The organism is Bradyrhizobium sp. CIAT3101 (assembly GCF_029714945.1).
Classification (GTDB): Bacteria; Pseudomonadota; Alphaproteobacteria; order Rhizobiales; family Xanthobacteraceae; genus Bradyrhizobium.
In genome coordinates this window covers 7,209,427-7,265,931 of sequence record NZ_CP121634.1, presented here as the reverse complement: position 1 = coordinate 7,265,931, position 56,505 = coordinate 7,209,427, and the positions used below count along the sequence as shown (strand labels likewise).

Genomic DNA, 56,505 nt, shown 5'->3' with positions numbered 1-56,505 from the left:
CACGCCGGGCTTTGGCAGCTCGCGGACAGAAAACACCGTGCGCGCGGGTCTGTGCTCTCCCATCATCTCGACATAGGCCGCGTTCATCGCATCGAAGTCCGACATCTGCTGGAGAAACACGTTGATGTGAGTGACATGGTTGAGGTCCGAGTCGACCGCCTCCAGCATGACCGCGAACGATTTGAAGATTTGCCGCGTCTGAGAGCCGACGTCGGAGCCGGCCAATTGTCCTGTTGCCGGATCAAAGCCCGCGGTCCCGCCGATCCAGATGTTCTCACCGACCTTGGCGATGTGGTTATAGGGCCCGATCGGTTTGGGTGTGTTCGGCGGCGTCAGCGTTTCGACCCGTGATGTCATCGTCGGTCTCGTTCCATTTTGCTATCCATTCACCGGTCGCCGGGCCAGCGCGAGCGAGACGCCGAGGCCGGCAATGAAGACGCCGGAGCCCTGCGTGAGGCGGCGCATCAGATGTGGCCGACCGATCAACTGCGTGCGGGTCGCGGACGCCATCAGCACCACGACGACATCGGCGAGCGTGTTCAGTGTCACCGAGATGGCGCCGAGCGCGATGAATTGCAGCGTCGGGCTCGCTCCCGCGGGATCGAGGAATTGCGGAATGAAGGCGAGGAAGAACGCCGCGGTCTTGGGGTTCAACGCCTCGACCAGCACGCCGTCACGGAACGCGCGCTTGTCGCCGACGGGCTCGCTCGCGAGCGATAGCGTCCGGCCGGCACTGCGAAAGGTCTTGATGCCGAGCCAGACCAGATACAGCGCGCCAACGAACTTCACGACGGCGAATAGCTCGGCGCTCGCCAGGATGATCGCGGAAATGCCGAGACTGCCCGCGACGACATGGACCAATCCGCCCAGCGCCGTGCCGGCGGTCGAGGCAAAGCCGCTGGCGCGCCCTTCCGACAAGGTTCGCGCCGCGACATAAAAGATGCCGGGGCCGGGGACGGCGGCGATGACGAGAGCGGCTGCGAGGAACAGCCAGAGGTTCGTATCAATCATGCCAGTTTGGTAGCGCAGCGCGCCGCGATTGCAAGGCCTGCCGTCAGCCCATGCGGCGGAAGATCGCGCTGGCATTCACCCCGCCGAAGCCGAAGCCGTTGGAGATGGCGTTGAGCATGGGCATCGGCCGTGCGCTGCCTGCGACGATGTCGATGCCGTCAGCGTGTCCGTCCGGGTTTTCAAAATTGAGCGTCGGCGGCGCGATCTGGTCGCGCAAGGCGAGCACGGTAAAGATCGCCTCCAGCCCGCCGGCGGCGCCGAGCAGATGACCGGTGGCCGATTTGGTCGCGCTCACCGCAATGGAGCGGCTGCGGCCGAACAGCGCCCCGATCGCGCCGAGCTCGCTCTCGTCGCCGGCCGGTGTCGACGTCGCATGCGCGTTGAGGTGCTGCAGATCCGCCGGTGCAAGGTTCGCCTGCCGCAGCGCGATCTCCATCGCGCGGCGGGCGCCGTCGCCATCGGGCGGCCCCGACGTCATGTGATAGGCATCCGCGGTGGTGCCGTACCCGACAATCTCGGCGATCGGCGTGGCGCCGCGCGCAAGCGCATGTTCCAGTTCCTCGATCACGAGAATGCCCGCGCCTTCGCCCATCACAAAACCGTCGCGGTCGCGATCGAACGGGCGCGAGGCGCGCGTGGGCTCGTCGTTGAATCCGCTCGACAGCGCGCGGGCTGCGGCAAAGCCGCCGAGGCTGACGATGTCGATGCAGGCTTCCGCACCGCCGCAGATCGCGACATCGACCTCGCCGGCGCGGATCATGCGCGCCGCATCGCCGATGGCCTGTACGCCAGCGGCACACGCCGTGACCGGCGTGCCCAGCGCGCCCTTGTAGCCGTATTTGATCGAGACGTGGCCGGCGGCGAGATTGGCGAGGAACGAGGGGATCGTGAATGGTGAGAGCCGGCGCGCGCCGCGCTGCTCGGTGATGCGCACCGCTTCCGCCATCGCAGGGAAGCCGCCGACGCCGGAGCCGATGATGGTCGCGGTCCGCTCCAGCGATGCCGCATCCTGCGGCGTCCATTTGGCCTGCGCGACCGCTTCTGCGGTGGCGAGCAGCGCGAACAGGATGAAGCGGTCCATCTTGCGCTGATCTTTTGGTGCGGCGGCCTCTGCCGGATCGAAGCCGCCATCGGCGTCATCGGCCTTGTCGGGCACGAGACCCGCAATGCGGGCGGGCAGCGCCTGCGACCATTGGGGCAACGGGCGCAACCCGCTCTGTCCGGCGAGCAGCCGGCGCCAGGACAATTCGACACCACAGCCGAGCGGCGACACCGCGCCCATTCCCGTCACGACGATACGACGCATGTCAGTCTCCAGCCGGCGCGACCGCCGGGTTCATGGCTTTGAGCGAAATGAGCCGCCGTCGCATCAGGCGGCTCGCGCCGGGGCCCGCGATCACCACCGCGTTGGCGAGCGTGATCGGCTGCCTGTCGGCGGCATCGACCACGACCGGATCGAGCGGCCGGCGATCGTCCCGGTTCGCCAGCAGGATGGATTCGCCCTTCGGCGCGAGATGCTTGTTGCCCCAGGCGAGCAGCGTGGCGATCACGGGGAAGAAATCCCGCGCCTTGTCCGTCAGCACATATTCGTGACGCGGCGGCCGCTCCTGGTAGCGGCGGCGGACGAACATGCCGGTCTTGGTGAGATGGGCGAGACGCCGCGACAGGATGTTGGGCGCGATGCCGAGATTGCGCTCGAACTCGTCGAACCGCGTCGCGCCCTGAAACGCATCCCGCAGGATCAAGATGCTCCACCACTCGCCGACCGTCTCCACGGCGCGGCCGACCGGGCATTCCAGGATCGAGGGGGATTTTGGCTGCATGCCGGGAAGGTAGGTGAGTGGCTTGCAAAATGCAAGTTACTGGCTGCCGCTGTGCCCCGGACGCGGCGCAGCGCTCCTTCAGCGGTGCGCTGCAGAGCCGGGGCCCAGATTGTTGATCGCTGGATGTCGCTTGGGTCCCGGCTCAGCGCAGCAGCGTTTCACGCTGCAGCGCGTCCGGGACACGGGAGGGAGAGCGCGGTCGTGCGCTGTACTCCGTCATTTGCGAGTGCAATCTAACCCCGTCACCCTGAGGCGCGAGCACAGCGAGCCTCGAAGGGCGACGGCCCAGATGTATCGCGGCCGTGCATCCTTCGAGGCTCGCTGCGCGAGCACCTCAGGATGACGGGACCGATAGCGGTACGGAAGAGACAGAGAGGACGATCGCGCCCTAATGCGACCGTGCCAGGCAGAACGCCACGACCTGCTCCAGCGCGCTCTTCATCGGTGAGGACGGGAACAGCGCCAGCGCGTCGACGGCCATGGCGCCGTAGTGGTGGGCGCGGCTGATTGTGTCCTCGAGCGCGCGGTGCTTGTTCATCAGGCCGATGGCATGATCGAGGTCGCTGTCGCCGATCTCGCCGCGCTCGAGCGCCCTGATCCAGAACGCGCGCTCGGTGTCGTTGCCGCGGCGGAAGGCGAGCACGACGGGAAGGGTGATCTTGCCTTCGCGGAAGTCGTCGCCGGTGTTCTTGCCGAGTTTTGCACTCTTGCCGCCATAATCGAGCACGTCGTCGACGAGCTGGAAGGCGATACCGAGATTCATGCCGACCGAGCGGCAGGCGGTCTGCTCGGCCTTCGGGCGGTTGGCGATGACAGGGCCGACCTCGCAGGCGGCTGCGAACAGTTCGGCCGTCTTGCCGCGGATCACGGCGAGATATTCGTCCTCGGTGGTCGCGGTGTTCTTGGCGGCGGCGAGCTGCATCACCTCGCCCTCGGCAATGGTGGCGGCGGCCGCGGAAAGGATGTCCAGCGCGCGCAGCGAGCCGACCTCGACCATCATGCGGAAGGCCTGGCCGAGCAGGAAGTCGCCGACCAGCACGCTGGCCTCATTGCCCCAGAGCATGCGCGCCGAGAGCTTGCCACGGCGCATCTCGCTCTCGTCGACGACGTCGTCGTGGAGCAGGGTCGCGGTGTGCATGAACTCGACGGAGGCCGCCAGCTTGATGTGGCCGTCGCCGGTGTAGCCGGCCAGATTGGCCATGGCGAGCGTCAGCATCGGGCGCAGGCGCTTGCCGCCGGAGGAGATCAGATGGTTGGCCACTTCCGGGATCATGGTCACATCGGAGCCCGTCCGCGACAGGATCGTGGCGTTGACGCGCTCCATATCGGGGGCGACAAGGGCAACCAGCTCTTCGATCGACGCGCCGGGGGTTTCGAAAGGTACGATGACGGCCACGCCGGTCTCCAATATTTGCCCCGGAGGGGCTATTCTGATGGAAAGACAATAGAAACTGGACGGGGATGCGGCAAGGCCTGTGGAACCATTGACATTTGCAGCTTAACCCCTTTCGGGCAGGAGGCTCGTTTGCGTGAACTGGTTCGGACCAACGATATCGTGCTGGTGTCGGCGATCGGCGCGCTGCTGGACGGCGCCAACATCCATCACCTGGTGCTGGACCAGAACATGAGCATCATCGAAGGCTCGCTCGGCGTCCTGCCGCGGCGGATCCTGGTCCATGAGGACGACGCCATCGAGGCCCGGCAACTCCTGACCGAGGCCGGGCTCAGCCACGAACTGCGCGGCGATGATTGACGTCGTCACAGATATCACCGAGGACGCCTTTCTCGGCGGGCAGTTGCTCCTGCGGCAGAAGCGATCCGGCCACCGCGCCGGGCACGATGCGATTCTGCTTGCGGCTGCGACCGAAGCCCGCGCTGGCGACCGTGTGGTCGATCTCGGCGCCGGCATTGGCACGGCCGGGCTGGCGCTGGCCCGGCGCGTGGCCGGGATCGATCTTGGCCTCGTCGAGATCGATCCGGAACTGGCCGGGCTCGCGCGCACCAATGCGGCCGCGAATGCGATTGCCGCGGCGGTGATTGTGCTCGACGTCACGGCGGATGCGCAGGCGTTTGCGGCACATGGGCTCATGCCCGACAGCGTCGACTGCGTGTTGATGAACCCGCCTTTCAACGATGCCACGCGGCACCGTGGTTCGCCGGACCAGGCGCGCCACACCGCGCATGTCGCGACCGAGGAAACGCTGCAGGCCTGGGTGCATGCCGCGCGACGCCTGCTGCGATCGAACGGCGTGCTGACCCTGATCTGGCGTGCGGATGGTGTCGCGGAGGTTTTGGCAGCGCTGTCACGCGGCTTCGGCAGCGTGTCGATCCTGCCGGTTCATGGCGAAGCGGGAAGGCCTGCGATCCGTGTGCTGGTGCGCGCCGTCAAGGGTGGCCGGGCGCCGCTGCGATTGCTGCCAGGCCTCATGCTCAATGATGAGTCACGCGTGCCTAAAAAAGAGGTGAGGAATATTCTGGAGGGGAGAGCGGTCTTGCCGCTGGCGGAGCCGTGACGACTTACTGCGGAAGCGATTCCGACTGCTGTTCCGGCTGGGACGTAACGCGGATCGCCGTGAAAAGCGCGCCGATCAGCATCAACAGCAGATAGATCTTCATGTCGCTTCCTCCGCTGCCTTATTGCAGCTTCCCAACGGGGATTCTGCAAAACACGTTCCAGGCACTTTCAATGACAGTCGCGTGATAAGAATTGGTTAATCAGAGGTAACGGCATGGCCGAACAATTGAACGATCGCAAAAATTCCGGCTGGGCCGACAAGCTCATGCAATATCTGCCGGCGCGCTTCCGCCCGGGCACGGCTGTGGTGCCGGTGGTGCGGCTGTCCGGCGTGATCGGCGCGGTGACCCCGCTGCGCCCGGGCATGTCGCTCGCGGGCGTCGCCCGGGTGCTGGAGCGGGCCTTTTCGGTCCGCAACGCCAAGGCGGTGGCGCTGGTGATCAATTCGCCCGGCGGCTCGCCGGTGCAGTCGCGCCAGATCTATCTGCGCATCAAGCAACTCGCGGCGGAGAAGAAGCTGCCGGTGCTGGTGTTCGTCGAGGACGTCGCAGCCTCCGGCGGCTACATGATCGCCTGCGCCGGCGACGAGATCTTCTGCGACCCGTCCTCGATCCTCGGCTCGATCGGCGTGGTCGGTGGCAGCTTCGGTTTTCAGGAGGCGATCAAGCGGCTCGGCATCGAGCGCCGGCTCTACACGGCCGGCGCCCACAAGGCGATGCTCGATCCGTTCCTGCCCGAAAACCCCGACGACGTCGCCAAGCTCAAGGCGCTTCAGCGCGAGATCCACCAGATCTTCATCGCGCTGGTGAAGGAAAGCCGCGGCGCGCGGCTGAAGGGCGCGGACGACACCCTGTTCACCGGCGAGTACTGGGCCGGTGAGACGTCGATCGCGCTCGGCTTGGCCGATGGCATCGGCGATATCCGCTCAACTCTTCGTGCCCGCTATGGCGACAAGGTTCTCACCCCTGTGATCGCGCAGCCGACCGGTCTGCTGTCCGGTCTGTTGGGGCGGAAATCGCCCGGCGCGGGCCAGCTTTCGGCCATGGAATCAATGGCCGGTCTGCCGGACGAGCTGATCTCGGCGGTCGAGACGCGGGCGATTTGGGCGAAATTCGGGTTCTAGGCGGAGGCGCTCCCGCGCCATTTGGTCCGGACTGAGCCAATTGCGGCGCAGCCCGGAGTGCGCGAATATGCGTGTGGGGGCTGAGCATTGAACAAGGATCGACCGATGCCGCCGTTCGTTGCATTTGCGGGCGTCCTGGGTGGGCTTGCCGTGGTCCGCTGGGCCTACAAGACCGCACTCCGGATCAACCAGGAACTGGAGGAGATGCGCCTCTCGCGCATCGCCGAGGCCGCCCATATGGGGAATATCCAGACGCTGAAGCGTGACCCCGTGACCGGAGCGTACCGGCCCGGCTAGTCGCCTCACCAACCGCTGCCGTAGGGTGGGCAAAGCGAAGCGTGCCCACGAGCAGCATCCGAATTCATCGAAAGACGGTGGGCACGGCGCAAGTGCGCCTTTGCCCACCCTAGGAGACCATCCTAGGGCATCCGTTAAGCCCGAATCCGCCCCTTTGCCTTGATTCCCACCCCCGCCGTCGATACGGTCCCGCGCGATTCAAACCCCCCGCGAGAGCCTGATCTGACGATGGACGCCTCATTGCCCGCCCATATGCGCCCGGAACGCTCGTTCCAGGGCTTTATCCTCGCGCTCCAGCGGTTCTGGGCCGAGCAGGGCTGCGTGATTTTGCAGCCCTACGACATGGAGATGGGCGCGGGTACCTTCCATCCGGCCACCACGTTGCGCGCGCTCGGGCCAAAACCCTGGAACGCCGCCTACGTACAGCCGTCGCGCCGGCCCAAGGACGGCCGTTACGGCGAGAACCCGAACCGGATGCAGCACTACTACCAGTTCCAGGTGATCATGAAGCCGTCGCCGCCGAACCTTCAGGAGCTGTACCTGAAGTCGCTCGCCGCGATCGGCATCGATTCCGCCGTCCACGACATCCGCTTCGTCGAGGACGATTGGGAGAGCCCGACGCTGGGCGCCTGGGGCCTCGGCTGGGAATGCTGGTGCGACGGCATGGAAGTCAGCCAGTTCACCTATTTCCAGCAGGTCGCGGGTTTTGAATGCGCACCGGTCGCGGGCGAGCTCACCTACGGGCTCGAGCGGCTTGCGATGTATGTGCAGGGCGTCGACCGCGTCTATGACCTCAACTTCAACGGCCGCGAGGGCGATGCGAAGGTCACCTATGGCGACGTCTTCCTGCAGGCCGAGCGGGAATATTCGAAGCACAATTTCGAAGTCGCCGACACCGCGATGCTGTTCGAGCAGTTCAAGATGGCCGAAGCGGCGTGCAGAAAGTACCTCGAAGCAGGCTGGAAGGACGGCAAGCGCGAAGCGCATCTGATGGCGCTGCCCGCCTATGACCAGTGCATCAAGGCAAGCCACGTATTCAACCTGCTCGATGCGCGCGGCGTGATCTCGGTGACGGAGCGGCAGAGCTACATTTTGCGCGTGCGCGAATTGGCAAAAGCCTGCGGCGAGGCCTGGATCCACACTGAAGCGGGCGGAGCGGCCTGATGCCCGATCTTTTGCTTGAACTCTTCTCGGAAGAAATCCCCGCGCGCATGCAGGCCAAGGCGGCCGACGATCTGCGCCGTCTGGTTACCGAAAAGCTCGTCGCCGAAGGCCTCGTCTACGAAGGCGCGAAAGCCTTCGCGACGCCGCGCCGCCTCGCGCTCACCGTGCACGGCATCCCCGCGCGCCAGCCTGACCTCAAGACCGAACGCCGCGGACCGAAGGTCGGCGGCCCCGATGCGGCCGTGCAGGGCTTTCTGAAGGCGACCGGCTTGAAGTCGCTGGATGAAGCCAAGATCCAGCGCGACCCGAAGGGCGACTTCTACATCGCGCTGATCGAGAAGGCCGGCCGCGACGCCATCGACGTGCTCGCGGAAATCCTGCCCGTCATCATCCGCACCTTCCCCTGGCCAAAATCGATGCGCTGGGGCGCGCGCTCGGGCAAGCCCGGCTCGCTGAGCTGGGTGCGTCCGCTGCATGCGATCACCGCGACCTTCGGGCCCGAGACGGAAGAGCCTGATGTCGTGAAATTCTCGGTCGACGGTATCGAGACCGGGCAGACCACCTACGGCCATCGCTTCATGGCACCCGCCGCGATTTCCGTGCGCCGCTTCGAGGACTATGAAGCGAAGCTGAAGGCGGCCAAGGTCATCCTCGATCCGCAGGCGCGCAAGGACATCATCTTCGCCGACGCCAAGGAATTGACGTTTGCGCAGGGTTTTGAACTCGTGGAGGACCAGGTGCTGCTCGACGAAGTGTCGGGCCTCGTCGAATGGCCCGTCGTCATGATGGGATCGTTCGAGGCGGAATATCTCGCGATCCCTGACGAGGTGATCCGCGCCACCATCCGCAACAACCAGAAGTGCTTTGTGGTCAAGGATCCCAAGACCGGGAAGCTGACCAACAAGTTCGTCCTTACCGCCAATATCGAGGCGACCGACGGCGGCAAGGTCATCGTCTCCGGCAACGAACGCGTGATCCGTCCGCGTCTGTCGGATGCGAAGTTCTTCTATGAGACCGACCGGAAGACGAAGCTCGAGGATCGTCTGCCGAAATTCGAGCAGATTGTGTTCCACGAGAAGCTCGGCACGCAAGGAGCGCGCATCAAGCGCATCGAGCGCCTCGCCGCGGAGATTGCGCCGCTGGTTGGCGCCGATGTCGCCAAGGCGACGCGCGCAGCGCATCTGGCAAAGGCGGATTTGCTGACCGAAGTCGTCGGTGAGTTCCCCGAGGTGCAGGGCCTGATGGGCAAGTACTACGCGCTGGCGCAGGGCGAGGACGCGTCCGTCGCTGCCGCCTGCGAGGAGCACTACAAGCCGCAGGGCCCCGCCGATCGCGTGCCGACCGATCCGGTCAGCGTCGCGGTCGCGCTCGCCGACAAGATCGACACGCTCGTTGGGTTCTGGGCGATCGACGAGAAGCCGACGGGATCGAAGGACCCGTATGCGCTGCGTCGCGCGGCGCTGGGCGTGATCAGAATTCTGTTGGAGCAGAGGAATCGTATTTCCCTGACACCAATCTTCCAGGATGCGATTGCGCTTCACATCATGCGCGGCAGTGACGCCGCGTTCGAAGACGTTGTTCGCGCCGTTCGCAATCCGATCCCCGATCCGACATTCCTCCGAAAAGGCGGGCCGATTGCCGGCGACAACCTTGCCTCGCTGATCGGCGATCTGCTCGCCTTCTTCGCCGATCGCCTAAAAGTCCAGCTCCGCGAGCAGGGTGCGCGTCACGATCTCGTCGATGCCGTGTTTGCGCTCGGCGGCCAGGACGATCTCTTGATGATCGTCCGCCGTGTCGAGGCGCTCGGAAAATTCCTCGAGAGCGACGACGGCAAGAATTTGCTCGCCGGCACCAAGCGCGCCAGCAACATTCTCTCGATCGAGGAGAAGAAGGACAAGCGCAGCTTCGACGGCGCTCCTGATGCCGCGCTCTACAGCCTCGGCGAAGAGAAGGCGCTGGCGAAGGCGATCGGCGAGGTGAAGGCCGAAGCAGGCACTGCTGTGGCCAAGGAGGACTTCGCCGGCGCGATGAGCGCGATGGCCAAGCTGCGTCCGCCGGTCGATGCGTTCTTCGACAAGGTTCGCGTCAACGACGACGATGCCAGGGTGCGCGAGAACCGCTTGAAGCTCCTCAACGAAATCCGCAGCGCCACGCGTGCGGTCGCGGACTTCTCGAAGATCCAGGATTGAGGCCGGCGCAAAAAAGCCCCACCCGGCGGGGGGAAGACCGGGCGGGGCCTGATGTCCGTTTGCACTGCTCGCGCCAGCCTGATTGATATGACGCGCCGGACACCTAGTTGATCGCTAGTCCATCACCTCGACGATGCGACGCGAGCGCGGCTCGACCAGCACGGTCTCTCCGTTCACGACGGTGTAGCGATAGGTCGTCGCGCCGAAACGTTGCGGCACGTCATAATAGGTGATGCCCGTTTCGGGTAGCGTGCCGCCGACGATCACGCGATCCGGAATGCTGAAGGCTGGCACACGTTGCTCGATGACATAGTCACGGAAAGCCGGCCGCTGTTCCACCGCGATGGTCGGGCCGCTATCGACCACGACAGGCGCACGTCCCACCGTGATCCCGGTTTGCGCCTGCGCCGCGATCGGCGCGCCGAGCGCGATGCCAAGCGCTGCGAGGGCGAGAATCCTGTTCCGCATGGACAACTCCTTCGAATTGATTTCAGCCGGCGCCAGTGGCGCGACCGGTTGCCAATGCTGCGGCGCGCGTGATGTTCCGGAAAAGGCCCGCCGCATACGCGGCAATTTCGGGCAGTTTTCGCGAAGCGGGGAACCCGTTGCGGCCTCGCGCGTCTCTACCCGCGGAACCGGGTCCGGTATGATCCGCCCGCGATTCGCCTTAACGCTCGGAAAGACAATTCATGCACATCACCGTCGCCCACATCTCGCCGATCCTGTCATTGCTCGCGGGTGTGCTCATCCTGATCATGCCCCGTCTGCTGAACCTGATCGTGGCGATTTTTCTCATCGTCAACGGGGCGATTGGGCTCGGTTTGTTGAAGTGGCTCCATCTCTAGGCCTTCATTTTCCGGAACTCTTCGACTTGCGCGGGCCTGCCCAAAGTGGTGTAAGGCGCGCGATTTCCCATTCCTCTCGCAGGTTGTGTGCAAGCTATGGCCAAAGCCGCCTCGAAGCCTAATAAAACTGCAGCGAAATCAAAGCCCTCGTCCAAGGCGAAGGCTGCGCCGGCGGCCCGCAAGGCGCTTCCCAAGAGCGCCGTGAAGAGCGCCCCCAAGCCGGTCGCCAAGGTCGCAGCGAAGGCCGCTGCCAAGCCTGCCGCGAAACCCGCGGCCAAGCCGGCCGCGAAGGCTGCGACCAAGCAGGCCACGCCGAAGGTTGCCGCCAAGGTCGCTGCGAAGGCTGTGCCCGCCAAGGCGGCTCCGGCCGCGATCAAGGCCGGCAAGTGGGTCTACACGTTCGGCGACGGCAAGGCCGAGGGCCGCACGGAGATGCGCGACCTCCTCGGCGGCAAGGGCGCCAACCTCGCCGAGATGGCCAATCTCGGCCTGCCGGTGCCTCCGGGCTTCACCATCCCGACCTCGGTCTGCACCTATTTCTATGCCCACGACAAATCCTATCCGAAGGAATTGCAGTCGCAGGTTGAGAAGGCGCTGGACCATGTCGGCAAGTTGACCGGCAAGGTGTTCGGCGACACCAAGAACCCGCTGCTCGTCTCCGTGCGCTCCGGCGCGCGCGCCTCGATGCCGGGCATGATGGACACCGTGCTCAATCTCGGCCTCAACGACGAGACCGTGGAAGCGCTGTCGGAGCTCTCGGGCGACCGTCGGTTCGCCTATGACAGCTATCGCCGCTTCATCACCATGTATTCCGACGTGGTGCTCGGCTTCGAGCATCATCACTTCGAGGAAATCCTCGACACGTTCAAGGACAGCCAGGGCTACACGCTCGACACCGACCTCACCGCCGAGGACTGGGTCGGTCTGGTCGGCAAGTACAAGGACGCGGTCGCGCGCGAGACCGGCAAGGACTTCCCGCAGGATCCGCATGACCAGCTCTGGGGTGCGGTCGGCGCGGTGTTTTCGTCCTGGATGAATGCGCGCGCGGTGACCTACCGCAAGCTGCACGACATTCCGGAATCCTGGGGCACCGCGGTCAACGTGCAGGCCATGGTGTTCGGCAACATGGGCGAGACCTCGGCGACCGGCGTTGCGTTCACCCGCAACCCCTCAACCGGCGAGAGCAAGCTCTACGGCGAGTTCCTGATCAACGCGCAGGGCGAGGACGTGGTGGCGGGCATCCGCACGCCGCAGGACATCACCGAAGAAGCGCGCAAGGAATCGGGCTCCGACAAGGCGTCGATGGAAGCGGCGATGCCGGAGGCCTTCAAGGAGCTGACGCGGATCTACACGCTGCTCGAGAAGCACTACCGCGATATGCAGGACATGGAGTTCACGGTCGAGCAGGGCAAGCTGTGGATGCTGCAGACCCGCGGCGGCAAGCGCACGGCCAAGGCGGCGCTGCGCATCGCGGTCGAGCTCGCCAATGAGGGCCTGATCACCAAGAAGGAAGCGGTGATGCGGATCGACCCCGCCTCGCTCGACCAGCTGCTGCATCCGACCATCGATCCCAACGCCAAGCGCGACGTGATCGCGACCGGCCTGCCGGCGTCGCCCGGTGCGGCCTCCGGCGAGATCGTGTTCTCCTCGGACGAGGCGGCCAAGCTCCAGGGCGACGGACGCAAGGTCATCCTGGTCCGCATCGAGACCAGCCCCGAAGACATCCACGGCATGCACGCCGCCGAAGGCATCCTGACCACCCGCGGCGGCATGACGTCGCACGCCGCGGTCGTCGCCCGCGGCATGGGCAAGCCCTGCGTCTCCGGCTGCGGCACCATCCGCGTCGATTACGGCCGCGGCACGATGAGCATCGGTTCGCGCACCTTCAAGGCCGGTGATGTCATCACCATCGACGGCTCGCTCGGCCAGGTGCTGGCCGGCCGCATGCCGATGATCGAGCCGGAGCTTTCCGGCGAGTTCGGTACGCTGATGAACTGGGCCGACCAGGTCCGCAAGATCGGCGTCCGCGTCAACGGCGATACGCCGGACGACGCCCGCACCGCAATCAAGTTCGGCGCGGAAGGCATCGGCCTCTGCCGCACCGAGCACATGTTCTTCGAGGAGACGCGCATCCGCACGGTGCGCGAGATGATCCTCTCCGAGGACGAGCAGTCGCGCCGTGCCGCGCTTGCCAAGCTGTTGCCGATGCAGCGCGCCGACTTCGTCGAGCTGTTCGAGATCATGAAGGGCCTGCCCGTCACGATCCGTCTGCTCGACCCGCCGCTGCACGAGTTCCTGCCGCACACCCATGCCGAGGTCGAGGAAGTGGCGCGTGCCATGAACACCGATCCGCGGCGTCTCGCCGACCGCGCGCGCGAACTGTCGGAGTTCAATCCGATGCTCGGCTTCCGCGGTTGCCGCATCGCGATCGCCTATCCCGAGATCGCCGAGATGCAGGCTCGCGCGATCTTCGAGGCTGCTGTCGAAGCCGAGAAGCGCACCGGCAAGGCCGTCGGCCTCGAGGTGATGGTGCCGCTGATCGCGACCAAGGCCGAGCTCGACCTCGTCAAGGCGCGGATCGATGCCACGGCGAAGGCCGTGATGCGCGATACCAATACAAAGCTTGCCTATCAGGTCGGCACCATGATCGAGCTGCCGCGCGCCTGCCTGCTCGCGGAACAGATCGCCGAGAGCGCCGAGTTCTTCTCGTTCGGCACCAACGACCTGACGCAGACGACCTACGGCATCAGCCGCGACGACGCCGCGAGCTTCCTCGGTCCCTACGTGACCAAGGGCATCCTCTCGATCGATCCCTTTATCTCGCTCGACCAGGAAGGCGTCGGCGAACTCGTCAAGATCGGCGTCGCGCGCGGCCGCAAGGCGCGCCCGAAGCTCAAGATGGGCATCTGCGGCGAGCACGGCGGCGACCCGGCCTCCGTTGCGTTCTGCCACAATGTCGGCCTCGACTACGTCTCGTGCTCGCCGTATCGCGTGCCGATCGCGCGGCTTGCTGCCGCTCAGGCAGCGCTCGGCAAGGTGGTCGCGAGTCAGGCGTAAGACGAAGAGACATACGAGATGCGAAAGAGGCGGGGCCGAACCCCGCCTCTTTTGTTTTGGTCACGCTCTCTCCACCCGTCATTGCGAGCGTAGCGAAGCAATCCAGACCACATACTCACTGTCATCGCCCGGCTTGACCGGGCGATCCAGTACTCCGAGACGGCAGTGATCTAATCGAGAAGCCGCAGCGTACTGGATGCCCCGGTCGAGCCGGGGCATGACAGCGGTTGTTGCCGCAAAAGCAGGACCGCACGCGTCCCATAATGGTACGCGCCGGCAAGAGTTCCTTCACCATTCGCGTTGACCAGTTGTTTACCCCGTTGCGTGGGCCCGCATTTACCAATGCGCAGCATCGCGCCGTGAAAACAGCTGACATCGCTTGAGTGTGCTTCATGCGCAACGACGATTAACGCCCCGGCAACCTAAATTAGATACTCACGATAAAGATCGAATTGCACGGACGTACTGCGGCTCGATCCTTCTAGTGTAAGCGTAGCGTGAGCGTATCGATGTTTGTGTTGCGTAACCATCCGAAGGGTGCGCGGTTCGCATCCTTCGGAATCGGTCTCTGCATCTTCGCATTGATGCCGAGAGAGACCGGCTATCAGGACATTGGCTCGTTGCTGGCGCGTCAGCCCGGCGTCGCCGAGCGTTGGCAGAAGCAGGTGTTCTCTGCAGCCTCGTCCATTCAGCTTGCCACTTACAGCTTTTCGCGCCCGATCGGGACTTCAGTGCCGCAGAGCGCGATGGTTCGCCTCGCGAGCCTCGATGGCCGCGACGTCACCGGCACCGTTACGCGCAATCCGGTGCTCCAGGCGCCGACGCGTTACCAGGCCTCCGATTTCCCCAAGGTCGATCGCGCGCTGAAGGGCGACCGTCTCGCCACCGTGACGCCCGCGCCCGAGACGGCAGCACCGGCCGCCGCGCCGCCGCAGCAGGATCCAGCGACCTCGAACAGCTCCGTGTTCGGCGCCAAGACCGCTGCGTTGCCGGTGGCGCAACCGCAGGCGATGTCGCCGGAGTCCGCCGCGGCGCTCGATCCCGAGCTTCAGGAGGCGATGCGCGCGCCGCCACTGCCGCAATATGCCAATCCGCCGAAGGCCGACGACAACGCGCTGTCTTTTGCGGCGCAGCCCCTCAATGCGCTCAAGCAGGCGACGGTCGTCGCCCCGCCGCGCGATCCCTTCAGCGTCAAGACCTCGAACCTGTTCTTCGGCAGTTCCTCGCTCGGCGGCAATGTCGAGAGCATCGAGAGCTGGCAGCCCGGCGCCGAGCCGCTGATCGTGATGCCCGACCCCGACATGAAGCTGGCCTCGCTGTCGCCGCCGACCGAGGACCTTGCGGGCATTGCCGAGAGCGGCGAGAGCGTCGCCCCGAAGGGCGAAGTCAACGCCGACAACCAGCGCGCCAAATCGCCGGCCGAGCGGCTGGCGCTGGACGAGAAGTCGCGCGCGAAGTCTGAAAAGTGCCTTGCCGAAGCGGTCTATTTCGAGTCTCGCGGCGAGGCCGTGCGTGGCCAGATCGCGGTCGCGCAAGTGGTGATGAACCGCGTGTTCTCCGGCAAATATCCGGACACCGTGTGCGGCGTGGTCTATCAGAACAAGTACCGCCACTTCGCCTGCCAGTTCACCTTTGCCTGCGACAACAATCCCGATGTGATCCGCGAGCCCGAGATGTGGGAGCGCGCCAAGAGGATTTCGAAGGCGATGCTCGACGGCCAGATCTGGCTGCCCGAAGTCGGCAAGTCGACGCACTACCACGCCTATTGGGTGCGTCCGTCCTGGGTCGCCGAGATGAAGAAGATGTACAAGACCGGCGTGCACACCTTCTATCGGCCGCGCAACTGGGGCGACGGCAGCGAAGAGCCGAGCTGGGGCACGCCGGCGCAGACCGCCGCACTCTCGGCCGAGCTCGTGCAGGAAGCCAAGAGCTCCGCCGAGATGGGCGTGACCGAGCGGCGGTAGGCGCTCGGAAGAAGATCGTCATGCCCGGGCTTGTCCCGGGCATCCACGTTCTTCGTGCCGTGCGGCAAGGCGTGGATGGTCGGGACAAGCCCGGCCATGCCGGAGTGACTACCTCACATCTCGATATCCAGCGCGCAATCGAAATTCGGCGCCGAATGCGTCAGCGCGCCGGATGAGGCGTAGTCGACGCCGGTCGCCGCGATTACCGCGATCGAGTCCAATGTGACGCCGCCCGACGCTTCCAGCGCGACGCGGCCCTCGCTGATCCGCACCGCCTCGCGCAGCGTCGCGATGTCCATGTTGTCGAGCAGCACCGCCTCGGCGAGGCCGGTGTTGAGCACCTCGCGGAGCTGCGCGAGCGTATCCACCTCGATCTCGATCTTGACGAGATGGCCGACATGCGCGCGGGCACGCTCCAGCACGGGGCGGATGCCGCCGGCGACGGCGATGTGGTTGTCCTTGATCAGGATCGCATCGTCGAGGCCGAAGCGGTGGTTGAAGCCGCCACCGCACCGCACCGCGTATTTCTCCAGCGCGCGCAACCCCGGCGTGGTCTTTCGCGTGCAGCAGATCCGCATCTTTGTGCCTTCGGTGCGCGCGACATAGTCCGCGGTCAGCGTGGCCACGCCCGAGAGCCGGCCGACGAAATTCAGCGCGGTCCGCTCCGCGGTGAGAATGGCGCGGGCCGGGCCGGAGATCGTCAGCACGGGTTGCCCGCGGGCGATGCGTGCGGCGTCGCGGACATGCGCGCGCACCTCGAGGTCGGGCGAAAGCTTTTGCAGGGTCGCCAGCGCGAGCGGTAGACCGGCGATGACGCCGGATTGCCGCGCGACGAGGATGGCCTGCGCCTTGGTCGTTTCCGGGATCGTCGCGAGCGAGGTGACGTCGCCGGCGCGGCCGAGGTCCTCGTCGAGCGCGCGATGCACGGCCTCGTCGATGGCGAGCGGGGAGAGGAAGGCGTCGGGATAGAGCAGGGAGGTCGGGGTGATCATGGGAGACTCCGTCAGGCGATCATGGATTGCGCGATGCGCGGCGTTGAATGCGCGGTGAGGCTGTCCGCGATCTCGCGCACAGCCGTGAGCGTGGTCATCGTCCTCTGCGCCAGCGCGGGCAGCTCCGCAGGATGGTCGGAGCGGAAATGCGCGCCGCGGCTCTCGTGACGGCTCCAGGCCGAGGCCGCTATGAGCAGGGCCGCTGTCGCCATGTTGCGGACAGCGATGCTCGTGGCCGTGCGCTCAAGCGCAGCAAAGCCGCGTACGGCATCCGCAAGTCCGTCGCGCTCGCGGATCACGCCGACATTCGCGCTCATCATCGCGCGCAGCCGCTTCACGGCAGCAGCATCCGGCGCGGCGCCGCGCGGCGTCACCAGCGCCTCGGGCAGGCGGGCAGGTGAGGGGATCGCGTGGCCGGCGATATCATCGGCGATGCGTGCGGCATAAACCACGGCCTCGAGTAGCGAATTCGAGGCAAGTCGATTGGCGCCATGCGCACCGGTGGACGATACTTCTCCGCCGGCCCAGAGCCCGTCGATCGAACTGCGGCCACGCGCGTCCACCGCGATGCCGCCCATGTGATAGTGCACGGCCGGCGCGATTGGGATCGGTTGCGTCGCCGGATCGATGCCGGCCGTGATGCAGCTTGCATGCACGGTCGGGAATTTTTCGGCGAAGCGCGCCCCCAGCGCTCGGCGTGCATCGAGAAACGCGCCGCGACCGCCCGCGACCTCGGCGAACACACCGCGGGCCACGATGTCGCGCGGCGCCAGTTCGGCGAGCGGATGCTGCGCCGCCATGAAGCGCTCGCCCTGGCCGTTGATCAGCGTCGCGCCTTCACCGCGCAGCGCCTCGGTCGCGAGCGGCGCGGGATCGCGGCCGACCATGATCGCGGTCGGATGGAACTGGACGAACTCCGGGTCGGCGATCACGGCGCCGGCGCGCGCGGCAATCGCAAGGCCCGATCCGTTGGCTTCGGTCGGATTGGTGGTGACGGCATAGAGATGGCCGATACCGCCGGTCGCAAGCACCACCGCGCGCGAGGCGATCATCACGGGCTTGGCGGCGAAATTTCCGGCCTCGCGCAACTGAAGTCCGGTGACGGCGCCGTCCTCGGTAAGCAGTGCTTCGGCGACAAAGCCTTCGATCAGGCGGATCGACGGCGTTCGCCGCACGGCCTCGCTCAGCGCCGCGGTGATCGCGGCGCCCGCGCCGTCGCCGCGGACGTGGACGATCCGCCGCGCCGAATGCGCGGCTTCGCGTCCGACGGCGAGTCGGCCTTCGAGGTCGCGGTCGAACGGCACGCCCAAGGCGAGCAGATCGTGAATGCGCGGTGCGGCCTCGCGCGCGATGCCGAGCGCGACCGCTTCGTCGACGATGCCGCCGCCGACCGCAATCGTATCCGCCGCATGCGCTTCGGGACTGTCGCCCTCGGCGACGGCGGCCGCGATGCCACCCTGCGCCCATGCGGATGATGCCCCCTGTCCGAGCGGCGCCGCCGAGATCAGCGTCACCGGCCGCGGCGCGAGTTTGAGCGCGCAGAACAGACCGGCGAGACCGCCGCCGACGATGACGACGTCGTCGGTGGAGCGGGTGAGATTGTGGATGTTGTTTGTCATGTCAGGCTCTCAATTCTTCAGATTGATCATCCGCTCGACCGAGCGCCGTGCGCGCTCCGCCAGCGCCGGATCGATTGTGACTTCCTCGCCGAGGGTCAGTAGGCTCTCCAGGATGTTGGACAGCGTGATGCGCTTCATGTGCGGGCAGAGATTGCAGGGCCGCAGCATTTCCACATCGGGCAGCTCGGCGCGAACATTGTCGGCCATCGAGCATTCCGTGATCATCACCAGCCGCTTCGGACGCCGCTCGCGCACCCAATTGATCATGTGCGCGGTCGAGCCGGTGAAATCGGCCTCTGCCAAAACATCAGGTGGACATTCGGGATGCGCGATGATCTGCACGGAGGGGTCGGCGTCGCGGAAGGCGCGCAGTTCGTCGCCCGTAAACCGCTCATGCACCTCGCACGCACCCTTCCAGGCGATGATTTTGACGTCGGTCTTCGAGGCGACGTAGGTCGCGAGATAACGGTCGGGCAGGAAGATCACGCTTGGCGCATTCAGGCTTTCCACCACCTGCACCGCGTTCGACGAGGTGCAGCAGATGTCGACCTCGGCCTTCACCTCAGCCGACGTGTTGACGTAGGCGACCACGGGCACGCCGGGAAACTTTTCGCGGAGCAGGCGAACGTCGGCGCCGGTGATGCTGGCGGCGAGCGAGCAGCCGGCGCGGGAGTCCGGGATCAGCACCGTCTTGTCCGGATTGAGCAGCTTCGACGTCTCGGCCATGAAGTGCACGCCGCATTGGACGATGACATCGGCCTTCACCTTGGTGGCCTCGACGGCGAGCTGGAGCGAATCGCCGCCGATGTCGGCGACGCCATGAAAGATCTCCGGCGCTTGGTAATTGTGGGCGAGGATCACCGCGTTGCGCGCGCGCTTCAGTTCATTGATCGCGTGAATCGTCGGCGCCATCAGCGGCCATTCGATCGGCGGGATCACATGCCTGACGCGCTCGTAGATCGGCGCGGTGGCGCGTTCGATCTCGCTCGTCCATTCCAGCGAGGGGCGCGGCAGCGCGTGGCCGGTTCGCGTCGGCGCCGGCGGGGCGGAGTTGGCCTGGCCCTGTGGCCGAGTGGCAAGATCGTCGGGGCCGTAAATTCCAGTGATCGGCATCGAAGCCTCCCGTGCGAGTTATATATGCTCAACATGAGTATATATTGAGCCTGAGAAATCCGGCCGAGAGGGCCGGTGGGTTTCGTCAGGTGCACATATACTCAATCTGAGTAAATCGAAGATAACACGGCATCGATGCCGCCACTAGGTCCCCTCGCACACATTCCCGTCAAGTCGTCCTCCTGCCGCCAGACGGCGCCGCAATGAAACGCAATGCTCCCGCGGCAGCCCCTCGTGGAACGCAATCATTTTCGGCTTGGGATTTTCATGCAGTTGCATTAAACGGCTGATGTGCGGCTGTCGATTTGCAGATCCGCCCAGGGCCGAGGAGGAACACCATGTCGATACAAGCGGGCGAACTCGGTCCGGCCTCTCGCTCATCGAACTGGCGCACGCCGGCCGTCATCATCCTCTGCGGCTGTGCGATCGGCATGCTGGGCTTCGGCCCGCGCTCGGCGCTGGGCTTCTTCGTGCAGCCGATGAGCCACGAATTCGCGTGGGGCCGCGACGTGTTCGGCCTCGCCATCGCCTTCCAGAATTTGCTGTGGGGATTGGGCCAGCCATTCGCGGGCGCGGTTGCCGATCGCTTCGGCCTATACCGCGTGATGTGCGTCGGCGCGCTGCTCTATGCCGGCGGCCTGCTGCTGATGCGCTATTCGTCGACACCGTTGTCGCTCAATATCGGCGCCGGCGTGATGGTCGGCTTCGGTCTCGCCGGCTGCTCGTTCAATCTCGTGCTGTCGGCGTTCACGAAGCTGCTGCCTGCCGAGAAGCGCGGCCTCGCGCTCGGTGCCGGCACCGCGGCGGGCTCGCTCGGCCAGTTCCTGTTCGCGCCGATTGGTGTCGCGCTGATCGACAATTTCGGCTGGCAGCAGGCGCTCACCGTGTTCGGCTTCCTGATGCTGCTGATCATCCCGCTGGCGCTGGCGATCTCGACGCCGCCGGTCGCAAGCACGGCCAATGCGGCACCTGCGGATGAGCAGACCATCACCAAGGCGCTCGCCGAAGCCTTCGGCCATCGCTCCTACGTGCTGCTGGTGCTCGGCTTCTTCACCTGTGGTTTCCAGCTCGCCTTCATCACCGTGCATCTGCCGGCGTTCCTGGTCGACCGCGGCATCTCGACGCAAACCGGCGGCTGGGTGATCGCGGCGATCGGCCTGTTCAACATCATGGGCTCGCTCAGCGTCGGCTATCTCCAGAATAGCTTGCCGAAGCGCTACATCCTCTCGACGATCTATCTCACCCGTGCGCTCGCGACGCTCGCTTTCATCTCGTTCCCGATCACGCCGTTCTCGGCGATCGCGTTCGGTGCGGTCTCGGGCCTGACCTGGCTGTCGACGGTACCGCCAACCTCGGCGCTGGTGGCCCTGATGTTCGGCACGCGCTGGCTCGCCACGCTCTATGGCTTTGCCTTCGTCAGCCATCAGGTCGGTGGCTTCCTTGGCGTCTGGTTAGGGGGCATCGTGTTCGAGAAGTTCGGTTCCTATACGCCGATCTGGTGGCTCTCGATCCTGTTCGGCGTGCTCTCGGCACTGATCAATCTTCCGATCGTGGAGAAGCCGGTCGCACGAGCGGTTGCGCAGCCTGCCTGATCGGCTAAACATCCCGGTCAAACAAGTCAGGGAGTTCAGCCGTGGCCACATTCAAGGCGATCAGGATCGACAAGGCCGACAAGGGCACCACCGCCGCGCTCACCCAGTTCGACGAAGCCGAGCTGATGGATGGCGACGTCACCGTCCGCGTCGAATGGTCGACGCTGAACTACAAGGACGGCCTCGCGCTCACTGGCAAGGCTCCAGTGGTACGCCGCTTCCCGATGATCGCCGGCATCGACTTTGCCGGCACGGTCGAAGCTTCATCGCATCCCGCGTGGAAGGCGGGCGACAAGGTCGTCTGCACCGGCTGGGGCATGGGCGAGACCCATCTCGGCGCCTATGCCGAGAAGGCGCGCGTCAAGGGCGACTGGCTGGTCGCTCTGCCGCAGGGCCTGTCGGCGCGCGATGCCATGGCGATCGGCACTGCCGGCTTCACCGCGATGCTCTCCGTGCTTGCGCTGGAGAAGCACGGCGTCTCGCCCAAGAGCGGCCCGGTGGTGGTCACGGGCGCTGCCGGCGGTGTCGGCTCGGTCGCGACCGCCGTGCTGTCCAAGCTTGGCTACCACGTCATCGCCTCGACTGGCCGCGCCTCGGAGGCCGACTACCTGAAGAGCCTCGGCGCTGCCGAGGTGATTGACCGCAACGAATTGTCGGCGCCGGCAAAGCCCCTGGCCAAGGAGCGCTGGGCGGGTGGCGTCGATAGCGTCGGCTCCACCACGCTCGCCAATCTGCTGTCGATGACGAAATATGGTGGTGCCATCGCCGCCTGCGGTCTCGCCGCCGGCATGGACCTGCCGTCTTCTGTCGCACCCTTCATTTTGCGCGGGGTGTGCCTTCTCGGCATCGATTCCGTGATGTGCCCGATCGAGCCGCGAAAAGCCGCCTGGCAGCGGCTGGCGTCCGACCTGGATCGGTCGAAACTATCTGAAATTACTACGGAAATTTCGCTCGCCGAAGTTCCGGAATGGGGCGCGAAAATCCTCGCCGGCCAGGTCCGCGGTCGCATCGTGGTAAAAATTGTCTAACGGCGTTCAGACTTTACCAACCAAGCTGCTTCAATGTCGCCATGGTTAGTATGGTAAGCAGCGGGTAAAGAGACAAGGCATCGCCCGCTGCGGGGGTTTGGTTCGGAGTTGAGCATGCTTGCGCGTATTGTGTTGGGGGCTGTCACGGCAGTCGTGACGTTTGCGCCGGCCATCGCCCTGGCCGGCAGTATGAATGCGGATGAGGCACGCCGCTTCGTGGCCGGCAAGGTATTCGCCTTCACCTGTTTCGACGGCACCCGCGGTGCGGGCCGCATCCTCGACGATCTCGGCGCCGCCGGCGCGGTGCAGTTCTCGGGCTCAGGCCCCGTGAAACATCTCCGCTTGCCCGGCAACACGCTCCAGATCCGTGGCCAGAACGTTTGCGCCTCGATCAAGGGCATTCCCTTCGAGCCTTGTTTCAACCTCGAAAAGACCGACGACCGCAGCTTCCGCGGCTCGGTCTCGGGCATGGGCTTTGCCTATTGCGACTTCCACCACCAGGGCGGCAACCAGATGCTGATGGCGCGCGCCGTTGCACGGCCGCGCTCGCTGCGTGCGCCGGAGCAGACCGGTTCGGTCAACACATCAAGCACCGAGGTCGCCGCGCGCGTCGAGACTCCGCGGGTCGAGAGCGGCCGGATCGAGCCGGTGAAGTCGGAAATGAAGTCCGAGCCCAAATCGGAGCCGAAGAACGAAGGTCCGCTCGAGCTGCGCCGCTCGACCGAGTGACATCCGGCGCAAAACTGCGCGCGCGATTTACCCGCCTTTGACGAATGCATCGCACGCGAAACCGCGGGCGCCGTAATCATACGGCTCGCGGTTTTTATGCCTTGGTAGCGACTGGCGCCCCAGCCTTGCGCAACGGCCGGGGGGCGGCCCTCAACAAGGGTTCAAAGAATGTCGCTGTATTTCTTCCGCATCAGCTCCGGTCGCTATTCCGGCGCCGCCGATCAGCCGTACGAGTTCGAGGATCGCGATGCCGCCTGGAAAGAGATGACCGAGGTCTGCTCCAATCTGCTCGGCAGCATCGTGCGCAATCTGAAGCCGAACGCGACGTGGAGCATGGAGCTGCTCGACGAGAACAAGGAGCCGGTGTTCCGGATCAGCCTTGCGGGCGAGGCCATGTGCTGCGAACCGCAGGGCGGACGTTAACGAGGACGGCACCTGCAAATCCGCGAGGCGGTGATTCCCTGCACGTGAAAGCTGTGCAAGTCCGTGAGCTTGAGCAGTGTTTCCAGTATTTCTACCCACGCGCGAGCGTCCGCGCTTAACGTTAATGAGCAACCTGCCGGTTAGCCTTCCCGGGCTGTTTACGCGCTTCGGCGCGGCCATGTGTACCCCTGGGAATATTGCAATGACGTTCATTCAAAACCTGCGGATTGGCACCAAGCTCGCCATCACCTCGGCGTTGACCATCGGCCTCGTCGCGCTGCAGATCTATCTGCAGATGAGTGGAGACGCCGAGGTCCAGAAGCTCAACGTTGGCGCGACGGGGCAGCAGGCGATTGCGCAGAATGCCGCTGAGGCGAAGGCCTCGGTGCGCGGGATGCAGATCGGCATCCGTGATATCATGATGTCGTCCTCGCCGGCGGAGATGCAAAAGGCGGCCACCTATTTCAACGACCGGCAGGCGGCGGCTGAGAAATTCACCGGCGAAATGGCCAAGCTCTCGCGCTCGCCGGAGAATCGCAAACGCATCGATCGCCTCGCCGTGCTGATCGACGACTTTCTGAAAGGCGAGCGGCAGATCGAGACGATCCGCAAGCAGGAGCTCGCGCTCGACGGCAAGAAGGACGGCGAAGCGGCGGCGCAGCTTGCGAAGCTGGTGGCCGAGGTCGATCGGGTCCGCAAGGAGACCCTGGCGCCGATCAACGAAGAGATATCGGCACTGACAGATCAGATCACGGCATTCGCCAAGCAGAGGGCCATCGAGACCCGCGCGGAAGCAGAAACGGAAGCCGCCTCCGTCGCGCGGACGTCCTTCATCACGGGCGTGCTGGTCGCGCTGTTCCTGATCGGTGCCTGCATCTTCTCGGTCTTCAGCATCGCACGTCCGATGCGCGCGCTGACGGTCGCGATGGAAAAGCTCGCCGGCGGCGACTTCTCGGTGGTGCTGCCAGGACTCGGCCGCAAGGACGAGGTTGGCGAGGTCGCCGGCGCGGTCGAGAAGTTCAAGATCGTGTCGGAGCAGAAGGCGCACCAGGAAGCGGAAGCCAAGATGCGCCAGGATCAAATCGCGGCCGAGCAGCGCAAACTGGAGATGCGCAGGCTCGCTGATAGTTTCGAAGGCGCGGTCGGCGAGATTGTCGGCACGGTATCGTCGGCTTCGACCGAGCTCGAAGCCTCCGCCACGACGCTGACCTCGACTGCGGAGCGCACGCAACAGCTCACCACCGTCGTCGCGGCAGCCTCGGAGGAAGCCTCCACCAATGTGCAGTCGGTGGCATCGGCGACCGAGGAGCTATCGTCCTCGATCACCGAGATCAGCCGTCAGGTGCAGGAATCCGCGCGGGTGGCGAGCGAGGCCGTCGGCCAGGCCCGCAATACGACCGAGCGCGTCAGCGAACTGTCGCGGGCGGCGACGCGTATCGGCGACGTCGTCGAGCTGATCAACACCATCGCGGGCCAGACCAACCTCCTGGCGCTCAACGCCACGATCGAGGCGGCGCGCGCCGGCGAAGCCGGCCGCGGCTTTGCCGTGGTCGCTTCCGAAGTCAAGGCACTCGCCGAGCAGACGGCAAAGGCGACCGGCGAGATCGGCCAGCAGATCTCCGGCATCCAGACCGCAACGCAGGAATCCGTTGGTGCCATCAAGGACATCAGCGACACCATCGAAAAGCTGTCCGAGATCTCCTCGACGATCGCAGCGGCCGTCGAGGAGCAGGGCGCGGCGACACAGGAAATTTCCCGCAACGTCCAGCAGGCCGCGCACGGCACGCATCAGGTTTCAGCCAACATCACCGACGTACAGCGTGGCGCGAGCGAGACCGGATCTGCGTCCTCGCAGGTGCTGTCCGCCGCGCAGATGCTGTCCACCGACAGCGACCGCCTGAAGCTGGAAGTGGGCAAGTTCCTGGAGACAGTGCGGGCGGCCTGATCAAACCCCGGCGGGAGTTCTGCGTCCTGCGCAACTCTCGCGGGGCGATTGCCGCGTTCATCGCGACCGAAACCCCGTGTTTCTACGGCGAACACGGTTAAGGGAACCGGAAAGAATTTGCGTGAAGGTCATGGAAATTCAGCCGCTTGCGCGGTGATCTCCGCGAAGGATTCAAGTTATGCATTTTCTCGGCCGCTTCCGCATCCTGAGCAAGATCCTCGGGATCGTCGTCCTGCTGTGCGGGATCGGTGCCGCGATTGCCTGGATCGGTGTCTCTGCCCTCGGCGAACTCAGCGAAAAGGCCGACGTGATGTCGACCTCCGCACGGCGGTCCTTGCTCGCGGCCCGCGCCAACCAGAACGTCATCGCGCTGAATCGCGCGGAATTCCGTAGTGCGCTCGACCCCCGTGATGACAACCGGCTCGCCGCGCGCGAGGTGATCAACGCTCAGCTCAAGCAGTATCAGGAGCGCTTCGACGAGGTCAGTCAGACCCCGGACGAGAAAGCCAAGGCGCTGCTCCCGGGGGTGCGCGACGCCTTCTCGGCCTACAAGACCCAGATGGATGCAACGCTCGCGGCAGTCGAAGCCGAGAAAGCATCGAAGCTGAGCGAGAGCGCCGACAAGCTGCGCGACGCGGCGCTCAAGAGCAGGACCGCCGCTGAAAATCTCCAGGGCAAGGTCCGTGAGCTCGCCGATCGCCTCAACGCCCGCGTCGAGGAGAAGAGCAAGGAGGCGCGCGAGCAGTACGAATCGACGTCGCGTTTCCTGATCGTCCTCGCAGGCCTCGGTGTCGTCATCGGCGGCGTATTGGGCTTCGTCATCGGCCAGTACGGCATCGCCAAGCCGATCCGCATGATCGTCGGCGTGCTGCAGGACCTCGCCAGCGGCAAGTATGAGGTTCAGATCGTCGGCCTCGATCGCAAGGACGAGGTTGGAGAAGTTGCCAAGACGGCGGAAGTGTTCCGCGACAACGGCCTCGCCAAGATCCGCATGGAAGCCGAGCAGAAAGAGGCGGAGAGCCGCGCAGCAGCGCAGCGTCGTCAGGACATGCTGCAGCTGGCCGACCAGTTCGAGAGCGCGGTCGGCGAGGTGATCGAGACCGTGAGCTCGGCTTCGACCGAGCTCGAGGCGTCCGCGACGACGCTGACGTCGACCGCGGAGCATGCGCAGCAGCTTGCGACTGTGGTGGCTTCGGCCTCCGAGGAAGCTTCCACCAACGTGCAGTCGGTCGCGTCCGCGACCGAGGAGCTGTCGTCTTCGATCACCGAGATCAGCCGCCAGGTTCAGGAATCGGCGCGCGTGGCGAGCGAGGCGGTCGGTCAGGCCCGCACCACGACCGATCGCGTCGGCGAGCTGTCCAAGGCGGCAACGCGCATCGGCGACGTCGTCGAGCTGATCAGCACCATCGCCGGCCAGACCAATCTGCTGGCGCTCAATGCCACGATCGAAGCGGCGCGCGCCGGCGAAGCTGGCCGCGGCTTTGCCGTGGTCGCGTCCGAGGTCAAGGCCCTGGCCGAGCAGACCGCGAAGGCGACCGGCGAAATCGGCCAGCAGATTTCCGGCATCCAGGCCGCCACCCAGGAATCGGTCGGCGCCATCAAGGACATCAGCGACACCATCGAACGCCTCTCGGAGATATCCTCGGCGATCGCGGCCGCGGTGGAAGAGCAGGGCGCGGCGACGCAGGAGATTTCCCGCAACGTCGCCCAAGCCTCGCAGGGCACCCAGCAGGTGTCGTCCAACATCACCGAGGTGCAGCGCGGGGCCAGCGAGACCGGCTCGGCCTCCTCGCAGGTGCTGTCGGCGGCACAGTCGCTATCTGGCGACAGCAACCGCCTCAAGGTCGAGGTCGGCAAGTTTCTCGGCACCGTTCGCGCGGCCTGACGCGCCCCCCAATTGGACACGAGTTACAAACGCCGCGCGATCGCGCGGCGTTTGCGCACGCGCATATTGCGGCGCCGCGACGAATGAGATGCAGGGTTAACCTTCCGGAAAAGCGACGCAGGCATGATCCCCGCAATATTCCGGGTGCTGAGTCGCCCGTCTGTATTGCGTCTTGAGCGTTTTGGAGCACCTTCATGAGCGGTCTTTCCATCCGCCTGACCCACAAGGTCATGGCGATCGGGCTCTTCGGCCTCGTCGGACTGGTCGCCTTCGGCGCGATCTACGAGATCGGCAGCCTCTCCCAGGACGCCTCCCGCGACGTCGCCAACCGCGCCCGTGCGATCGCCGACCTCAACAAGCAGATCTCGATCGAGATGCTGGAGGCCCGCCGCAACGAGAAGAATTTTCAGCAACGCCGCAACGAGAGCTATGCCAAGGCGCATGCCGAGCTGATCGGTCCGATCAATCGCGATTTCGACGAGGTCGAACGGCTGATGTCGGCGGGTGGCATGGGTGCCCTGTCCGACAGGACCAGGCAGGCCCAGGAGGGCTTCAGGCGCTACACCGCGGATTTCAACGCTCTGGTCGCTGCCGAAACCAGGCTCGGGCTGAACGAGACGCTCGGCCTGTCCGGCTCGCTCCGTGCCGCGGTGCATGACATCGAGGCGAAGCTGAAGGAGGTCGACGATCCCAGGTCGACGAGCTGGATGCTGATGATGCGCCGGCACGAGAAGGATTTCATGCTGCGGCGCGACCCAAAATACATTGCCGAAGTAAAGAAGGCCGCGGTTGAATTCTCCAAGGCGATCGAGGTCGTCGCCGTTCCCACGGCGGTGATGAACGACATCACGGCCAAGCTCCAGAAGTACCTGGCCGAGTTCGCGGCCTGGGCCGAGACCGCACAACAGAGTGCGGCCCTGGATGCCAGCATGATGAAGACCTTCCGCGAGCTTGAGCCGGGGATGGCCGAGGTCCGGACCAACGTCGATGTGATGTACAGGCAGGCCGATGCCGCTGAGGCCGCGACCCGCGACGCTGTCCGGTTCTGGATGATGATCGCCTTCGGCATCACCGTTGTCGTTCTTGCCGCGGTCGGCTTCCTGCTGGGGCGCTCGATCTCGCAGGCGTTGTCCGGCATGGTCGATGCGATGACGCGGCTTGCGCGCGGCGAGCTCTCGATTGTGGTACCCGGCATCGGACGCAAGGACGAGATCGGCGAGATGGCCGGTGCGGTCGAGGTGTTCCGAACCAACATGACGGAGGCCGAGCGGCTGCGCGCCGAGCAGGCGGAAGCCGACACACGACGGCGTGCGCAGCGCAAGGCGGACATGAAGCGCCTCGCCGATGATTTCGAAGGCGCGGTCGGCGAGATCATCGAGACCGTCTCATCGGCGGCAACCGAGCTCGAAGCCTCTTCCAATACACTGACGCGCGCGGCCGAGCGCTCCAACGGGCTCGCCACTTCGGTCGCGTCGGCCTCAGAGGAAGCGTCCGCGAATGTGCAGTCGGTATCGTCCGCGAGCGAGGAGATGACGTCGTCGATCTCCGAGATCAGCCGTCAGGTTCAGGAGTCGGCACGCGTCGCCGACGTCGCTGTCGAGCAGGCGCAGCGCACCAATGCGCGCGTCGGCGAGCTGACCAAGGCGGCGGGGCGCATTGGCGATGTCGTCGAATTGATCAACACCATCGCCGGCCAGACCAATCTGCTGGCGCTCAACGCCACGATCGAGGCCGCACGCGCCGGTGAGGCGGGCCGGGGGTTTGCCGTGGTGGCGAGCGAGGTGAAGGCGCTGGCCGAGCAGACCGCGAAAGCAACCGGCGAAATCGGCCAGCACATCGGCGCGATCCAGAACGCGACGGAGGACTCGGTCAGCGCGATCAGGGAGATCGGCGACACCATCGCGCGGATGTCGGAAATCTCCTCGACCATCGCCGCCGCCGTCGAGGAGCAGGGCGCCGCCACGCAGGAAATCTCCCGCAACATTCAGCATGCCGCGCAGGGTACCACTAACGTGTCGGCCAATATCGGCGAGGTCCAGCGCGGTGCGGGCGAGACCGGAGCTGCGTCCGCCCAGGTGCATTCGGCGGCGCAATCGCTGTCGCAGGAAAGCAACCGGTTGAAAAGCGAGGTCGCGCGCTTCCTCGATTCCGTGCGGGCGGCATGACGGTGAAGGTCGCCATGGACCGATGCAGCGTTGAATTGGTGTGCTGGTGTGGCGCTGCGGGATATTCGCGCGATCGCAACAAATAGTTGCAGCCGGGTTAAGTATCGAGAATCGGCAAAACCGTAGTTCTCCTAGGCTCTTGTTAACGCCTGTTTGCAACTATGGGCGCAATCTTACCGGATAAGAACCAGCCAGCATTGTTGGAATGACCACCGCCCACCGTCCGCCGCGACGGTCGCGGCGCGGGTGATTTGTGCGTTCAGCTATCATCGGGATTTGTCGTGATGTCGAAGTTGTCGATCGTCTTCAAGCTTCTGACCGTGTTGTCGGTCCTCGTGCTCTCGCTCGCGGGCGTCGGCGTCGTGGCGATCGGCACCATGCAGAGCATCAACTCCCACACCGTCGAGATCGCGCAGAGCTGGCTGCCGAGCGTTCGCGCGCTCGGCTCGATCCGTGCCGATGTCAACGAACTCCGCGTCGCGCTCCGCCTCCACCTGATGCAGGACACGGCCGAGGGCAAGGAGGCGGCCGAGAAGCGCCTCGCCTCGCTGCGCGAACGCATCGAGCAGACCCGCAAGACCTACGAGCCGCTGATCACGTCCGCCGAGGAGCGTTCCATCTACGGGCAATGGACGACGGCCTGGGGCGAATATCTCAATGGCGTGCAGGAAGTCATGGCGCTGTCGCGCAAGAGCCCAGGCAAGTTCCCGGCCGACGCCAACGAGCTGCTGCAGACCAAGGTCGCAAAGATGGCCCAGGCGGCCGATCCGCTGCTGACGAAGGACATCGAGCTCAACAACCGCGGGGCCGAACTGGAGACCCAGCAGGCGGCTGACAGCTACGCCACGATCTTCCGCGTGCTGGTCGGCATCATCATCGCCTCGGTCGCGATCGCGATCGGCGCTGCCTATTATCTCGTGCGCGACGTGTCGCGCGGCATTGCCTCGATCATCAAGCCGATGCAGTCGCTCGGCGAGGGCGACCTCTCGGCCGAGGTGCCGCATCGCGGCGAGAAGACCGAAATCGGCTCGATGGCGGATGCGCTCCAGATCTTCAAGGAAGCGCTGATTGCCAAGAAGGCCGCCGACGAGGCGGCCGCGCGCGATGCCGAAGACAAGATCGAACGTGGTCGCCGCGTCGATGCCATCACCCGCAAGTTCGAAGCCATGATCGGCGAAGTCGTCGGCACCGTCTCCTCGGCCTCGACCGAGCTCGAGGCATCCGCAACGACGTTGACCAACACCGCCCAGCGCGGTCAGGAGCTCTCGACCGCGGTCGCAGCCGCCTCCGAGGAAGCTTCGACCAACGTGCAGTCGGTCGCCTCGGCCTCGGAAGAGCTGTCGTCCTCCGTCACCGAGATCAGCCGCCGCGTGCAGGATTCGGCGCGCATGGCCGCGGAAGCGGTCGACCAGGCGGCGCGGACCAATGCGCGCGTCAACGAGCTGTCGCAAGCAGCCTCCCGTATCGGCGACGTCGTCGAGCTCATCAACACCATCGCGGGCCAGACCAATCTGCTGGCGCTGAACGCCACCATCGAGGCGGCGCGCGCCGGCGAGGCCGGCCGCGGCTTCGCCGTCGTCGCCTCCGAGGTCAAGGCGCTGGCCGAGCAGACCGCGAAGGCGACCGGCGAGATCGGCGCACAGGTCGCAGGCATCCAGGCCGCGACGCAGGAATCGGTCAACGCGATCCAGGAGATCGGCGGCACCATCGAGCGGCTGTCGGAAGTGTCGTCCGCGATCGCCGCCGCCGTCGAGGAGCAGGGCGCCGCCACGCAGGAGATTTCGCGCAACGTGCAGCAGGCCTCGCTCGGCACGCAGGAAGTCTCGATGAACATCACCGACGTGCAGCGCGGTGCGATCGAGACCGGCTCGGCCTCAACGCAAGTGCTCTCGGCGGCGAAGTCGCTGGCGACCGACAGCACCCGCCTCAAGGTCGAGGTCGCGCAGTTCCTGGAATCGGTCCGCGCGGCCTGATCCTCAACTGCCCGTCTGCGGAGCCGGCGGCGGGACCTGCCGCCGGAACAGGATGCGCTGGTAGAGCCAGCCGATCGCCACCAGCACGACGCCGAGGCACATGAACGACAGCGCGCGGTAGACGCCGGTCAGCGTCGACATGTCGATCACGAAGGCCTTCAGGATCGTCAGCGCGATGACGGCGGCCGACGCCAGCCGCGCCCGCTCGGAGTTGAGCGCTATGCCGATGCCGAGCAGCACGACGCCGAAGGCGAGCCAGCCGATCGAATAGGTGTATTGCTCCGCCCCCGTGGTCTCGCCGCTGGTGAGGAACGGGCCGTGATAGAAGCGGCGAATCTCCAGCGTCAGGTACGACAGCGCAAACACCAGCGCCGCGCCCGCAATCGCATTCGCATAGATCTTGCCGCGTGCACCGACCACCGCATAGGCGAGCAGCAGCATCAGCACCGCCGGCAGCGCGTAGCAGAGCAGCAGCAAATTGAACACGGCGCCGCCGACATCGATGTGCCAGATCAGCGGGTTCTCGAGGAACAAGAGGCCGAACACGCTGATGAAGCCGGCGATCGCGGTGAGCAGAAGCGCGCCGATATTGTGCACGATGCTGTGGCTGCGCAGCCGCAATCGTTCCAGCCCGATCGCCATCGCCAGTGACACGCAGACCTGGAGGCCTGCTTCGAGCAGTGACGGCGCTGCGATCATGTCGCCGCCGGTTGCGAGATGGCGGACCTCCATGAAGGCGAGCAGCGCGGAGAACAGGATCGCGGCCGCCTCCACCATGCGCAGCGGCGCGTCGTCAGCGCGTCGGCGGAGGAACGTGCTCGCCGCCCAGAACGAGGCCGCGGGCAGGCCGTAGCCCCACAGCAGCCAGTTGAAGATCGGCGTGGTGCCGACGGCATCGCCGACGATGCGGGGATCATAGAGGATGCGCGCGGTGACGATGCTGGCGAAGATGGCGGCGAGCCAGCGTAGGAACGGAATCGGCCGCTGCAGCGCGATCCAGGCGGTGCCGAGCGACATCAGCGCCAGCGCGATGGTGAGCCAGCCCTTCTCCAGCGCGAAGGTCAGCGCCAGCGCCAGCGCGCCGAGCGTGCCGGTCGCAAACAGCGCCGTCGAGATCGCGACGCCCGGCCGGGTCTCGCGGCGGGTCAGCGTTTCCGTCGCGAACCCAAAGGCCGCGGCGAGCAGCACCGCGAGGATCGCGAACGGGATCGAGCGGTCGAGATGAGCGATGCGGGCGTAGAGCGCGACCAGGATCGCGATCGGCGTGGCGACACCCGCCGCCGACCACACCACGGGAATGATCGCCGAATTCGAACGCCCTTGCGCAAGGAAGCCCGCAATGCCGAAGCCGGCGGCGAAGATCGCGGCCATCATCAGATGCAGAGTCACGGCGCTGTCGGTGGCCGTCGGCGTGATGCCGGGCATCGGGCCGCCCGGCAGCACCAGCATGTCGGGATTGGCGCGCACGGCCCATTCGGCGAACACGATGAACACGGTCGCAGCCGCAGCGCCCAGCGCACCGGCCGCGGCCTCCGCGCGCCAGGCGACGAACAGCGTCGCCGCAACGAGCAGCGTATACGCAATCAGCGCGAGATCGGCATGCGCGCTCGACAGCACGATCAGCATCGCGCCGAACAGATAGGCGCCGAGTGCGCTCGACGACACCGGCTCGATCTGTCCGTCCTCGATGGTCGGGCCGAACATGAAGCCGCAGACGACGAGCAGCGCGGCCAGCACGAAGCCCGCGATCACATGGAAGGCATGCGGGGCAACCTGCAATTCACTGGTATCGAGTCCCGGGAAGACCCAGAGCACGGCGAAGACGATCGTCGTCACGGCGAGCCAGCGCCACAGCCGGATGCGGGCGAGGCCAAAGCTCGCGGCAGTGACGATGGCGAGATAGATGTACAGCGCCCAATAGTCCGGCTTGCCGCTCGAGACGAGCACCGGCGTCGCGAACGCGCCGACCACGCCGAGGCCGGCGAGTGCCGGCCCGTGCAGCAGCGCGGCCGCGAGCGTGCCGAGCGCGACGAGGCCGAGCAGCACGAAGGCCGTGGCAGGCACCAGGAAATCATAGAGCGCGTAGGCGGCGTAGACGGTTGCGAACGCGACCGCGGTCCCGGCCGCGGTGAGGATCGCGGGGATGTTGGCGATCGGCAGTGCCGCGATGGTGGAGATGCTCTCCTTGCGCCGCGTCCATTCCCCGGCACCCAGCAGCGCGAGCGCGAACAGGCCGCCAAGGAAGATGCGCACGCCGGGGCCGACCAGGCCCGCCTCGATCGAATAGCGCACCATGAAGAAGCCGCCGAGCGCGAGCGCAAGGCCGCCGATCCACACCACCCAGCGCGTGCCGAGTCGTTCCTCGAAGCCCGGTTCTCTCGAAGCAGGAGCCGGCGTGGGCAGAGGCGGCGGCGCATCCGCCGCGGTGCTGGCTTCGGGCGGGGGCGGCGAAACCTCCTCGGTCACGAGAGGCGGTGGCGACACCTCAGTTTCGGCTTCGGGCGCAAGCGGCGGCGGCTCTGCCGCGCTCGTCGTGGGCGCAACAGCCTGCTCCTGGACCGGCATCAATGGCGGGGGCTGGACCTGTCGCTGCGCCTGCAGCGCGGCCTCCAGCGAGCCCAGCCGCCGGCGCAGCTCGGTCACCTGGTTCGACGCCTTCAGCGCGATCAGGAACGCGACGATCGCAAACATCACTGCAAAGACGTCGAAGGGGGCGTCGAACATGAAGTCTCCTGGCAATCGGCGGGCAGGGGCCGATCGTATCTTGAGTCTTAGTCTTTAAGCATGGTCTTGCCGGAAAACCGCTTCGCGCCTTTCCGGATCATGCTCTAGCGCCGGGAGCGTACGCGCAAGCCCGGCGCGGGTCGCTCCTGGAGCACGTCACGGCGGAAGCGATAGAGCGCCGCCGGTCTCCCGCCCGTCTGTGTCGACATCACGCCGGTCGGTTCGACCAGGGCTTCGGTTTCGACCAGACGGCGGAAATTCTGCTTGTGCAAATGGCGGCCGGAGATCGCCTCGACCGTGTACTGCAACTCAGTGAGTGTGAACTCGGCGGGCAAAAGTTCAAACACTACAGGGCGATACTTCAACTTTGCGCGCAGCCGCGCGATTCCCGTGGCGAGGATCCGACGGTGGTCGAACCGCATGGAGGTGCCGAGCGCGGGCAGCGCCTTGCGCGCCAATGCCGCAGGCCGCCCGTCGCGCCGCGCCTCCTCGACGAGGCCGGCCTCGTACAGGAGTTCATAGCGGTCGAGCACGCGCTCCTCGTCCCAGGCCGCACCGTCGAGGCCGAAATAGAACCGCACGCGATCTCTCCGCGGCAATGCGCGCGTGGTCTCCGGCGTCTCCTCCTCGGCCCATCTGTTGAGCTCCGGGATGATGTCGCGGGCGATGATCGCGGGCGGCGCCTCGCGCCAATCTTCCCAGGGGAAGAAGCGGTACCAGGGCTCGAAGCTCGCCGCATTCGCGGCGCCCTCGGCGGCGCGCGTCAGCGCCAGATAGCCGATCGACACCATATGCGCGCCGGTGTCGGCGGCCTCCGCATGACGGCCGCGGTCGCCAAAGGTGTAGAGCTGCTCGACATAGCCGAGCCGCAGGCCCGCCTGCTCCTCGACCCAGGCGCGCAGGCCGATCTCGAAGGTGCGATGGCTCGGCGCATCGAACGGACCGAACGGCAATCCGGTCAAGCCGTCGCCGCCGCGCGCGGTCAGCACCAGCGGCTCGTGGTCTTCGATCGCGACGATCGCGGCCGTCAGGCCAATCTCGATCGGCGTCAGCTTTTCGCTCATGCAATCACGATCGCTGATGTCATTCGAGCTCGATCACGAAGGGGCGGCCCTCGACCATCATCTCGCCCGGACCCATCTCGTCGAGCGCGCGCAGCATGCGGCCGTTGCGCCCCAGCGCGCGATCGGCGAGACCGACGATACGACGGTTCGGCGAGGCGATCGGGGACGCCGCACGGATCTTCTTCGCGATCTCGATTTCGTCGCGATCGGGATTGAGCGCGCAGACGGCAGCGAATGCGCTCGCCGTGGAACGGCTGATGCCCGCATAGCAATGCACCACCAGCGGCGCGCCGCGGTCCCACCCGCGCACGAAATTCAGCACCTGGTCGATATGCGCCTCGGAGGGCGCGACAAAGCCATCCATCTCCTCGGTGATGTCGTCCATCGACACCTTGAGATGATTGGCAGGGAGCACCGACACCGGCCGCACCACCTGCTCGACATTGGCCATCACGGTCAGCACATGGCTGGCCCCGGTGCGGCGGACGGTTTCGGGAAGGGCGGCGAGCGAACAGACGTGGATCATGGCGGACCTTTTTGGGCGATTATAGCCGGTGCCGTAGGGTGGGCAAAGCGAAGCGTGCCCACGACTTTTTGCGCAATTGCGAGAAGTCGTGGGCACGGCGCAAGAGCGCCTTTGCCCACCCTACGACACCTACGCAAACACGGCGCCAAACCGCTCCAGAAACTGCTTCTCGGCCCGCGCCGCCGTCCAGGGCGTCAGATAGTCGCGCCGGACGCTGTCGGAGAGGCCCGGGTCCTTGCCGAACAGGCGCTTGGCCTCGCTCTCGCCGAAGCCGGCGAGCTCGGTCGCCTCCAGATAGGCCGCGCCGCGATCGGCGGCCTTGATGGCGAGCGTGATCTCGTCGGGCAGCACCGGCGGCAGACCGAAGCGGATGTGGATGGCGCCGAGCAGACGCTTCTCCACGGCCTTGTAATGGCCGTCGAGCACGGCCTTGAACGGCGAGATCATGTCACCGATCACATATTCGGGCGCGTCGTGCAGCAGGGCTGCGAGCCGCATGCGTTCGTCGACGCGCGGCATCTCGTGCCGCAGCACGAGCTCCACCAGCAGCGTGTGCTGCGCGACCGAGAAGATATGCGCGCCGGTGGTCTGCCCGTTCCAGCGGGCGACGCGCGCAAGTCCATGCGCGATGTCGGCGATCTCGATATCGAGCGGCGAGGGATCGAGCAGATCGAGCCGACGACCCGACAGCATGCGCTGCCAGGCGCGGGACTCCGCGTCGCGTGCGGTCTTCCTGGCCGTCATTTGGCCTTGAGGCGCGGCTTGCGCTGCAACTTGCTGCAGCTTGCGTGGCAGTGGCAGTCGACGAGATGATCGTTGACCATGCCGGTCGCTTCCATGAAGGCATAGACGATGGTCGGGCCGACGAATTTGAAGCCGCGCGAGGATAGCTCCTTGGAGATCTGCGTCGACAGCGGCGTCGACGCCGGCACGCTCGCGGTGGTCTTGAAATTGTTGACCTTGGGCCGTCCGTCCATGAAGTCCCAGAGCAGCTTCGAGAAGCCCGGGCCTTTCTCCATGATGTCGAGATAGGACTTCGCGCTGAGGATTGCGCCGTCGATCTTGGCGCGGTTGCGCACGATGCCGGCGTCGTTCATCAGCGCGTGCACCTTCTTGTCGGTGTAGCGCGCGATCTTCTCCGGCTGGAAATCGTCGAAAGCTTTACGGAAATTGTCGCGCTTGCGCAGGATCGTGATCCAGGACAGGCCGGCCTGAAAACCGTCGAGGATCAGCTTTTCATAGAGCGCGCGGTCGTCATATTCCGGCACGCCCCATTCGGTGTCGTGATAGGCGACATAGAGCGGATCTTCACCTGGCCAGGGGCAGCGGGTCTTTCCGTCGGGATGCAGGCGGGGAGCACGGCTCATGCGATGGGCTGCTTGGTGGGAATGCGAACAACGTCAGGTTCTGCCAGCTTCAACGCGAGTCCGCCAGCGGTGAGCGGCTGGCCGGCATCGAGCGCGTCCGCAACGCGGTCGATGCGCACCAGCGCAATGCCCTTGCCTTGCGCCGACGAGCCCATGGTGCCGACGGATTTGTCTCCTGCCATGATGCTGACACCGGCCTCGGGCGAGGAGTCCTCGAGCAGCACCTTCACGCTGCGGGTGCGGGCAGTGCCGCGATGCTGCATGCGCGAGACGACCTCCTGGCCGACATAGCAGCCCTTGTCGAAATCGACACCGGCGAGGCGGTCCATATTGGTCTCGTGCGGGAACGCATCGCTGTACATGAAATCGAGCCCGCCGCGCGGCACGCCGAGTGCGATGCGATGCGCCTCGTAATCGGCGGCATCGACCAGCTCGGCGCCGATCAGATCGGACAGTTTCTGCTTGAGATCTTCGGGGATCAGGATGCGGATGCCGAGCGCTTCGTTGCGCGGATCGGCAAAGGCGAGGTCCGGCTGAGCGCCAGGCTGTCCGTCCCAGGCCGCGAGCACGCCGAGATCGTCGGACAGGTTATCCACCGTGACCTTGGCGCGCAGCTTGTAGAATTTCAGCTTGGTGGCGAGCCCATCGGCGAGCGGTTTCGGGCAGTCGATCAGGAACCCGCCGCCATGGCCGGCGGGGGCTTCCGTGATCAGGAAATCCACGATGATCTTGCCCTGCGGCGTCAGCAGCGCGCCGAATCGGCCCAGGCCCGGCTTGAGCCTGTCGACGTCGGTCGTGATGAGGCCGTTGAGGAAGTTGCGTGCGTCCTCGCCCGCGACCTTGATCACGCCCCGGTCGGGAAGAAACGCTGATTTCATGCGAAAATCTCTTGCGACATGGTGCTCCGGAACGTAAGCCCGCAAGGCATAAACGACAAGACCTCGAGCCCTGCGCTTGGGGATGAGAGAGGCCTCCAGCCATGACCCAGCGTTTCGATGTGATCCTCAAAGGCGGCACCGTCGTCAACCAGGACGGCGAGGCTGTTCGTGATATCGGCATCGCAGGCGGTCGCATCGCCGAGCTGGGCCCGCTGTCGCAGGGCTCCGCCGCCGAGGTGATCGACTGCAAGGGCCTCCACATCCTGCCCGGCGTAATGGATACGCAGGTGCATTTCCGCGAGCCCGGGCTGGAGCAGAAGGAAGATCTCGAGACCGGCTCGCGCAGCGCCGTGATGGGTGGTGTCACCGCCGTGTTCGAAATGCCGAACACCTCGCCGCTCACGGTGACGGAGGCGACTTTCACCGACAAGGTGAAGCGCGCGTACCACCGCATGCATTGCGATTTCGCCTTCTTCATCGGCGGCACCCGCGAGAACGTGCAGGATCTGCCGGTGCTCGAGCGCGCGCCCGGCTGTGCCGGCGTGAAGGTGTTCATCGGCTCCTCGACCGGCGCGCTGCTGGTGGAGGACGACGAGAGCCTGCGCCGCATCTTCCAGGTGATCCGCCGCCGCGCGGCGTTCCATGCCGAGGACGAGTACCGCCTCAACGACCGCAAGTCGCTCCGCATCGAGGGCGATCCGCGCTCGCATCCGGTGTGGCGCGACGAGACCGCGGCGCTGATGGCGACGCAGCGCCTGGTCAAGCTCGCGCACGAGACCGGCAAGCGCATCCACGTGCTGCACATCTCGACCAAGGAAGAGATCGAGTTCTTGCGCGATCACAAGGATGTCGCCTCCTGCGAGGCGACGCCGCATCATCTCACGCTAGTCGCGCCCGAATGCTACGAGCGGCTCGGCACGCTGGCGCAGATGAACCCGCCGGTCCGCGGCGCCGATCACCGCGCCGGCATCTGGCGCGGCATCGAGCAGGGCATCATCGACGTGCTCGGCTCCGACCATGCGCCGCATACGCTGGAAGAGAAGCAGAAGACCTATCCGGCGTCGCCCTCCGGCATGACCGGCGTGCAGACTTTGGTGCCGCTGATGCTCGATCACGTCAACGCCGGCCGACTGTCGCTGGCACGTTTCGTCGATCTCACCAGCGCCGGCCCGGCGCGTCTCTACAACATGGCCTGCAAGGGCCGCATCGCCGCCGGCTACGACGCCGACCTCACGGTGGTCGATCTCAAGCGCAGTGAGACCATCACCAACAAATGGGTGGCATCCAAGGCCGGCTGGACCCCGTATGATGGTGTCCGCGTCACGGGCTGGCCCGTCGGCACCTTCGTCCGCGGCCGCCGCGTGATGTGGCAGGGCGAACTGGCGACGCCGTCGCAGGGCGAGCCGGTGCGGTTTCTGGAGACGTTGAAGCAGTAGGAATTGTGGGTGAGAGGCACGCACGTGCCACACATCCAGTGTCGTCCCGGCCTAGTGCGCAATTGCGCACGGGGGCCGGGACCCATACCGCGGAATCTCTCCGTGATCGACGGTCGCAGTACCAGCGAAGGGATTAACTGCTAGTCTTCGCCAAACGTCTCCCTGTGGTTATGGGTCCCGGCCTTCGCCGGGACGACGTCGGGGAGGGATGGGAGTACAATCAATGTCCCAACCGACACCCCTCATCACCACCGAGCAACTCGCTAGCATCCTCGGCGACCCCGACCTCCGCCTCTACGACTGCACGACCTACAACGAGCCGGTCCCGCCGGGCAGCGATGTGCCGTATCGCGCCGTCCCGGGCGACAAGACATTCGCGGCCGGCCACATCCCGGGCGCGGATTTCCTCGACCTGCAGGGCGAGTTCTCCGACGGCTCCGCGCAGCAATTCTTCATGATGCCGGCCGTGGCCCAGTTAGAGGCCGCCTTCGGCCGTCACGGCGCGGATGCCGGCAAGACCATCGTGCTCTACAGCATCGGCACCATGATGTGGTCGACGCGGTTCTGGTGGATGCTGCGTTCGCTCGGCGTCGATGCGCGGGTGCTCGACGGCGGTTTCGACAAATGGAAGGACGAGGGGCGGCCAGTCGAGACCGGCGCCCCCAAGGGCTATCCGGCGACGACCTTCAAGGCCGCGCCGCGCACCGGCTTCTTCGTCGACAAGAACGTTGTGAAGGCGCGTATCGGCGATCCCTCCACCGTCACCGTCAACGCACTCGGGCCGCAGTTTCATAAAGGCCTCGAGCCGAGCCGCTATGGCCGGCCGGGCCGCGTACCCGGCAGCGTCAACGTGTCGGCTGCAACGCTCGTGAATGCCGACAAGACCCTGACCTCGCTTGCGGATGCCGAAGCCAAATTCGCCGCGGCAGGGGTCACGCGCGACAAGAACGTGATCCTGTATTGCGGCGGCGGCATCTCGGCGACAATCGACCTGCTCATGCTGACGCAGCTCGGCTACGACAAGCTGACGCTCTACGATGCCTCGATGGGCGAGTGGGCGAGGGACCCGGCGCTGCCGATCGAGACGGATTAGGGGGCGGGTAAGAAAGCCGGGAACCTTTTCTGCCGGCCTGCATCCAATGTCGGAGAGCAACGGAAACGAGCAGGTGACAGCCATGCAACGCACCGCAGCCGGCCGGTCCGCCGGCATCAGGACGTCGGAAGCCGAACTGATCGACCGTGCCCGGAGCCGGGACGAGGCCGCGCTCCGCGAGATCATGCAGGCCAACAATCGCCGGCTTTATCGCCTTGCGCGCGGCATCCTGCGCAACGACAGCGAAGCCGAGGACGTGGTGCAGGAAACTTATGTCCGCGCCTTCACCCATCTCGATGGTTTCAGGGGCGAGTCCGGGCTGTCGACCTGGCTGTCCCGCATCGCCATCAACGAGGCGCTTGGCCGGGTGCGCAGCGCCAAGCCGCATGTCGAACTCGGCGCGGTGGGCGAAGCCGCGCTCGAGGCGCAGATCATCAAGTTTCCCGTTTCTCCCGCAGGCGATCCGGAAAGGACCATGGCCCAACGTGAAATCCAGCGCGTCGTCGAACGCGCCATCGACGAGTTGCCGGATGCTTTCCGCATGGTCTTCGTTGCACGCGTCATGGAGGGCATGAATATCGAGAAGACCGCCGATCTGCTCGGCGTGAAGCCCGAGACCGTGAAGACGCGGCTGCATCGTGCCCGCACCATGCTGCGCGAAATTGTCGAGAAGGAAATCGGCCCGGTGATCATGGACGCGTTCCCGTTCGCCGGCTGGCGCTGCGAGCGGCTGACCGTGTCGGTGCTGAAGCGCCTCGGAATCGGCGGCTGAAATTTTTCGGGAACGTTTGCGCGAAGCGCCCATCCAATTCCTGTGAAGCAACGCCGGAAAAACCGTCCGGCAGCACAGGAGTGTCAAACCATGTTCGTTCGTTGGAGCGCGGCGCTCGCCGCAGCCGTTCTGTTGTCCAGCCCCGTGCTGCTGCAAGGCGCGAGCGCAGCCGACAAGCCCACCGATCCGCAGATCGCCCACATCGCCTACACGGCCGGGGTGATCGACATCAACGCGGCCAAGCAGGCGCAGAAGAAAGCCAAAAACAAGGACGTCAAGGCGTTTGCCGAGGACATGCTGCGCGACCACGAGGCGGTCAACAAGCAGGCGCTCGCGCTGGTCAAGAAGTTGAACGTCACGCCGGAGGATAACGACACCAGCAAGGCGCTGTCGAAGCAGGCGAGTGACAAGCTGGCCGAGCTCGGCAAGCTGGACGGCGCTGCGTTCGACAAGGCCTATGTCGCCAACGAGGTCGCCTACCACAAGGCGGTCAACGGCGCGCTGGAGACCCAGCTCATTCCATCCGCCAGCAATGCCGAGCTGAAGAGCCTGTTGCAGACCGGCCTGAAGATCTTTCAGGGCCATCAGCAGCACGCCGAGCATGTCGCGGCCGAGCTGAAGTAAGGAGCGTGCGATGAGGCTGGGACGGCTGTCTTCGATCGCCCTTGTCTTCGCGGCGATATCAGTCCCGGCGCACGCCGCGACGATCGAGATCACGATGGAGAATCTCGTGATCTCACCGCCCGAGGTGTCCGCGAAGATCGGCGACACCGTCACATGGATCAACAAGGACGTCTTCGCCCACACCGCCACGGCAAAGAACGGCGATTTCGACGTGACGCTGCCACCGAAGAAGTCGGCGACGTTCGTTGTGAAGAAGGCGGGAACGGTCGATTATTACTGCCGCTATCATCCCAATATGAAAGCGACGCTCAAGATCGAGCCGTGAGGAGGGGCCGCGTATTCCCGACTCCAGCGGGAACATCTCCCGGCCATCGCGAGACTAATGCTTGTCCGAGGGAAACAGCTTTCGTGCGATAAACGCAGCAGACTTCGCGAACGATGTTGGCCAAAGCCTGTTCGCAAAGTCATTCATCCGTAGACTGGCCCCGCCCATGTGGCGGGGTCATTTTCGAAGATGGGCTTACTGCCTTGCGAGGCAGACCGAGAATTCGCCGTTGCGGATGCGGGCAGGAAAGCCCTCGACGAACTTCGCCACCGCGTCCTCGCCATAGGTGCCGACGAGCTCGGCAAGCGCGGCAAACAGGCTCGCCTGCGCCAGGCAATCGCCGTCGACGCCGTCATGGCGTGCTTCGGCCCAGGCCTCGTTGAGATAGCTCAGGGCGGCCTGTTTCTGCTCGTGATCGGGCAGCGGCGCGCGGGCGGGGGCGTAGGAAATCGGCTGGCTCATGAATCTCAATCAGGGCTGGGGCGCGATCCACGGCGATGCGCTGTGCAAGAGGTGTAGCACGCGCATTAACGACCGCTAGGCCACATCTTTAGGAACGGTTAACGGCTGTGAACAAAGTCGATGACAGAGTTCCTGTTAGCCCAACCCTCATGGTGAGGAGGCGCGTCAGCGCCGTCTCGAACCATGCAGGCCCCGCTGCTGCAGCCGGGCCTTTCATCCTTCGAGACGCGCGTACCGCGCTCCTCAGGATGAGGGGTTGCGGTCGGGCGCTTTGCTGACGGGGAAAATCTAGTTCGCGTAGCGCGCCGTGAGATCCCGCGAGATCTTCGAGCCTTCCTCGATGTAGCGGCGGATCGCCACCGTCGCGGCCGGGGTGCAGCTCCGGTAGGTCTGCTGGAAGCCGTTATAGCCGCGGTTGAAGCCCGCGATCATGCGGGTGCGACGTTCGCCGGAGGGCGTTTCAGCATCGATCAGCGCCTGCATCTCGCTGCGCCATTTGTTGCCCTCGTTGGTGCCGCAGATGCCGCGCAGATAGTGCAGGCCGCCGAGGATCTCGGCCAGCCGCTGCAAATCGGCGTCGAACGGCGCCGCTACGTCCTGGGCCCGGGCGGGCGCGGAAGCGCAGGCGAGAATCAGGGCAAAAATGGCCAGAAATCGCGTCGACATCGGCGGGCTGTATGCCCCCTCGGGGCCGATGACGCAAGGCGGGCGGTCAGGAGCCGATCAGACGGGCGGCCGACTGGATGATCTCCTCCAGCCCCCCGGTCATTTTGAGGTCACCGAGGCTGGCCAGGGCGTCCGGGGCGACCCAACGGTAATCGTCGAGCTCGTCGTTCAGGGTGGGTTCCCGGGCCACCCAGCGGGCGGCAAAGGACATGATCAAATAATGGCCGGCCCCAGGCGCGGCCGGCAGCACCTCGCGCCAGCCGGCAAGGCTGACGATCTCGATATCCAGTCCGGTTTCCTCGTCGACCTCGCGGCTCAGCGCCTGGTGCAGTGATTCGCCGAATTCGACCCGGCCGCCGGGCAGCGAATAGAACCCCTTGGCTGGCGAGCGGGCGCGGCGGGTCAGCAGCACCTTGCCGTCGCGGAAAATCGCGGCACTGACCGCGATCTGGGGATGGGTGGGCTGGACAACTGCAGGCATATCTTCAACCTGCTCGGCTCAATTCGCCATGATGGTGTCGACGTCGGCTTCCGCGCCGCCGTTGATGATGCCGCCGCAGGCCGCGATCAGCGGCTTGACCCAGAGGGTGGCCTGTTCGGCGAGCCGGACGCGGGTCGTGTCCTTCTCGACCTCGCGCATGGCCGAGCCGACCGCGGTCAGGATCGAGGTCATGGTGTCGGTGATGTGGTCGAACTGGGTCCGCACGCTCGGCTCGGCCTTCTCATAGGCTTCGATGGCCAGATCCCGTGCCTTGAAGTTCGAGGCGGTGAAATGCTCGGCATAGGACAGCGGCGACCAGGTCAAAAAGTCCTCGGCGCATTCCGGCATGTCCGGGATCATTTCCAGAAGCATCACGGCTTCATTGAAATGGTTGAGATAGTCAGTGGCAAGCCCGGTCCGTGGGTTGATGTTGGCCACGCGCAGCCGCTCGGCCCAGGCCGCGGCCTCGGGGCCCGTCTGTGCGCGCGTCGCGGGTTGGGAGGCCGTTGAGCTCATCTGCCGCAGTGTTAACGTTCGGGGTTAAAAGGACCTGAACGGACCCTATATAGACACCCTAAGATGTGCGGACGCTTCGTCATAACTTCAGCCCCCGAGGCTTTGCGGCAACTGTTCGGCTATATCGAGCAGCCGAATTTCCCGCCACGGTACAATGTCGCGCCGACGCAACCGATTCCGGTTGTGTTGGTCGAGAATGGCGCGCGCCATTTTCGTCTGATGCGTTGGGGTCTGCTGCCGGGCTGGGTCAAGGACCCCAAGGGCTTTACGCTGCTGATCAACGCGCGCTCGGAGACGGTGCTGGAGAAGCCCGCGTTCAAGAAAGCGATTCGGCGGCGGCGCGGGCTGATCCCGGCGGACGGTTATTACGAGTGGAAGGCGATCGACGGTCGCAAGCAGCCGTTCTTCATCCATCATTCCGACGGTGCGCCGCTCAGCTTCGCCGCCGTCTTCGAAACCTGGATCGGACCGAACGGCGAGGAGCTCGACACGGTGGCGATCGTCACGGCGGCGGCTGGCGAGGATCTCGCCACGCTGCATGACCGCGTACCGGTGACCATCAGCCCGCGCGATTTCGAGCGCTGGCTCGATTGTCGCGGCGATGACGTCGATGCGATCCTGCCGCTGATGACGGCCCCGCGCATCGGCGAATTTGTCTGGCACCCGGTTTCGACCCGCGTCAACCGCGTCGCCAATGATGACGACCAGCTGCTGTTGCCGATCAGCGCCGAGGATATGGAAGCGGAGGCCGAGGCGGCGAAGCCGAAGAAGATCGCGCGCAAGGTTGCGGCCGGTTCGGTCGATGACGGGCAGGGCTCGTTGTTCTAGCTGAGCTGCCGTAGGGTGGGCAAAGGCGCAGCGCGCCGTGCCCACGATCTCTCTCTTCAACGCGCAGTGGTGGGCACGCTTCGCTTTGCCCACCCTACGGCAGCGGAGTGTTACACAATCTCCCTCGCCCTCAGCGCTGCAATCTCCACCGCATCAAACCCCAGATCGCCCAGCACCGCATCCGTATCCGCACCCAATTCCGGCGCCATCCGATCGAGCTTGCCACCACCATGCGCGAGCTTGAATCCGCTGCCGGCAAAGCGCAGGCGGCCGTAGGGCGTGTCCAGCTCCTGGATCGCACCGCGCGCCTTGATTTGCGGATGGTCGATGACCTCCTCGACCTTCCAGATGCTGGCGCAGGGCGCACCGGCGTCTTCCAGGATTGTCTCCCATTCGCGCGCAGGCTTTGCCGCGAGCGCCTGCTCGATGATGGCGCGCAGTGCGGGCTCGTTCTCGTTGCGCGAAAACCAGTCGGCAAAGCGCGGATCGCTCAGCGTGTCCTCGCGGCCGAGCGCGGACATCAGCGCGCGGTATTGTTTTTCATTGTTGACGGCGAGCAGGATGTGACCGTCGCCGCATTTGAACAGGTTCGCGGTGGTCCGGCGGCTCACGGCCTGATTGCCCGAAAGCTGCTGGCGATGGCCGGCGACCGACCAGTCCGCGATCTGGCCGGAGAGAAACGCCATCGTCGCCTCCAGCATGGAGACGTCGATGAGCTGCCCCTTGCCGGTGCGGTCGCGCTGATAGAGCGCGCTCGACACGCCGAACGCGGCCGTCGCGCCCGAGAGCACGTCGCACACCGCAAAGCCCGCGCGCGTCGGGCCCGTCTCGGGATGGCCTGATATCGCCATGATGCCCGACAGCGCCTGCATCTTGCCGTCATAGCCGGGCCGTAACCGATCCGGGCCGGTCTGGCCGAAACCGGACACCGCGCAATAGATCAGCTTTGGATTGATCGCCGACAGCGCCTCATAGCCGATGCCGAGCTTGTCCATCACGCCCGGCCGGAAGTTTTCCATCACCACGTCGACTTGCGCCGCGAGCTTCTTCACGATCGCAATGGCGTCGGGCTTCTGCAGATCGAGCGTCAGGCTGCGCTTGTTGCCGTTGATGGCCTGGAAGGCGGGGGCCAGCCCGCGCTCGGCCCATTCGCGCGAGAGCGGCGTGCGGCGCATGTCCTCGCCCTCGCGCCGCTCGACCTTGATGACGTCGGCGCCCAGCAGCGCAAGCTGGTAGCTCGCATAGGGGCCGGCCAGCACCTGGGTGAAGTCCAGGATCTTCACGCCCTCGAACGGTCGCGTCACGTCGCTCTCCCCTTGTTGTTTATTCTGTCGGAGGACGTCAGGCGGCGCGATTGCCGCGCGCGATCTCCTTCTGCTTGTCGAATTCGGCGCGGCGGCGTGCCAGCTCTTCCGGCGAAAGCTGCGCGACATTGTTGTAGTCGAGCTTCCAGGAGGCGTCCTCGTTCCAGCGCAGCGGCGACTGTATCGTGGTCTGCGGGCCGCTCGCGGTCTCCAGCAGCTTCAGCGCCAGTTCCAGCGTCTGCGCCTGCGAGGCGACGTCATGCGGCTTGCCGGCGGAATTGCCGAGCGGGAAGTCCGAGAACAAAAAGCGCGGCACGGCGGCGTGCTCGATGATGTCCTTGGCGCAGCCCATGATCACGGTCGGAATACCGTTGGCTTCGAGATGCCGCGCCACCAGCGCGGTGGTCTGGTGGCAGACCGGGCAGTTCGGCACCAGCACGGCGACGTCGACCTTGTCGGCAATGCAGCGCGCCAGGATCTCCGGGGCGTCGGTGTCGAGCGTGACGCGATGGCTGCGGTTGGTCGGCGCACCGAAGAAGCGGGGCGCGACCTCGCCGATGCGTCCCGCCGCGCTCGCCTTCAAGAGCTGCGGCAGCGGAAACCAGGTGCCGTTGTCGGTCGCCGTGGTGTGCTTGCGGTCGTAGCCGATGTGCGAGATGCGCAAATCATGCGCTTTCGAGGTATCGCCGTCATAGACCTGGTAGAATTTCGCGCTGCCGTTATACGCCGCGCCCGGCCCCTGATCGCCCTTGGCCGGATCGTAGGGCGCCGCCGTGGTGATGATGGTGACGCGCGATTGCGCAAGCGGCTTCTTCAATGGCTGGAACGGCGCCTCGGTGTAATGCGCCCAGCGATATGCCGTGGTGTAGCCGATCGCGGCGTAATAATCCCGCGTGCGCTGCATATAGGGGACGGGGGAATCATAGTCGGGCGCAAAGCCGAATTCGTCGTCGCGCGGAGCGGACATGGGCGCGTCTCCTGGTTCTTGGTTGGGGCCAGACTAGAGATAGTTTTTGGGTTGCTCAACGGGGGTGCGGGTGACGCAGGCCAGAATTGCAGATGAGGATAGTGCCGCGCGAGCGGTGCCACTTACCCTCCCCTGGAGGGGTCCGAGACGAGCTACGCTCGCTCGTGGGTCGCTGCGCATGGAGCGAAGCGGAATGCGTAGCGGGGTGGGGTGACGGTCTCTCCCCATCCAACAGTGCCCGCGTGGAGAGATCACCCCACCCCGCTCGCGCTACGCGCGATCGACCCTCCCCCTCCAGGGGAGGGTGAAGCAAGCTCACCTGAAAATATGCAGCGCCGCGTATTGCAGCAGCATGATCGCCTTGGCGTCGATGATGCGGCCGTCGGCGATCATTGCCAGGGCCTCGTCGATGCCGAGCTCCAGCACCTCGATGTCCTCGCCTTCATGCTCCAGGCCACCGCCGGCGCTGACGCGCATCTCCGGTTCATATTCGGCGACGAAAAAATGGATTCTTTCGGTCACTGCGCCCGGGCTCATGAACGCCTCGAACACCTTGTGGACGTCGTGCAGGCGATAGCCGGTTTCCTCCTCGGCCTCGGCGCGAATGCGGACTTCGGGCGAGGCGTCGTCCAGCACGCCGGCGGCGGCCTCGATCAGCAAATCGTCGTAGCCGCGGGTGAAGGCCGGCAGGCGGAATTGGCGCACCAGGATCACGCTGCGCCCCGCGCGATTATAGGGCAGCACGGCGGCGGCGTTGTCGCGCTCATAGATTTCGCGTTTCTGCGTCTGCCATTCGCCGTTGCCGCGGCGGTAGTCGAATGTCGTGCTTTTTAGCGTGGTCCAGCCGTCCGAGAGCACACGGACGTCCTTGATGCGGACGCGGTCTGAAATGGTCATTGCTGTCTTCCGGGTGAGAGCTAACGGGGCTGCTCGCGGCCGTCGAGCCACTTCTGGAACATCACCGAGGTCGATTCCTCGAAGCCGAGCGACTGGTAGAACGCATTGGCCTGCCCATTCTCGCGGCGCACGAGAAGTTGCAGTTTCGCGACGCCGGCGGCGCGCAGCCAGTCCTCGGCGGCCGCCATGATGGCACGGCCATAACCGCGCTTGCGGATATCGGGGTCGACCGCGACGTAATAGACCCAGCCGCGATGGCCGTCATGGCCGACCATGACGGTCGCCACGATCGCGCCGCCATCGCGGCCGATCAGCACCGTCGAGTTGTCCCGCCGGCGCGCCAGCGCGATGTCGGCATGCGGATCGTTCCATGGTCGCGTCAGGCCGCAGCGCTGCCACAGCGCAACGACGTTCTCGACGTCGGCATCCCCAATCGCGTCGACCGCAAGAGCACTCACAGCACCTTCCCCGGGTTCATGATTCCGTACGGATCGAGCATCGCCTTGATCGCGCGCATCAGCTCGATCGCGGTCTTGTCCTTGACGTCAGGCAGCTCGTCGCGCTTCAGCACGCCGATGCCGTGTTCGGCCGAGATCGAGCCGCCCATGCGCAGCACGATCTCGAACACGACAGCGTTCATCTCGTGCCAGCGCGCCAGATAATCCGCCGTGTCGGCACCGATCGGCTGGCTGACATTGTAATGCAGATTGCCGTCGCCGAGATGGCCGAACGGCACCGGCCGCGCGCCGGGGATCAGTTTCACCACGGCGGCGTTGGCTTCCGCGATGAAGTCAGGCACGGCGGCGATCGGCACGGAGATGTCGTGCTTGATCGAGCCGCCCTCGGGCTTCTGCGCCGACGACATCTCCTCGCGCAGCTTCCAGAAGCCATTGCGCTGGGTGAGGTTGGCCGCGATCACGGCATCGTCGACGATTTCCTCCTCCATGGCGCGGGTCAGGATCGTCTCCAGCGGCGTGCGGGCGTCGTCGCCGGGCGAAGACAATTCCATCAACACGTACCAGGGATGCTTCTTGGCGAGGGGATCACGCACGTCGATGCCGTGGCGGATCGAGAAGTCCACCGCCATCTCCGAGAGCAGCTCAAAACTCGTCAGCGCATTGGCAGCTTCGCCCTGCGCGATCGTCAGCAGTTTGAGCGCCGCCGCCGGCGATTTCAGGCCGACATAGGCGGTCTCGACCGCCCGCGGCTTCGGAAACAGTTTTAACGTTGCCGCGGTGATGATGCCGAGCGTGCCTTCCGCGCCGATGAAGAGGTTGTGCAGATTGTAGCCGGTGTTGTCCTTCTTCAGCTTCGACAGCACGTTGAGCACGCGTCCGTCGGCGAGCACCACTTCCAGCCCCAGCGCCATCTCGCGCGCCACGCCATAGGCAAGCGCGGCGGTGCCGCCGGCATTGGTCGAGAGATTGCCGCCGATGGTGCAGCTGCCTTCAGCGCCCAGGGAAAGCGGAAACAGCCGGTCGACGTCAGAGGCCTTCTGCTGCGCGATCTGCAGCACCACGCCGGCCTCGCAGGTCATGGTGTTCGACGCGGTGTCGACCTCGCGGATCTTGTCCAGCCGCCGCAGCGACACCACGACCTCGCCATTGTGCGGCGTCTGGCCGCCGACGAGCCCGGTGTTGCCGCCCTGCGGCACCAGCGCGATTCTGTGCGCGGAGGCGAGCTTGCAGATCGCGGAGACCTCGGCCGTCGAACCCGGGCGCAGCACCAGCGGCGAGCGGCCGTGGAACAGATTGCGCTCCTCGGTGACGTAAGCCTGGATATCGGTCGCATCGGTGATCGCGTGCTTGTCGCCGACGATCTTGCGGAATTGGTCGATCAGCTCGGGCGCGAGTGGAGGGGTGGCGGATTGATTGATGTTCATTGTCTCGTCTCTTCGCTCTTATCTCGCCACGGCGGCCCGGCGCAGCCGGTCGTTGATCGCTTCGCCCAGGCCTTCCTCGGGAATCGCCATCACGGCAATCGCGGTCGGCGCCTTCGCATCGAGGCTGCGAAGATAGCCGAACAGATTGGCGGCGGCTTCATCGAGATCAGCCGCGGGCGACAAATTCATGACAGCGGCGGTGGCCTCCAGGCCGGGCAGGCGCGCAGGCCCGAACGCCAGCAGCGCTTCACCCGGCGCAACGTCGCGCGCGTTGAGCCGCACATTGGCGCGTGGCGCGTAATGCGAGGCCATCATGCCCGGCGCCAGCGGCTGGTTGTCGTCGCTCTCGGCCTCGACCGGCGGCCGCGCCAGGGCTAAGCCGAGCACGGCTTCGATCCGTTCGCGCGACAGCCCGCCGGGCCGCAGCAGCATCGGCGCCTCGAAGCAGCCGACAATGGTCGATTCGACGCCGACCGCGACCGGCCCGCCGTCCACGATCAGGTCGATCCGCCCCGCAAGGTCGCTCTCGACATGCGCGGCCTGCGTCGGCGAGACGTGGCCGGAAATGTTTGCGGACGGCGCCACCACCGCCCCGCCAAAGGCGCGCAGGATCGCCTCCGCCACGGGATGGGCGGGAATGCGGATCGCGACGGTGTCGAGGCCCGCCGTGGCGAGATCGGCGACCGGGCAATCGTCCGTCTTCGGCACCACCAGCGTCAGCGGCCCCGGCCAGAACGCTTCAGCGAGCTTCAGGGCGCGCGCATCGAACCGCCCGATCCGCCGTGCGGCCGCGAGGTCCGCGACGTGTGCGATCAGCGGGTTGAAGGCCGGCCGCCCCTTGGCGCTGTAGATATGGGCCACCGCCGTGGCATTGGCGGCGTCGGCGCCGAGCCCGTAGACGGTCTCGGTCGGAAACGCGACCAGGCCGCCGGCGGCCAGCGTCCGGGCGGCAGCTTCCGCGCCGGCCTCGCCGGCTGGCAAAACCTGTGTTTCAAGACCCGTTTTCACAGGGACAAAATTCCTCATCTCGGCCGCTTGCGGTGCGCCAAACCCGACGCTATAAGCCGGCCTCTTGTCGGAGTGTGGCTCAGCCCGGTAGAGCACTGCGTTCGGGACGCAGGGGTCGCAGGTTCGAATCCTGCCACTCCGACCATTATTTCAAGTACTTATACGATCTGGGGTTTCCTCGCGCAATGAAATGCGCAACGAAATACCCTCCACGACGCTATCGACTATTCAGTTTGATAAGGTCGTTTTGATACATTCCCCCAGCGATTCGCTGGTTTGGGGACGATGTCGGATATTTGCGTAGTTGACGTATTCTGCGGCGCCGCAGGGTTATCGTATGGCCTGAAAAAAAGCGGGCTGAAAATTGCTGGCGGGATCGATGTAGACCCGGCGTGCCGGTACCCGTTTGAGACCAACATTGGCGCGCTGTTCGTCGAGGAGGACATCCGCGACGTATCTGCTGGGACCTTAGAAAGGTTATTCGGCGATGCGCCTGTGAAGGTATTGGCTGGTTGCGCGCCGTGCCAACCCTTCTCGGGATACACGACGAAACGAAGAAATCTCGATGGGCGCTGGGAATTGCTTTTGGAATTCCTGCGACTGGTCATCGAAGCCCGTCCCGAGATCGTGACATTAGAAAATGTTCCGCGCTTAGCGCAGCTTCCATTGTGGCGCGAGTTCGTCGCCGGCTTGCAGAAGGCGGGATATCAGGTCAGCTGGGCAATCCTTGATCTTTCAAAATTCGGAGTTCCGCAGCAGAGGCGGCGGCTCGTGCTACTGGCGTCCCGGCTCGGCCCCATTGATCTCCCCGTAGCGAGTGAGGGTACAGCGGCTTCCGTGCGAAAGGCTATTGGCGGCCTTCCAGCCATCGAAGCGGGTGAGAAACATTCGAAAGATCCCCTTCACGCCACCCGAGCGCTTACGCCAAGAAATTTAGCCAGGATCAAACAATCAAAGCCGGCTGGCACTTGGCGGCAATGGCCGAAGAGAATGCGGACCGCCTGCCACCAAAATGAACGAGGAAAGACTTACCCTTCGGTCTACGGAAGAATGTCGTGGGACAAGCCGGCTCCCACAATCACCACGCAATTCTATGGATTCGGTAACGGGCGTTTCGGGCATCCCGAGCAGCATCGAGCAATTTCCTTGCGAGAGGGTGCGATTTTGCAGTCATTTCCCCGCAAGTTTGAATTTGTGCCCAAAGGCAAAAAAGTTAGCTTCAAAGAGGTCGGTCGGCTTATCGGGAACGCAGTGCCACCGGCGCTCGGCCTGAGGATTGGGAAAGCAATTACTCGTCACGTCGAGTCAGCGCAGATAGCGCTGCTCGCCCAAAAATGAATCGATGTTGGCCGTGATCCCTCTGACGAACGCGAGAGATCGTCGCGTGATCGCCAAAAGTTCCTTCGCCGGATATTGCATGCCCACATCTTCGTAGGTTTTGAGCCCGTGGGCGAGATCATTTCGGCATTCTTTGATTGTAACGAGATCGCTCCCATTCCAGGTCCGACCTTTGTCGGTGTAGCAATCGAAACCGTACGCGTTGCCTAGCGATCGAATAAGCCTAGCATCGACGTTACCCGAAAGCTTCACTTCCTCGTTCAGCGCGATCGCAACAAAAGACGCTGGAAAGTCCTGCCAATCATGGTCGGTGCTGTCATTAGCGTTTCTCTTGTATCGCCTTATCGTTTCCTGTCGAAGAACAAGGGAAAGCTTGTCGAAGGGAATTTGCTCGATCGTGATTTTATCGTGGATTGCTTCGATCGCGCTACGCGTTGACGCCTCTACGATGTTGTAGAGCAGCAGAAATGTGCCCGCGCGCAGAGTGAGCAGCCTCCTTGTTTGAGATCGTGACGCTGCCGACAGGCTGGACATTCTTTCCGCTGTGATAACAACTGAAAGATAGTGGCGGGCCTGCCTTTTTCGTTCGTCGAATGCTTCAAGCAGCGTCGTCATTGCCGAGTAACATGTTCTTCACGAAATCAATCCGGCCATGCAAATTAGTGCGATTATTCGACGAATCGCTCGTGGTCCACTTTTTGAACTCGTCACTCTCCATCCAATTAGCGATGTTGTTACTTTCTATCTGTCCTCCATCCCGGAGAGCCAGGTTTGTGCCGACCGAAATCGCCTCAAACCTCACGCGAGGGACCCTTCGGCCGCGACCTGTTTTGATGAAGCCATTCGGAAAGTTCTTCGCCACAAACGCCAGCATGTTCTTCCATTCATTCGTCATGTTGGTCGTTACCGAGCTATTCTTGGAAATTTCGGCGTTCTTGTCGCGAACGTAGGTAAGAAGGAAGTCCTTCACGACTTTGCCTTCGGGACCCGTTCCAAATTCTTGGTATCGATCAGAGAAGGCAAAGAAGCGGGTAATAAGCTCTTCATACTCGAATCGCTTGCGCTGTGCGTCCGAGATGGGAGCAAGTTGGTGCAGCAGAGGGTCTTTCGCCAACTCGGTCGTCAGTTCAACGAACGGGCCCCCCTCGACGCCTCGCCGTACTTCGACAGCTTCAAGGCCTACCGAGCCCGAATTGATACGGTCAAACATATCCCGGCGCACATCTTCGGTGACGGTTTCCGTCAGCTCGATCAGACGCAGCGTTGAGCGCTTGAACCTCCGTTGCCTCGAGGGATGAAGGTCGAAGAAAGTAAATCCATTGAGGGATTTTAGCCGCTCCAGGTCGCTCAATACGAGCTGGCCGGACATGAATTCCACGAGTGTCCTTATTCGTTGCACGCCGTCGACAATTTCGAGGCGCCCCGAGCTATCGGGGTCCTCCTTCTCGCTGATGTCGGCCACAAAGAGGAAGGGAATGGGTATGCCTATAAGCATGGACTCAATGAATCTCGACTGGTTCTTTTGCGGCCAAATGAGGTCCCGCTGATAATCGGGCACGTAGATTTCATTCCGATCTGAATCTTTGCCGACCAGGTACTTCCGGACAACGACCTCTGCCGGATACTCGCGGACGATATAGCGGACGTCTTTGATATTTTGAACGATCTGAGCCTCGCCGGCAGCGATCTCCGTAGGTGTGCGCTGTGGAGGACGCAGCTTCAGGATCTGTGTCTCGGTACTTGCCGACAGATCGTCGTCGCCGTCATCAAACTCTTGCATGCCGATTTGCCCGGTAGACTTTTGGAAAACAATCGAACCGCAACCAGTGAGCGAAAGCAATACTTCTTAGGTGTTGAATTAACTGGCTCTAGTTGCCGCGGCGACTTCCAAAGGCTTCAGCGGCTTCTTCCTGAAATTCCGGATGATGGTGGCCGTAGTTGGCCTCCAGCTGCTCCACGGTCATGCCCAACCAACCGGCGGCCTCCCACATATCGACGCCGGCCTGCATGAGCCAGGTTGCTGCCGTGTGGCGTAGGGAATGCCGAACCACGTCGTCGCCGAGGCCGGCATCCTCAAGAATGCCTTCCCAGGCTGACCTGATCTTGCCCGCCAGCGGCTGGCCGTCGTGGGCGCGGTTGACCACAAACCTGATCTGCTCGCCGTCTTTCATCAGGCCTGCCGCGCGAAGCTCGCCCGAACGCACCTGGTCGATCCGCTGCCAGCGGACCAGGTGCGGCCGCAAGCGGCTGGCGATCTTGGCCGGCGGGCGGCGCTTCTTGGTCGAGCGCTCCAGCGCGCCTTTGCCCTGGTAGACCATCGCCTGCAGGTTCATCCAGGGATGCGTCGTAGTCGGAACCCACTGGGTGCGACGGATCGTTTCCTCGCGCCGGGCGCTGTAGATGCCGATCAGGCAGAAGCGAGCTGCTGGATAACGGCGGCGGATAATCCAGCGCTCCCGACGCAGCAGCGTACCGTCGTGTTTCCGCTTCCACGATCCGTGAGCTTCATCCCAAATATAGCCGATGGCGGCGCCCAGCAGTCGCGCGACTTCATTGCGCGTTAGCCAGCGGTGCCTGCCTTCCGCTTTCGGCGGCAGGGTGATTTTCGGCACGACGCTCAGCGTGTGTTCGGCGTGGTACGCATTGATGGCCGCGCGCAAATCCTCCAATCGGCGCCGCGCGGTCTGGTCGGACACGTTGCCCTGCCGCGGCTTGATCCCGGCCTGCCGGTTGTTCTCATTTGGTGTGCCGGTCGACCAGTCGACGAAGTCACGGCACAGTTGCGCCTTGAGTGCGCTCACGGTCTTGTCGCCGAGGAAATTGTTGAGGTCCAGCAGGCGGATCAGCAGCAGGTCATGCTGCGCCCATGCGCGGTCGTCGCTCTTGTCCTTAGGTCTCTTGGAATTCTCATAGGCCGTCAGCACGTCGGCGATGGCAAGGACGCCGGGATCGGTGGCGCCGATGGTCGTTGTGTGCTTTCCGCCGATGTAGGTTTCGAGCGCCTTCGCAGCGCCGTCAATGTCGTCGCGGCCGCAACCTGTGCGGATTTGCCGGCCACGGTCGAGGATGATCCAGCTTTGGTCGTCCTCTCGAAACCAGAGTCGCGGCGGCTTGGCTTTGCGGCCCGGCATGATGGTGTCACCAGCTTTTTGACGGCAAGAGGAGTGGTTAGAATCTTACCTGCTACGTGTGCAACTTCAAGAGTCCCCGCAGAAATTGCGGTGCGCAGCGACGATAAAGTTAGTGGCCCGTCCGGGAAAAACAGCGCGACCGCTTCCACAAGCGTAATCGCCTCATCGTCGCGCCACTGTAGCGGTGAGGGACGGAGTTTAACGCGGCAAAGCTTATCCCGCCTGCGACCAGCCACGCTGATCACTCCCAATCAAAGCGCACCCCACGTGTCCCGGCCTGGTGTGAGTCCATGGCATGCGCCGGCCTGGGCTGGCGCATCCGCTCGGGAACGGCACGTCGCTGTTATTCAGCGGTCGCTGCTGAAGAAGATGCTGCTCTGCTTGGCTGGGATAACTTTATGAAGCTTTTGCTGGCCTGGAAGGATGGTGTTTCACACCGGGGTGGCCGAAAATGATTTTAAAGCGCTTCTGTCGAGCCTTGAGCGAATAAACACTATCGCGAATGTCGCTTTTCTTCAAGTTTGAACAGCGGAGCTTCAACAGATTCAGCACTGGCACCGGCAGTGGTGGAATGACTTCCCTTCGGTTTTCCGGCGCTACCGCGCCGGCTAAGAGGATGGCGCATGGACCGTCGAGGCGCGCGGTTCTGTGTAAGACATGTGTAACTCTAGTTCGGAATTTCAGATCCATCTATCGGCATGAATTAAAACGATAGTTTTTCGTTTTCAGCAACAAAAGAAAACATTTTAAGTCCTCTGATGCTT

The 56,505-nt window shown here is 64.7% G+C and carries 52 protein-coding genes and 1 tRNA gene (1 of these 53 only partly in view); 25 read left to right on the top strand and 28 right to left on the bottom strand.

What is annotated here, in order from left to right:
* The 5 genes from QA645_RS33955 to QA645_RS33935 form a co-directional block, all read right to left on the bottom strand.
* A protein-coding gene (locus QA645_RS33955) for a Rid family hydrolase (RefSeq protein ID WP_254129362.1) crosses the window boundary here: on the bottom strand, positions 1-357 show its 5' portion. Its footprint begins 36 nt before the window's first position; only the first 357 of its 393 coding nucleotides appear in the window; the start codon lies at positions 355-357; its stop codon lies off the left edge, out of view.
* A gap of 21 nt (positions 358-378) precedes the next feature.
* Positions 379-1,011 (bottom strand): LysE family translocator, encoded by a 633-nt coding sequence (locus tag QA645_RS33950; RefSeq protein ID WP_254129363.1) that lies wholly within the window; start codon positions 1,009-1,011, stop codon positions 379-381.
* A 43-nt stretch (positions 1,012-1,054) separates the two neighbouring features.
* Positions 1,055-2,317, bottom strand: coding sequence for a beta-ketoacyl-ACP synthase II (gene fabF, locus QA645_RS33945; protein ID WP_283045585.1), 1,263 nt, complete (start codon positions 2,315-2,317; stop codon positions 1,055-1,057).
* 1 nt (position 2,318) lies between these two features.
* Complete coding sequence (locus QA645_RS33940) at positions 2,319-2,834, bottom strand: helix-turn-helix domain-containing protein (RefSeq protein WP_283045583.1); 516 nt, start codon at positions 2,832-2,834, stop codon at positions 2,319-2,321.
* 388 nt (positions 2,835-3,222) lie between these two features.
* Entirely contained in the window at positions 3,223-4,230 is a 1,008-nt protein-coding gene (locus QA645_RS33935; RefSeq protein WP_008131473.1) for a polyprenyl synthetase family protein, read from the bottom strand.
* Between the two features lie 129 nt (positions 4,231-4,359).
* On the opposite strand from QA645_RS33935, the gene QA645_RS33930 reads away from it, so the two are divergent.
* From QA645_RS33930 to glyS, 6 genes are all read left to right on the top strand, one after another.
* Complete coding sequence (locus QA645_RS33930; RefSeq protein ID WP_027529147.1) at positions 4,360-4,587, top strand: DUF2007 domain-containing protein; 228 nt, start codon at positions 4,360-4,362, stop codon at positions 4,585-4,587.
* Positions 4,580-5,347 (top strand): methyltransferase, encoded by a 768-nt coding sequence (locus QA645_RS33925; RefSeq protein ID WP_283045581.1) that lies wholly within the window; start codon positions 4,580-4,582, stop codon positions 5,345-5,347. The genes QA645_RS33930 and QA645_RS33925 overlap by 8 nt, the downstream gene beginning before the upstream one ends.
* 216 nt (positions 5,348-5,563) lie before the next feature.
* Positions 5,564-6,472 carry a S49 family peptidase gene (locus QA645_RS33920; protein WP_254129367.1) on the top strand — a complete coding sequence of 303 codons (909 nt, stop codon included), beginning with the start codon at positions 5,564-5,566 and terminating at the stop codon, positions 6,470-6,472.
* 105 nt (positions 6,473-6,577) lie between these two features.
* A complete protein-coding gene (locus tag QA645_RS33915; RefSeq protein WP_283045579.1) occupies positions 6,578-6,769 on the top strand; it encodes a hypothetical protein in 192 nt (63 codons plus the stop codon).
* 228 nt (positions 6,770-6,997) lie between these two features.
* Entirely contained in the window at positions 6,998-7,933 is a 936-nt protein-coding gene (locus tag QA645_RS33910; protein ID WP_282521540.1) for a glycine--tRNA ligase subunit alpha, read from the top strand.
* Positions 7,933-10,122: a glycine--tRNA ligase subunit beta gene (gene glyS, locus QA645_RS33905; RefSeq protein WP_283045578.1), complete on the top strand. Its 2,190-nt coding sequence runs from the start codon at positions 7,933-7,935 to the stop codon at positions 10,120-10,122. Before QA645_RS33910 ends, glyS begins: the two co-directional genes overlap by 1 nt.
* Before the next feature lie 114 nt (positions 10,123-10,236).
* Here the strand turns inward: glyS and QA645_RS33900 are convergent, their stop codons facing one another.
* Complete coding sequence (locus QA645_RS33900) at positions 10,237-10,590, bottom strand: DUF1236 domain-containing protein (protein WP_254129371.1); 354 nt, start codon at positions 10,588-10,590, stop codon at positions 10,237-10,239.
* A gap of 221 nt (positions 10,591-10,811) precedes the next feature.
* Between QA645_RS33900 and QA645_RS33895 the strand changes: the two genes are divergently transcribed.
* The 3 genes from QA645_RS33895 (at position 10,812) to QA645_RS33885 (ending at position 15,988) form a co-directional block, all read left to right on the top strand.
* Positions 10,812-10,967, top strand: coding sequence for a DUF3096 domain-containing protein (locus QA645_RS33895; protein WP_007607177.1), 156 nt, complete (start codon positions 10,812-10,814; stop codon positions 10,965-10,967).
* Positions 10,968-11,063: 96 nt separating this feature from the next.
* Positions 11,064-14,024 carry a pyruvate, phosphate dikinase gene (gene ppdK / locus QA645_RS33890; protein ID WP_283045574.1) on the top strand — a complete coding sequence of 987 codons (2,961 nt, stop codon included), beginning with the start codon at positions 11,064-11,066 and terminating at the stop codon, positions 14,022-14,024.
* 509 nt (positions 14,025-14,533) lie between these two features.
* Positions 14,534-15,988, top strand: a complete 1,455-nt coding sequence (locus QA645_RS33885) for a cell wall hydrolase (protein ID WP_283045572.1) — start codon at positions 14,534-14,536, stop codon at positions 15,986-15,988.
* A 113-nt stretch (positions 15,989-16,101) separates the two neighbouring features.
* Here the strand turns inward: QA645_RS33885 and nadC are convergent, their stop codons facing one another.
* Genes nadC through nadA form a run of 3 tightly spaced genes read right to left on the bottom strand, consistent with a single transcriptional unit; the run spans position 16,102 to position 19,712 of the window.
* Entirely contained in the window at positions 16,102-16,980 is an 879-nt protein-coding gene (gene nadC, locus QA645_RS33880) for a carboxylating nicotinate-nucleotide diphosphorylase (RefSeq protein WP_283045571.1), read from the bottom strand.
* A gap of 11 nt (positions 16,981-16,991) precedes the next feature.
* Positions 16,992-18,599: an L-aspartate oxidase gene (locus QA645_RS33875; protein WP_283045570.1), complete on the bottom strand. Its 1,608-nt coding sequence runs from the start codon at positions 18,597-18,599 to the stop codon at positions 16,992-16,994.
* A 9-nt stretch (positions 18,600-18,608) separates the two neighbouring features.
* Positions 18,609-19,712 (bottom strand): quinolinate synthase NadA, encoded by a 1,104-nt coding sequence (nadA, locus tag QA645_RS33870; RefSeq protein WP_283045568.1) that lies wholly within the window; start codon positions 19,710-19,712, stop codon positions 18,609-18,611.
* 338 nt (positions 19,713-20,050) lie between these two features.
* On the opposite strand from nadA, the gene QA645_RS33865 reads away from it, so the two are divergent.
* The 8 genes from QA645_RS33865 (at position 20,051) to QA645_RS33830 (ending at position 31,452) form a co-directional block, all read left to right on the top strand.
* On the top strand, positions 20,051-21,304 hold the full coding sequence (locus QA645_RS33865; RefSeq protein WP_283045567.1) for an MFS transporter: 1,254 nt from the start codon (positions 20,051-20,053) through the stop codon (positions 21,302-21,304).
* A 41-nt stretch (positions 21,305-21,345) separates the two neighbouring features.
* The gene (locus QA645_RS33860) at positions 21,346-22,332 is read left to right on the top strand and encodes an MDR family oxidoreductase (RefSeq protein WP_254192329.1); all 987 of its coding nucleotides are present in this window, start codon (positions 21,346-21,348) and stop codon (positions 22,330-22,332) included.
* A gap of 114 nt (positions 22,333-22,446) precedes the next feature.
* Entirely contained in the window at positions 22,447-23,061 is a 615-nt protein-coding gene (locus QA645_RS33855; protein WP_283045565.1) for a hypothetical protein, read from the top strand.
* A gap of 168 nt (positions 23,062-23,229) precedes the next feature.
* Positions 23,230-23,484, top strand: a complete 255-nt coding sequence (locus QA645_RS33850) for a hypothetical protein (protein ID WP_283045564.1) — start codon at positions 23,230-23,232, stop codon at positions 23,482-23,484.
* Positions 23,485-23,686: 202 nt separating this feature from the next.
* Positions 23,687-25,429 carry a methyl-accepting chemotaxis protein gene (locus QA645_RS33845; protein WP_283045563.1) on the top strand — a complete coding sequence of 581 codons (1,743 nt, stop codon included), beginning with the start codon at positions 23,687-23,689 and terminating at the stop codon, positions 25,427-25,429.
* Between the two features lie 178 nt (positions 25,430-25,607).
* Positions 25,608-27,314 (top strand): methyl-accepting chemotaxis protein, encoded by a 1,707-nt coding sequence (locus tag QA645_RS33840; RefSeq protein ID WP_283045562.1) that lies wholly within the window; start codon positions 25,608-25,610, stop codon positions 27,312-27,314.
* 194 nt (positions 27,315-27,508) lie between these two features.
* A complete protein-coding gene (locus tag QA645_RS33835) occupies positions 27,509-29,479 on the top strand; it encodes a methyl-accepting chemotaxis protein (RefSeq protein WP_283045560.1) in 1,971 nt (656 codons plus the stop codon).
* 284 nt (positions 29,480-29,763) lie between these two features.
* On the top strand, positions 29,764-31,452 hold the full coding sequence (locus QA645_RS33830) for a methyl-accepting chemotaxis protein (RefSeq protein ID WP_283045559.1): 1,689 nt from the start codon (positions 29,764-29,766) through the stop codon (positions 31,450-31,452).
* 3 nt (positions 31,453-31,455) lie between these two features.
* Here the strand turns inward: QA645_RS33830 and QA645_RS33825 are convergent, their stop codons facing one another.
* The 6 genes from QA645_RS33825 to QA645_RS33800 all read right to left on the bottom strand — a co-directional run bounded on the left by QA645_RS33825 (position 31,456) and on the right by QA645_RS33800 (position 38,011).
* The gene (locus QA645_RS33825; protein WP_283045557.1) at positions 31,456-34,176 is read right to left on the bottom strand and encodes a DUF2339 domain-containing protein; all 2,721 of its coding nucleotides are present in this window, start codon (positions 34,174-34,176) and stop codon (positions 31,456-31,458) included.
* Positions 34,177-34,280: 104 nt separating this feature from the next.
* Positions 34,281-35,240, bottom strand: a complete 960-nt coding sequence (locus QA645_RS33820; protein ID WP_283045555.1) for an NAD regulator — start codon at positions 35,238-35,240, stop codon at positions 34,281-34,283.
* 19 nt (positions 35,241-35,259) lie between these two features.
* Positions 35,260-35,766: a protein tyrosine phosphatase gene (locus tag QA645_RS33815; protein ID WP_254192337.1), complete on the bottom strand. Its 507-nt coding sequence runs from the start codon at positions 35,764-35,766 to the stop codon at positions 35,260-35,262.
* 129 nt (positions 35,767-35,895) lie between these two features.
* Complete coding sequence (locus QA645_RS33810; RefSeq protein ID WP_254129388.1) at positions 35,896-36,510, bottom strand: HD family hydrolase; 615 nt, start codon at positions 36,508-36,510, stop codon at positions 35,896-35,898.
* Positions 36,507-37,133, bottom strand: coding sequence for a DNA-3-methyladenine glycosylase I (locus QA645_RS33805; protein WP_283045554.1), 627 nt, complete (start codon positions 37,131-37,133; stop codon positions 36,507-36,509). Before QA645_RS33805 ends, QA645_RS33810 begins: the two co-directional genes overlap by 4 nt.
* Positions 37,130-38,011, bottom strand: a complete 882-nt coding sequence (locus QA645_RS33800; protein WP_283045552.1) for a folate-binding protein — start codon at positions 38,009-38,011, stop codon at positions 37,130-37,132. Before QA645_RS33800 ends, QA645_RS33805 begins: the two co-directional genes overlap by 4 nt.
* Before the next feature lie 101 nt (positions 38,012-38,112).
* On the opposite strand from QA645_RS33800, the gene QA645_RS33795 reads away from it, so the two are divergent.
* The 5 genes from QA645_RS33795 to QA645_RS33775 all read left to right on the top strand — a co-directional run bounded on the left by QA645_RS33795 (position 38,113) and on the right by QA645_RS33775 (position 42,261).
* Positions 38,113-39,447 carry a dihydroorotase gene (locus QA645_RS33795; protein ID WP_283045550.1) on the top strand — a complete coding sequence of 445 codons (1,335 nt, stop codon included), beginning with the start codon at positions 38,113-38,115 and terminating at the stop codon, positions 39,445-39,447.
* Positions 39,448-39,670: 223 nt separating this feature from the next.
* Entirely contained in the window at positions 39,671-40,540 is an 870-nt protein-coding gene (locus QA645_RS33790) for a sulfurtransferase (RefSeq protein WP_283045549.1), read from the top strand.
* 82 nt (positions 40,541-40,622) lie between these two features.
* Complete coding sequence (locus QA645_RS33785) at positions 40,623-41,312, top strand: RNA polymerase sigma factor (protein ID WP_283045547.1); 690 nt, start codon at positions 40,623-40,625, stop codon at positions 41,310-41,312.
* Between the two features lie 90 nt (positions 41,313-41,402).
* Positions 41,403-41,936: a DUF4142 domain-containing protein gene (locus QA645_RS33780; protein WP_283045546.1), complete on the top strand. Its 534-nt coding sequence runs from the start codon at positions 41,403-41,405 to the stop codon at positions 41,934-41,936.
* A 10-nt stretch (positions 41,937-41,946) separates the two neighbouring features.
* The gene (locus tag QA645_RS33775) at positions 41,947-42,261 is read left to right on the top strand and encodes a cupredoxin family copper-binding protein (RefSeq protein ID WP_283045543.1); all 315 of its coding nucleotides are present in this window, start codon (positions 41,947-41,949) and stop codon (positions 42,259-42,261) included.
* A gap of 195 nt (positions 42,262-42,456) precedes the next feature.
* Here the strand turns inward: QA645_RS33775 and QA645_RS33770 are convergent, their stop codons facing one another.
* The 4 genes from QA645_RS33770 to QA645_RS33755 all read right to left on the bottom strand — a co-directional run bounded on the left by QA645_RS33770 (position 42,457) and on the right by QA645_RS33755 (position 44,386).
* Positions 42,457-42,723 carry a hypothetical protein gene (locus QA645_RS33770; protein ID WP_092227477.1) on the bottom strand — a complete coding sequence of 89 codons (267 nt, stop codon included), beginning with the start codon at positions 42,721-42,723 and terminating at the stop codon, positions 42,457-42,459.
* A 288-nt stretch (positions 42,724-43,011) separates the two neighbouring features.
* Positions 43,012-43,389, bottom strand: a complete 378-nt coding sequence (locus tag QA645_RS33765; protein WP_254129396.1) for a TIGR02301 family protein — start codon at positions 43,387-43,389, stop codon at positions 43,012-43,014.
* A gap of 46 nt (positions 43,390-43,435) precedes the next feature.
* Complete coding sequence (locus tag QA645_RS33760) at positions 43,436-43,870, bottom strand: NUDIX hydrolase (RefSeq protein ID WP_283045541.1); 435 nt, start codon at positions 43,868-43,870, stop codon at positions 43,436-43,438.
* A gap of 18 nt (positions 43,871-43,888) precedes the next feature.
* Positions 43,889-44,386, bottom strand: coding sequence for a hypothetical protein (locus QA645_RS33755; protein WP_148771915.1), 498 nt, complete (start codon positions 44,384-44,386; stop codon positions 43,889-43,891).
* Between the two features lie 63 nt (positions 44,387-44,449).
* Between QA645_RS33755 and QA645_RS33750 the strand changes: the two genes are divergently transcribed.
* Positions 44,450-45,214: an SOS response-associated peptidase gene (locus QA645_RS33750; protein ID WP_283045540.1), complete on the top strand. Its 765-nt coding sequence runs from the start codon at positions 44,450-44,452 to the stop codon at positions 45,212-45,214.
* Between the two features lie 110 nt (positions 45,215-45,324).
* Here the strand turns inward: QA645_RS33750 and QA645_RS33745 are convergent, their stop codons facing one another.
* The 6 genes from QA645_RS33745 to QA645_RS33720 all read right to left on the bottom strand — a co-directional run bounded on the left by QA645_RS33745 (position 45,325) and on the right by QA645_RS33720 (position 51,272).
* Positions 45,325-46,518 carry a CoA transferase gene (locus QA645_RS33745; RefSeq protein WP_283045539.1) on the bottom strand — a complete coding sequence of 398 codons (1,194 nt, stop codon included), beginning with the start codon at positions 46,516-46,518 and terminating at the stop codon, positions 45,325-45,327.
* A 37-nt stretch (positions 46,519-46,555) separates the two neighbouring features.
* Complete coding sequence (locus QA645_RS33740) at positions 46,556-47,485, bottom strand: glycine/sarcosine/betaine reductase selenoprotein B family protein (protein ID WP_283045537.1); 930 nt, start codon at positions 47,483-47,485, stop codon at positions 46,556-46,558.
* A 315-nt stretch (positions 47,486-47,800) separates the two neighbouring features.
* On the bottom strand, positions 47,801-48,382 hold the full coding sequence (locus tag QA645_RS33735; RefSeq protein ID WP_254129402.1) for an NUDIX domain-containing protein: 582 nt from the start codon (positions 48,380-48,382) through the stop codon (positions 47,801-47,803).
* Positions 48,383-48,402: 20 nt separating this feature from the next.
* A complete protein-coding gene (locus QA645_RS33730) occupies positions 48,403-48,840 on the bottom strand; it encodes a GNAT family acetyltransferase (protein ID WP_283045535.1) in 438 nt (145 codons plus the stop codon).
* Positions 48,837-50,264, bottom strand: coding sequence for an FAD-binding oxidoreductase (locus QA645_RS33725; RefSeq protein ID WP_283045534.1), 1,428 nt, complete (start codon positions 50,262-50,264; stop codon positions 48,837-48,839). Before QA645_RS33725 ends, QA645_RS33730 begins: the two co-directional genes overlap by 4 nt.
* Positions 50,265-50,282: 18 nt before the next feature.
* Positions 50,283-51,272, bottom strand: a complete 990-nt coding sequence (locus QA645_RS33720; RefSeq protein WP_283045532.1) for an L-threonylcarbamoyladenylate synthase — start codon at positions 51,270-51,272, stop codon at positions 50,283-50,285.
* Between the two features lie 68 nt (positions 51,273-51,340).
* On the opposite strand from QA645_RS33720, the gene QA645_RS33715 reads away from it, so the two are divergent.
* Positions 51,341-51,417: transfer RNA gene (locus QA645_RS33715), tRNA-Pro, on the top strand.
* Between the two features lie 140 nt (positions 51,418-51,557).
* Positions 51,558-52,610, top strand: coding sequence for a DNA cytosine methyltransferase (locus QA645_RS33710; protein ID WP_283045531.1), 1,053 nt, complete (start codon positions 51,558-51,560; stop codon positions 52,608-52,610).
* Here QA645_RS33710 and QA645_RS33705 read toward each other — a convergent pair.
* From QA645_RS33705 to QA645_RS33695, 3 genes are all read right to left on the bottom strand, one after another.
* Positions 52,578-53,225, bottom strand: coding sequence for an MAE_28990/MAE_18760 family HEPN-like nuclease (locus QA645_RS33705; protein ID WP_283045529.1), 648 nt, complete (start codon positions 53,223-53,225; stop codon positions 52,578-52,580). The genes QA645_RS33710 and QA645_RS33705 overlap by 33 nt on opposite strands.
* Positions 53,209-54,390 carry a DUF262 domain-containing protein gene (locus tag QA645_RS33700; protein WP_283045528.1) on the bottom strand — a complete coding sequence of 394 codons (1,182 nt, stop codon included), beginning with the start codon at positions 54,388-54,390 and terminating at the stop codon, positions 53,209-53,211. The genes QA645_RS33705 and QA645_RS33700 overlap by 17 nt, the downstream gene beginning before the upstream one ends.
* 88 nt (positions 54,391-54,478) lie before the next feature.
* On the bottom strand, positions 54,479-55,741 hold the full coding sequence (locus QA645_RS33695) for a tyrosine-type recombinase/integrase (RefSeq protein WP_283045526.1): 1,263 nt from the start codon (positions 55,739-55,741) through the stop codon (positions 54,479-54,481).
* Positions 55,742-56,505 lie beyond the last annotated feature (764 nt).

Excerpts from the sequence above, each read along its gene's own strand:
- QA645_RS33950 (WP_254129363.1), bottom strand. The coding sequence starts at position 1,011 with ATGATTGATACGAACCTCTGGCTGTTCCTCGCAGCCGCTCTCGTCATC.
- fabF (WP_283045585.1), bottom strand. The coding sequence starts at position 2,317 with ATGCGTCGTATCGTCGTGACGGGAATGGGCGCGGTGTCGCCGCTCGGC.
- QA645_RS33940 (WP_283045583.1), bottom strand. The coding sequence starts at position 2,834 with ATGCAGCCAAAATCCCCCTCGATCCTGGAATGCCCGGTCGGCCGCGCC.
- QA645_RS33925 (WP_283045581.1), top strand. The coding sequence starts at position 4,580 with ATGATTGACGTCGTCACAGATATCACCGAGGACGCCTTTCTCGGCGGG.
- QA645_RS33920 (WP_254129367.1), top strand. The coding sequence starts at position 5,564 with ATGGCCGAACAATTGAACGATCGCAAAAATTCCGGCTGGGCCGACAAG.
- QA645_RS33915 (WP_283045579.1), top strand. The coding sequence starts at position 6,578 with ATGCCGCCGTTCGTTGCATTTGCGGGCGTCCTGGGTGGGCTTGCCGTG.
- QA645_RS33910 (WP_282521540.1), top strand. The coding sequence starts at position 6,998 with ATGGACGCCTCATTGCCCGCCCATATGCGCCCGGAACGCTCGTTCCAG.
- glyS (WP_283045578.1), top strand. The coding sequence starts at position 7,933 with ATGCCCGATCTTTTGCTTGAACTCTTCTCGGAAGAAATCCCCGCGCGC.
- QA645_RS33900 (WP_254129371.1), bottom strand. The coding sequence starts at position 10,590 with ATGCGGAACAGGATTCTCGCCCTCGCAGCGCTTGGCATCGCGCTCGGC.
- QA645_RS33895 (WP_007607177.1), top strand. The coding sequence starts at position 10,812 with ATGCACATCACCGTCGCCCACATCTCGCCGATCCTGTCATTGCTCGCG.
- ppdK (WP_283045574.1), top strand. The coding sequence starts at position 11,064 with ATGGCCAAAGCCGCCTCGAAGCCTAATAAAACTGCAGCGAAATCAAAG.
- QA645_RS33885 (WP_283045572.1), top strand. The coding sequence starts at position 14,534 with ATGTTTGTGTTGCGTAACCATCCGAAGGGTGCGCGGTTCGCATCCTTC.
- nadC (WP_283045571.1), bottom strand. The coding sequence starts at position 16,980 with ATGATCACCCCGACCTCCCTGCTCTATCCCGACGCCTTCCTCTCCCCG.
- QA645_RS33875 (WP_283045570.1), bottom strand. The coding sequence starts at position 18,599 with ATGACAAACAACATCCACAATCTCACCCGCTCCACCGACGACGTCGTC.
- nadA (WP_283045568.1), bottom strand. The coding sequence starts at position 19,712 with ATGCCGATCACTGGAATTTACGGCCCCGACGATCTTGCCACTCGGCCA.
- QA645_RS33865 (WP_283045567.1), top strand. The coding sequence starts at position 20,051 with ATGTCGATACAAGCGGGCGAACTCGGTCCGGCCTCTCGCTCATCGAAC.
- QA645_RS33855 (WP_283045565.1), top strand. The coding sequence starts at position 22,447 with ATGCTTGCGCGTATTGTGTTGGGGGCTGTCACGGCAGTCGTGACGTTT.
- QA645_RS33850 (WP_283045564.1), top strand. The coding sequence starts at position 23,230 with ATGTCGCTGTATTTCTTCCGCATCAGCTCCGGTCGCTATTCCGGCGCC.
- QA645_RS33845 (WP_283045563.1), top strand. The coding sequence starts at position 23,687 with ATGACGTTCATTCAAAACCTGCGGATTGGCACCAAGCTCGCCATCACC.
- QA645_RS33840 (WP_283045562.1), top strand. The coding sequence starts at position 25,608 with ATGCATTTTCTCGGCCGCTTCCGCATCCTGAGCAAGATCCTCGGGATC.
- QA645_RS33835 (WP_283045560.1), top strand. The coding sequence starts at position 27,509 with ATGAGCGGTCTTTCCATCCGCCTGACCCACAAGGTCATGGCGATCGGG.
- QA645_RS33830 (WP_283045559.1), top strand. The coding sequence starts at position 29,764 with ATGTCGAAGTTGTCGATCGTCTTCAAGCTTCTGACCGTGTTGTCGGTC.
- QA645_RS33825 (WP_283045557.1), bottom strand. The coding sequence starts at position 34,176 with ATGTTCGACGCCCCCTTCGACGTCTTTGCAGTGATGTTTGCGATCGTC.
- QA645_RS33820 (WP_283045555.1), bottom strand. The coding sequence starts at position 35,240 with ATGAGCGAAAAGCTGACGCCGATCGAGATTGGCCTGACGGCCGCGATC.
- QA645_RS33815 (WP_254192337.1), bottom strand. The coding sequence starts at position 35,766 with ATGATCCACGTCTGTTCGCTCGCCGCCCTTCCCGAAACCGTCCGCCGC.
- QA645_RS33810 (WP_254129388.1), bottom strand. The coding sequence starts at position 36,510 with ATGACGGCCAGGAAGACCGCACGCGACGCGGAGTCCCGCGCCTGGCAG.
- QA645_RS33805 (WP_283045554.1), bottom strand. The coding sequence starts at position 37,133 with ATGAGCCGTGCTCCCCGCCTGCATCCCGACGGAAAGACCCGCTGCCCC.
- QA645_RS33800 (WP_283045552.1), bottom strand. The coding sequence starts at position 38,011 with ATGAAATCAGCGTTTCTTCCCGACCGGGGCGTGATCAAGGTCGCGGGC.
- QA645_RS33795 (WP_283045550.1), top strand. The coding sequence starts at position 38,113 with ATGACCCAGCGTTTCGATGTGATCCTCAAAGGCGGCACCGTCGTCAAC.
- QA645_RS33790 (WP_283045549.1), top strand. The coding sequence starts at position 39,671 with ATGTCCCAACCGACACCCCTCATCACCACCGAGCAACTCGCTAGCATC.
- QA645_RS33785 (WP_283045547.1), top strand. The coding sequence starts at position 40,623 with ATGCAACGCACCGCAGCCGGCCGGTCCGCCGGCATCAGGACGTCGGAA.
- QA645_RS33780 (WP_283045546.1), top strand. The coding sequence starts at position 41,403 with ATGTTCGTTCGTTGGAGCGCGGCGCTCGCCGCAGCCGTTCTGTTGTCC.
- QA645_RS33775 (WP_283045543.1), top strand. The coding sequence starts at position 41,947 with ATGAGGCTGGGACGGCTGTCTTCGATCGCCCTTGTCTTCGCGGCGATA.
- QA645_RS33770 (WP_092227477.1), bottom strand. The coding sequence starts at position 42,723 with ATGAGCCAGCCGATTTCCTACGCCCCCGCCCGCGCGCCGCTGCCCGAT.
- QA645_RS33765 (WP_254129396.1), bottom strand. The coding sequence starts at position 43,389 with ATGTCGACGCGATTTCTGGCCATTTTTGCCCTGATTCTCGCCTGCGCT.
- QA645_RS33760 (WP_283045541.1), bottom strand. The coding sequence starts at position 43,870 with ATGCCTGCAGTTGTCCAGCCCACCCATCCCCAGATCGCGGTCAGTGCC.
- QA645_RS33755 (WP_148771915.1), bottom strand. The coding sequence starts at position 44,386 with ATGAGCTCAACGGCCTCCCAACCCGCGACGCGCGCACAGACGGGCCCC.
- QA645_RS33750 (WP_283045540.1), top strand. The coding sequence starts at position 44,450 with ATGTGCGGACGCTTCGTCATAACTTCAGCCCCCGAGGCTTTGCGGCAA.
- QA645_RS33740 (WP_283045537.1), bottom strand. The coding sequence starts at position 47,485 with ATGTCCGCTCCGCGCGACGACGAATTCGGCTTTGCGCCCGACTATGAT.
- QA645_RS33735 (WP_254129402.1), bottom strand. The coding sequence starts at position 48,382 with ATGACCATTTCAGACCGCGTCCGCATCAAGGACGTCCGTGTGCTCTCG.
- QA645_RS33725 (WP_283045534.1), bottom strand. The coding sequence starts at position 50,264 with ATGAACATCAATCAATCCGCCACCCCTCCACTCGCGCCCGAGCTGATC.
- QA645_RS33710 (WP_283045531.1), top strand. The coding sequence starts at position 51,558 with ATGTCGGATATTTGCGTAGTTGACGTATTCTGCGGCGCCGCAGGGTTA.
- QA645_RS33705 (WP_283045529.1), bottom strand. The coding sequence starts at position 53,225 with ATGACGACGCTGCTTGAAGCATTCGACGAACGAAAAAGGCAGGCCCGC.
- QA645_RS33700 (WP_283045528.1), bottom strand. The coding sequence starts at position 54,390 with ATGCAAGAGTTTGATGACGGCGACGACGATCTGTCGGCAAGTACCGAG.
- QA645_RS33695 (WP_283045526.1), bottom strand. The coding sequence starts at position 55,741 with ATGCCGGGCCGCAAAGCCAAGCCGCCGCGACTCTGGTTTCGAGAGGAC.